Below are 57,301 nucleotides of genomic sequence, written 5' to 3'. Positions count from 1 at the left end.
GCCGCACCGTTCTGTTCCACAACGTCGTCCTCGGGCTCGCCAGAGGCGTTCTCGTCGCCGGCAGGAGTCGGTGCAGCTGCCGAGCCATCCGCATTTGCGTCAGCCGGGGCGCCCGCGTCGCCAGCCGCGCTGCCATCCGAACCTGCGGCATCCTCCGTCGCCGGGGCCTTGCCGTCGCCGCCCAAGATCTCGTAGGCAGGGCTCACGTTACTGCCCGCCGATTCCACGTAGGTGAAGTTGATGACGTCACCCACCTTATAGCCCACAATGTCCAGCAGGCCCGGCAGCGCGAAGTCGAAGATATTGCCGTCCTCGTCCTCCAAGGTCACATAGAAATGGGTGTTGCCCTCGATGACCGCTTGGTTGAGCGAGCGAATGGTGCCCTTCACGGTCTTCACGTCGGTGGCCGTGCCGCCGTCGCTCTCGGACACCACGCCGTTGGTGGCCAGCAGGGCCTCGTAGGCCTTCTGAGTATCGGCCACCGTATCGCCCACGGCCACGTTCTGGTAGCGCTGGATGTCGATCATGGCGAACTTCTTCACCAGGCCCGCGCCGTCCTTCAGGGCCATGAAGTACGTGGGCTGGTTGCCCACATTGATGAGCAGCGGGAACGTGGAAGTGTAGCGCAAGTTCTGCACCTGGCCCTCGGCCGATTCCATGGCCGAGTCCTCGGTGGCGCCGGCCACGCTGTAGAAGTGCGACTCCTGAGTGCGCTGGTTCACCAGCACGAAGCCGATGATGGAGTTGTCGGCCGTGGCCGAGGTGACGCCGGTGTACACCCACACATCGTCGTCCTTGGCGATGTAGTTGTAGCCGAGCGTGCCGTCGGTGCCCGGCGTGGTGCGCACCACGCCCTCCTGGCCGAGGAACGAGTTCAGCCACCCGTTGTTGTAGGAGCCCCACCAGTTGTACTGCTGGATGAGCAGCTCGGCCGGGAACACGCGGTCGACCCACTCGGGGCACTCCTCCACCGACAGGTCCTGAGTCTCGCCCGTCGTGGCGTCGCACAGCACCACGCGGCTGATGGTCTCGCCGCCGAAGAGCCCGATGGTGAAGTCGCGCACGGGGCAGATCCACCAGGGGTGCCCGTCTTCGTCAATCTCGAAGGACTTCTCGCCGAACATGTAGAAGGGGTACTTCAGCTGCACATGGCGGTCGATGTTGCGGGCCAAAGGCTCGCTCTGGGAGTAGTAGATGGGATTGTCGCCCAAGCGCACGATCTCCGCGTCCTGGGTGGTCATGTTCACCAGAGCGTAGGCCGGAATACCGCCGTCACGGTTGGTGAACCACTTGAACAGGTCGGCGTAACCCAAGGGGCTCACGCGCACCGGCGTGCCCTGGTAGTTGATCTGGGAGTACAGGTTCGACACCTCGAACTGGCTCACGTACTCGGGGATGGAGCCCATCTCGCGGTTACCCAGCAGAATGGCCGAGTCGCGGTCGATGACGGGAATCTCGCTGTAGTTCACTTCCTTGATGTCCTGGGCGAACTCCAGCGTGTCGGTCTTCAGCACGTTGGAATACTTCTCGGCATTGCCGGGGAAGATGGCCATGGACATGACCGCGCCGATAGCCACGAGCGCCACCACGGCCACGGGCACGAAGGACAGTGCGCGGAAGGTCTTGGCCTTGCCCTCGTTCTTCGTCACTTCCTTGGTGCCGGTCTTGTACTGCTTGCTGCGCACCCAGAAGATGAGGAACAGCGGCAGCAGGATGACAATGAAGACAAAGCCCCAGAAGTCGGTAGAGTGAATGTTGATGGACGGGTGGAACCACCAGTAGGCGCCCGCGATGACGAGCAGGGCCACCAAAATCAGCACCACGAGCCACTTCTTGGATGGCAGGTGGAAGTCGTTGGCCAGAAACTCGAAATCGACCGTGGGGCCGCCGCTCCCCCCGTTGCCGGAGCCGCCCCGGCCGCGTCCGCCGCCGTTGCCTGCGCCGCCGAATCCGCCGAAGCCCCCGAACGGGAAGCTCCCGAAACCGCCCACGCCGCCGCGCGAGCCCGAGGCGCCCGCGCCGTTGCCGACACCGCTGCCGCCGGGCGTCTGCGGGCCAGCACCGGAGCCGGCGTTCGCGTTCGCACCCGATCCCGATTCCACGCCGTCGGTGTTCATACCCGACTGACGAAGCGCCTCGAGCAGCGCATCCAAACCAGATTGTGCCACTAATCTCATCCTCTCCTGATGGGCTCCCGCCGAATGCGGCTCCTCGCCGCACCGCGGGCAAACCCGTCGCACGCGGGGTCTTTCCCTGCCCCGCCCAAAGGTTTCGTGACACTATACCCGAACGGCCCCCGCCGAGGCGGAGGCCGTCAAATACCCGAAAGAAAACCGCAAGGTTGAAAGCACCCAAGAAGCGCAGGACGCCCTACTCCCTGCCTCCGCTCGAGGAGCGCCCGGGGAACTCGCGATCATAGCGGCCGTTGCAGCGACGGTGCACGAGCACCGCCCAGAACGAGACAACTCCCAATGCGGCCACGGCCCACAGCAGATCGAACGCGCACATGCCGAGAGTGGGCAAGGCGATGGCGGCTAGCGCGAGCAGGAAGAAGAGCATCTTATCGGACAGCTTCACGGTAACGCTCCTTGCAATCGAGGGACTCCTGGCGCAGGCGCATCATGCCGTACGCCGAGGCCAGCACCATGATCAACGCGAACAGGACATGCAGCGGGCAGGACCCGAAGATGCCACCTGTCTGGGGCAGTGCGCGCAACGCTGAGGCGAAGCGGCCCCTCCCCTCACCCGCAGCCGCCCCGGCCCCCGCGGAGCCGTCGCCGCCAGACGATCCTCCGGTTCCGCCGAGGCCATCGGAGGCATTGCCGCTTCCCAGCCATCCGTCGATAACGCCTTCGCGCACATGATAGGACAGCCGAATCGTGGTGGAATTGCCAGCCGAGTCGACAATGCGCTGCTCGATAACCCAATCACCGGGCTTCGTGCGGTCAACCGCATCCACCTCCTGACCGTCAGCGTTGAAGATGCGGATCGGCCCGTAGGTCAGTGCGCCGTCGGACAAGGTCGAGGAAACGTCGTAACGCTCCGAGAAGAGCGTCGTGAAATCAACAGCCGACGGGAACGCCTTTGCGGTACCGACGGTGAGGTCGTCCTCGATGACGGCGTGGGAGAGCTTCCCCGCCGGATCCTCTTCCACCTTGGTGGGGGGCAGCGGCTTGGACGTGTCGCCGGGCTTTCCCGGGTCAGGCTTGATGATCACCGTCGGAGGACCGGGCGTTTCGGAATCGGGCGGATTCGTGGGGTTTTGGCCGCCCGGGCCTGTCGGATCCTGGTCGCCCGGCCCTTCAGGGCCATCTGGTCCCGGAGTTGTCGGCTCATCTGCCTCGCGCACCTCCACCACGGAGCTCACATTGCCGGCTGCGTCCTCAGCCACATAGAACCCGGGGGCAGGAGAGGCAACTGTCTGCACTGTCGCGCCGACGCCGTCCGTTAGGTTAAAATCCCAGGCAGCTTGCCCTTCGGCACGGGACATGGCAACCCGATCGCCTCCAACGGAACCCGCCGAAAGGCTACATGCGGACGCACCGACAACCGGCGACTTCGTCACGTCGTCGGTATCGAGCGCTCGCCCGTCGGCCTTCACGCGGTACACCTTCCACACGCCTGCCACCGCCTTACCCGAACTCGGCGGGACGCTGTCGTCGGCCGTCAACGTTCCCGCACTGGCATCCCAGCGAAGTGCGGGGACATGGGTGTCTATCCTGATGGCCTCCGTCCCCTTCTTCGACAGCGCGCCCGCAGTGCTGCGCGCTTGAAGCGACACGGTCACGCCGTCGGTGTCGGCCGTCTGCCGCCATGCCTCGCGATCGGCCAAAGTCCCAAGAGCCCCTCCATCCGAAGCGGTCACGAGAAGCTCGTCGAAATCGCCGGCATAGAACGTGACCGCCACCGGCGACCGGTTCCACCCGTTCTCGTTGGCGATGGGCAGACGCGTATAGTGAAAGGCCGTGCCAGCCCCCGAATCCGGGTCGTCGGGATCCATCGAGGGAGGCGCCGGCTTTAGTTCCTGATCGGCGATAAGCTCTGCCGTGGCGAACTGGCTACCTTGGAAGGTATCTTCGATCAGCTCGTGGCTTACCTTCACGGCGTGACCATCGGCCTGGTTAATGCGGGCAAAGTAGGTCACCGACACGGGATCGTTCCCCGAAAGCGTGATGGGCACACCGACCTTACCGGAAAGCGTCTCCGGCCCTGGCTCCTCAACCGACGAGGTAACTGTACCGTTCTTGTCCACCACCTCCATGGGAAAACCGGCCTCCGCAAAGGGCGCGATACCCTGGGTAGGATTGTCGGTGGTATGAGCCAGCTTCAGGTGCATGGAATACTGCTCGTCGAAACCGTCCGCAGAGGCCGCCGCACTTTTATTGCGCACGGTGCAGCGCACCTGCACCACCTCGCCTGCCCCCAGCACATCGTGCTTTTCCACCGGAATGTCGTACTTCTTCGTTGCATCGTTGTAGCGATACAGAGAGATTCCGCTGATCTCAGGGTCCAACTTCGGCAATGCCATGGAATCGAATGTGAGCCCGACGGTGCGCGTCTGAGTAGCAGGGTATTTTTCCGGATTACTGGGATCCAGGGTCTCCACCAGATCGTTGCGCCACCCGATGCCGCCCGAAAGACCCAGCCAGCACTCTGAAGCTCCTCCCAGGTAGTCTCTTCGCACGTTCGCAACGCGCATGGTCTGCTCGCCGTCCAGCTCCACCGTGAAGGTATCGGCAGCCGCATCGTAGGCATAGACTAACGAGGGCCGCGTATACTCGGGCAGCTCCTTCTCGTTGAAACGCGTCTGATTAACCCCGTCAATAATACGGGTCGCGTAGGTGATCGTCCGCGGCGACGCCATGGAGGTGGTCCACTCTTGCCCATAGGTGCAAATCCCAAGACCTCCAGCTTTCGTCGCCTCGGGCCTATCAAGAAAGCAGACGCTGAAGTACGTGAAGAACGCATACTTCTCCTTCTCGGCTTCCACAATGGGGCTCGCTGCGGCATGAGTGCGCACCATCCAGCTCGCCGTCAGGGAAACAGGCCCCCTCGAGAGAAACGCGCTGTCGCTCACAATATAGTAGGGATAGAGGTCTCCCGGCACGAAATCGTAGTGCTCGGGCTGGAGGGTCGACCCTGCCCGCAACGTCGAACCCTCTATGAGAGCCGGCTCGCCATTGAGATTCGTAGCCTCTAACAGGGTGTTGTAATCCGTTGTGCCCACGAAGCCCTCGTCGGCACGTGCTCCGGTCGACTGAGCTTCTCCTGGCTCTCCCGCTTGCGCAAGTTCAATGCCAGGCGCCTCTCCCCACAACGGCATCAGACCCACGGCGAGCAATACTGTCAGAGCAGTGCGCAGCGCCATCCCGCGCAAGGAAGTGGCGCTCGTCTGAGTGCGGCGCACATGGGACTCAGCGGCCCGTCGGGGACGCAGCAGCCTAAACGCGGCCCGTCCTTCCCTTCTTTCCATAACATTCTCCTCGTAGATTGACGCAACGGCCGATCTCTAACAGGCCGTTGCGGGGGCCTGCCGACAATTCATCAATAACAAACAGCCGCCTATCAGGGGAAGCGGGTCACCTTTCTCGTTGTTATCTTGCCAGATTCACATTTCCTTCACAAGCTTGCAAACTCCAGGATCTTCGCCGATCTGCTACACTACGCAGCCGCGAGGGTTATCCGCAGACAGAACTCTCGCAAGTCCCTTCCCTTCATTCGAGAGGTCGCATATTGGCACGAGAGCACCGGGCATACGAGGAGTTGGCCGCGCTCGTCGTGCAGGCGCAAGGCGGCGATCGGAGGGCCTTCGAGGAGCTCTATCTACGCACAGCCCAAGCTCAGTACTTCACCATCGTCGGCAAAGTCGGCGACGCGGCTGCGCCCGATGTGCTCCAGGAAGTGTTCCTCATCGCCTGGGAGCATAAAGGCGACATCCGGCCCCGGGCTTTCGTTGGCTACCTGAACACAGTGACACGCAACGCGTGCCTGCGCTACCTCGAACGCGGCCGTCACCCGCGAGAAGCATCTTCGACGCACGATGAATTGCAAGGCCTGGAAGCACAAGGCCCTGCCGGCCTTGCCGCCGCAAGCGAAGCCGATCCCGCCGATATTGCGAGCGGGCGCGACGAGGGCGCTCGCCTGGCCGCGGCCTTGCGGAGCGAGTTGGACGATCGCGAACGCGAGGCTATCCTCATGCGGTTCTACCAGGACATGGGCCTTGCCGCTATCGCCGAGAATCTGGGCGTGTCCGAGAGCACGGTAAAGCGCACCATCAAACGGGCCCTCGGCAAGTTGCGGGACAAGCTGGGAGTCCTCCCGTTCGGGTCGGCGCTGCCCCTCCTCTTGCAGCAAGCGGTGGAGGACCCTCTAGCCGAGGGCGCTCGCCCGCGAGCGATCCATCGGCCAACGCGACCCATCGACTGGGGCGTGCGCATCGTCTCGGTAGCAGCATGCGTGGCGGCTATCGGCTGCATCGGACTCGTGGCAGCGGGACACCTGATGCCGAACGCAAGCTCGATGACTCCGGAGATCATCGGCAATTCCAGCACCCCGCTTGCCGAGGCCGTCGGCGATACGACGCCTCCCGCTTTGGAGGAGCTACGCTTCGAGCACGGCGTATCGGTGGTGTCTTTGAGAGATGAATCAGGTATCGCGAGTGTAACGTTGACGGCAGAGGACGGCACTGTCTACCGCTCGACAGAGACTACCCGCGTGAATGGCGAGGATTCCATCTGGGAGCTTCGCTTCACCGTGCCGGGCGGCACCTATGCGGTAATCGCCACTGACTGCGAGGGTAACGTCGCCGCCGGCGAGGTCGTCATCGATTTCCCGCCCAGCGACCCCGGGCCTTACGCTCCGGCTGCCTAGCGCAACGGCTCCAAAGCAAAGCGAGGCGCGCCCTCGACGCGCTCCCGTCCCAAACCGTATCGGGCAGCAAAACGGGGCACGACCTTAACGTGTTGCCGTGCCAAACCGCGTAGCGCGCTCGTGCTACAGGATCGCGCGGCCCATCTCGCCGACGACCTCCCCCAGGCGCACCTTGGCCTCGGTGTGGGTGGCCATGTCGCGCAGGGTCACCTCGCCCGCGTCCAGCTCGTCGGGGCCGAGCACGGCCACGCGGGCCGCGCCCAGCTTGTCGGCCAGCTTGAACTGGCTCTTCAAGGAGCGCTTCTGGTGGTCCATCTCGGTGACGAAGCCGGCGTCGCGGCACTCCTGCACGAGCGCGAAGGCCCGGGCTCGCACGGTGTCGTCTACGCAGGCCACGAACAAGTCGCAGCGCTGGGCGCGGGGGAATTCCACACCGGCCGCCTCTAGGGCCAGCACGCAGCGCTCGAAGCCAAGGGCGAAGCCGAGGCCCGGGGTGGCTCGTCCGCCCACCTCCTCGGCCAGCTTGTCGTAGCGCCCGCCGCCGCCGATGGCGTTCTGGGCGCCCATACCGTTATCCACCTGCACCTCGAACACCGTGCGCGTGTAATAATCGAGCCCGCGCACGAGCTTGTAGTCCTCCTCGTAGACCACGCCCGCGCCGTCGAGCAGGGCCTTCACGGCCCCGTAGTGCTCGCGACAGTCATCGCAGAGGTGATCGGTGATCTTCGGCGCGTTCGCCATCACGGCCGCACACTGGGGGTTCTTGCAGTCGAAGGCCCGCAGCGGGTTCACCTCGGCGCGGGTGAGACAGGTCTCGCACAGCTCGCCGGCGTGCGCATCCATGTAGGCGCGCACCTTCTCGCGGTAGGCCGGGCGGCACTGCTCGCAACCCATGGAGTTCAGCAGCAGGCGCACGGACTCGCGCGGAATGCCCACCTTCTCGTAGAAGCGCATGAGCATGATGATGGCCTCGGCGTCGATGGTAGGCTCCTCGGCACCCAGGCACTCCACGCCCACCTGGTTGAACTGGCGCTGGCGGCCCTTCTGCGGGCGCTCGGCGCGAAACATCGGGCCCGCGTACATGAGCTTCGCGGGCGCCGCCCCTTGGGGCACCAGATCGTGCTGAACCACGGCGCGCACCACGCCGGCCGTGCCCTCGGGGCGCAGCGACAGGCGGCTTTTCGCCTTCGGGGCCTTCCCCTCTTCCACCCAGCGGCGCAGATTCTCGCCGGAAATGGCCGTGAACATCTCCTTGGACACCACGTCGGTGGCCTCGCCGATGCCGCGGACGAACAGCTCGGTCTGCTCCATGATGGGCGTGTCGATGGGCAGATAACCATAGGTGCCGAACACCTCGGCCGCCGTCTGCTTAAACTGGTTCCAGAACAGCGCCTCATCGGGCAGAAGATCGCGCGTCCCTTCAGGTGCGTTAATGGCCATAGCGAGTCCTTCGTCGTCATCGGGCGCCATGCGCCCCTCTCAGATAAGCTCCGGGTATTGTAACGCAAGCGCTAAAAAGGCGCGCGTCGGAAACCGTCGGAGGCCCACCGGTCTCCGTCTTGCAAAACTTGCCTAAAATCGCCTAAAATTGCAAAAATCGCCTAAAATCGCAAAAGGAGGCAATGTGACCGCACCGAATCCATTCACTCCCACTTTCGGACGCGTGCCCTTGCTGATGGCAGGACGCCTCGACATCATCTCGGAAATGGAGTCCGCTTTCGAGAACGGTCCCGGCGACCCCAACCTCTCGACCATTCTCACCGGGGCGCGCGGCACGGGCAAGACGGCACTGCTCCTCTACTTGTCCCGCATTGCCGCCGAGCACGGGTGGATCTCCGTCAACGTCGCAGCGATTCCGGGCATGCTGGAAGACATCATCGAACGCACGCGCGACGCAGCAGCCAACTTTATCGACACATCTGAGAAGACCCGCCTCAAGGGACTGACGGTCGGACAGCTTCTCGGCCTGGAATGGGAACCGGGCGCCACAGCCGGCGGCAACTGGCGCACCCGTATGACACGCATGCTTCAAGCCCTGAACGACCAGGGCATCGGCCTGCTCATCACCGTCGATGAGGTGCGCCCCGACTTGGATGAGATGATCCAGCTGGCGACGGTCTACCAGCATTTCGTCGGCGAGGAGCGCGCCGTCGCTCTCGTCCTTGCGGGGCTCCCCGGAAAGGTGAGCTCGCTTCTGCGCAACGAGTCGGTTTCCTTTTTGCGACGGGCCAACCGCTATCGTTTGGGCAATATCGCCGATGAGGACATAGCCGAGGGCATCCGACTGACCGCTGAGGAAGGCGGCCGCTCCATCACTCCCGAGGCCCTGACGCAAGCTGTGGAAGCAAGCGAGGGCTTCCCCTACCTCATGCAGCTCGTAGGGTTTCAGAGCTGGGCGCAAAACCCCGGCGAGAAGACCATCTCCCTTGAGGACGTGCTCAGAGGTGCCGAGGCGGCCCATCGCAATTTCACTGAACGCGTTCTGGAGGCCACCTACTACGACCTGTCCCCCAAAGATCTGCTTTTCCTTCAGGCCATGCTCCTCGATGAGGACGAAAGCCGCATCGCCGTTATCGCCGAGCGCCTCGGCGAAGGAAGCAACTACGCCAGCACCTACAAGCGCCGCCTCATCGAGCAAGGAATCATCGGAGAGCGCGGCCCCTCCTATGTCACCTTCGAGCTACCGGGATTCCGCGCTTATCTGGAAGCCAAGCTCGGCCCCTTGCAGATATAGCCTCCGACGCAAAAGGCGCAACCGCGAACGGCTGCGCCTGGGTGGTTGATCTGCGTCAGGCAGATTCTAGTGGTGGTGCTGGCAGGCCTGGGAGGGATCCATGATGGGGGCCTCGCCGGCAGCCACGGCAGCCGCGGCATCGCCCACGACCGGGTGCACGTTGTCGAAGTACACAGTGATGCCCGCCTGGTTGAAACCCGCAAGCGGGCGTCCACCCATGCCCGCGGCCACGATGGCGTTCACGCCCTCGCCCGCCAAGAGGCCCACCGGACGCAGGCAGCCGCCCGACTCGTGGGGCGGATTCTCCACCACGCCGGTCTCGGACAGCACTTTACCGTCCTCGATGGTCACGATGGTAAAGCGATTGCAGTGGCCGAAATGCCCCGCACGCTGGGCCTCAAGCCCTGCCTCGCCCATGGTGGGTACGGCCAGTTTCATCGTCGTCATGCTCGGATCCTTTCGCTCGATTTCTCTCGGGGTACCGCCCCATTTAACCGCAACTCAGAATAATGCGCAACGGGGAACTCGCGCAAAAAAGCGGCCGTCCCGCGAACGGGACGGCCGCTTCACCCGGGCACCGGGGCGCCCGCGGAGGGGGAGGCTCCTTACAGGGCGGCCAGGGTCTCGCCGGTGTAGTAGCCGGTGGACATGCAGGCGGACACGCTTGCGAAGGACTGGAGCGCCACGGCGCCGGCGGCGTACAGACCGGGGATCTCCTCGTCATTCATGTCGAGCACCTGGTTGTTTGGGCCGCACATCACGCCGCCGGAGGTCTTGTAGCGGCACACGTTCAGCTTCAGGGCGTGGTAGGGCGGCTGCAGCGACTCGAGCCAGGCCTTCTTGCCGAAGTCGGCATCCTCGCCGCTGGCCACCAGCTCATCGTAGCGGGCGAAGGTGGCCTTCAGGTTGTCAACGGGCACGTCCATGCCCGCGGCCAGATCCTCCAGCGTGTCGGCCTTCACGTACACGTCCTCGTGGCTCTTGATGTTGCCCTCGACGGAATGGCCGATGGCACGGGCATCGAAGGCGCGCTGGTCGAAGATGGACCACCACTGGCGGTAGCCCGCGTCCACGGCGGCCTGGGCGGCGTCGTGGGACTGGGCCTCCTCGATGAAGCGCTTGCCGTTGGGCAGCACCAGCACCACGGGCGTCCAGTAGCCCCAGGTGGTGCAGTTGGGGATGTCGCCCATGAGGTTGCAGCGCTCGAAGGAGGAGTCCATGCCGAACATCTGGGCGCCGGCGGCCTCGGCCATCTTGTGGCCCTCGCCGATGCAGCCGTGCACCAGCTGGGCGTGATTGGCCCAGGCAGGCAGGTGCTCCATGACCATCTCGCCGTTGTCAGCGAAACCGCCGGTGGCGAGCACCGTAGCCGCAGCCTTGATGTCGGTCATCTTGCCGGAGGTGGCGTCCTCGAAGCGGCAGCCGATAACCGCACCCTCGGGATCCTTGATGAGGGCCGTCGCGCGCAGGCCGCAGCGGGTCTCCACGCCGAGCTCTCCCAGCTTCGCAGCGATGGGCTGCAGGATGTTGGGGCCGCCCGAGCCGATGCCGTCGGCCGGCAGGATCACGGAGCCGAACAGGCGGGGCAGCTCGGCCTCGGTGCAGGGCTCTTGGAACTTCGCGCCGAAGTCGTTGATGGCGGAGTCCACGAAGCGGGTGTTGGCGTAGGTCTTGCCCTTGACCCACTCGCCAAACCACTCGTACTGATCCCAGCCGGCGCTCAGCTTCTCGGCACTGGCCTCCCAGTACTCGTCGATGGTCATGGGGTTGCCAGCCGCCTGCTGCAGCTCGGTGCCGTTGGCGAACATGAAGCAGCAGGAGGTGGCGGAGTCGCCGCCGATCTGGGCCTGCTTCTCGGCGATGATGATCTTCTTACCCGCCAGCGCCGGGGCCATGGCGGCCGCCAGACCGGCGTAGCCCGATCCGATGATGAGAATATCGACCTCATCGGTGAAGTTCACCGGAGCGTAGCCCACCAGGGCCGCCTCGCCGGTCTCGGCAAGCGGGGCTGCAGCCTCGCCGCCCGCGGGGCTGCAGCCCGCCAGGGCCGCGCCGGCTCCGGCGACGATGCACGAGGCACCGCCGATCTTCAGAAAGTCACGACGTGAAATCGTCATACGAAATCCCTCCCTTTCTAAGGATTCGCTCGCGATCGCCGTGCCCGACCCGCCCCTCCCCTTGAGCAAGCGGGCGCCGCGCCGATGACGCGGCAGCACGAAACGATCTGTGCAGCGCGAAGTCTAGAAAAGAAGGGGAATTCCCGCTCCCCCAAAAAATGGTTATTTTTGAAACAAGTCGATGACCTGCTGCTTCTTGTTCACGCCAAGTTTAACGTACAGGCTCTTGATATAGCCTTGGGCCGTGGATGTAGATATGTGCAGTCCCTCGGCAATGCTCGCGGCGGTGTTCCCCTGGGCCAGACCCACCAGCACATCGCGCTCGCGGGGCGACAGATCGTAGCGCTCGGTGAGCTCCTCCACCCGGGCGGCGCGAAACTCCTCGAAGGTGGCCGGCGGCTGCTCGACGATCACCTCCACCACCTTCACCACCCGCTTCTCCCGCGAGCTGCGGAAGCCCCAGAGCAAGAGCACCATACCGAGCACGTACACGCAGGTGACGCAAACGATGGACAGGTGCAGAAACGTGCTCCCCTCCCGGAGGTTCCCGAAATACCATCCGAGCGCCAGGCCCACCATGAGGCACAGGCGGGTGGCAGCGGCCATGAACGCGGCAATGCCGTAGACCTCGTCCCCGGTGCGGCGGCAGGCGCGGATCACGCAAAACATGGAGAGCATAGCCGTGAAGCTGTAGGCCGAGTAGATGACCGTGCCGAGGGAGCGTCCCCAGACCTCCCCGAAATAGGGCAGCGCCAGAAAGACCGCGATCGCCCCGGGGAAGACCACCAGGTACATGAAGCGGCTGTGGGGTACCCGAGCCGTGAGGGCCACGAAGGCAATGACGAGCACGCTGCACACCAGCGACCCCTCCAGGGGCACTTGGGCGGAAATGGCGAACGAGGCGTGGGCGCAGGAGGCGTACATGTTCACCAAGCCGCAGACTAGCTCGAAGAAGGACGCTGCCAGAATGGGCGTGGAACTCTCGGCAAGGGTGCGGCGGAACCGGGCGAGGCCGGCGTGGACGGCATCCTCCTGCCCGGCGGCGGCCCAACTCTCCCCGCCATCGGCCGCCGGGACGGCACCCTCATCGTCATCGGGCAAACGAGAGAGATACGAGCGCAGGAATCCGAAGAGCGGTACGAGCACGAGGGCCGCCGCCACCTCGAACAGGGTGGACCACAGGGGCGGCAGCGATCGCAAACCGTAGGAGCCCAGGGCGAACAGGAAGGCAGCGATTGCCAGCTGCACGATGAGCACCATGGGCGAGCGCTCGGCGCGCAGCAACTCGATGGCCGCGAACCGCACCACGGTCACCGTGAGGCCCCAGAGCACGCCGAGAAGGGACGTGGCGACTCCCTCTTCCAGCAGCGGTGCCGGAGCGAAGGCAACCACCAGGTAGATGAGGGCCACGATGAGCAGCGCGCTGCGGCAGTCGAGCCCCCAGCGACGCAAGCGGCCCGTCGCGCAGAGCACGAACACGATGGCGCAGGAAGTGAAATTCCCCAGGGCCGCACCGATCATGAACGGCAGGTCGGAGACGTAGCCGAGCGGGTCGGCGAAGAAGCCGAAGTTGGTCACGTAGCTCGTGTAGGCGACGAGCCGATAGAGCGCATAGGCGATGAGAACGGCCCAGGCCGCCGGCGTGAGAGCGCCGCGCAACGCTCCGATGCCCTTTTTCGAGACCGTGGCCATCCCTCCCTTCGATCGCCGCGTTCCGCGCGGGTCACTGTACTCCATGGGCCGCTTATTGCGCAAGGGCGACTCAGAAGCCGCCCTTGGAAACCATGATTTCGTCGCGAGAACTACAAGTGCGCCACCACCAAGTCGCCCATGCGCTCGGTGCCGACCACGTGGTCGACGGGCGTCTCGGCGTCCTTGATGTCGCCGGTGCGCCAGCCCTCGTCGAGCACCTCAGTCACGGCGCGGCGGATGTCGTCGGCCGCATCAGCCATGTCGAAGCTGTAGCGCAGCATCATCTCCACCGACAGGATCTGCGCGAGCGGGTTGGCGATGCCGCGGCCGGCGATGTCGGGGGCGCTGCCGTGGCTCGGCTCGTAGAGCGCCACGCCATCGCCCAGACTCGCGCTGGCCAGCATGCCGAGCGAGCCCGTGATCTGGGCCGCCTCGTCGGAGAGGATGTCGCCGAACATATTCTCGGTCACCACCACATCGAAGTCAGCCGGGCGGTTGATAAGCTGCATGGCGGTGTTGTCCACCAGCAGATCTTCCAACTCAACGTCGGCGTAGGCTTCATCGTGCACGCGATGCACGATCTCGCGCCACAGACGGCTCGTCTCCAGCACGTTGGCCTTATCGACGCTGGTCACCTTACCCCGACGCTTGCGGGCGATCTCGAAGGCCTGGCGGGCGATGCGCTCGATCTCGTACTCGGAGTACTCCAGGGTGTCGTAGGCCCGCTGACCCGGGGCACCGTCCACTCCGGCGGCCGGTTCGTCATAGAAGCGCTCGCGACGGCCGAAGTACAGACCACCCGTCAGCTCGCGCACGATCATCATGTCCACGCCGTCCACGATTTCAGGGCGCAGGGTGGACGCATCGGCCAGGGCGTTGAAGATCTGCACCGGGCGCAGGTTCGTGTACAGCCCCAGCTCCTTGCGGATGCCGAGCAGGCCCTGCTCCGGGCGCGGGGCATTCGGGTCGGTAGTGTCCCACTTAGGTCCCCCCACCGCCGCCAGCAGCACCGCACCCGATGCGCGGGCGGCATCCAGCGTGGCCGCCGGCAGAGGCTCGCCGGTCTCGTCGATAGCCGCACCGCCGATGAGCGCGTCGGCGTACTCGAAGGCCGTATCGTACTCCGCGCCCACGGCGTTCAGCACCTTCACGCCCTCGGCGATAATCTCCGGCCCGATACCGTCACCGGGCAGCAGGCAGATCTTATAGGTAGTCGTCATAGCTTCCCTCTTCCTCTCGCGCCTTAGTTCCCGAGCTTCTTCTGCCAGCGCGGCACCAGACCGCCGGCGTTGATGATCTCCATGAGGAACGGCGGGAAGGGCTGGGCCGTGAAGGTCGCGCCCGTGGTCTCGTCGATGATGACGCCGGCATCGGCATCCACGCTCACCACGTCGCCGTTGCGGATGGCGTCCACCGCCTCGGGGCATTCCATGATGGCCAGCCCCGTGTTGATGGCGTTGCGGTAGAAGATGCGGGCGAAGCTCTTGGCGATGACCACGTCCACCCCGGCCGCCTTGATGGCGATAGGCGCGTGCTCCCGCGAGCTTCCGCAGCCGAAGTTCTCGTCGGCCACGATGATGTCGCCCGGTTGCACGTTGTTCACGAATTCCGTGTCCAAATCCTCCAGGCAGTGCTTGGCCAACTCCGCCGGGTCGGAGGTGTTCAGGTAGCGGGCCGGGATGATGACGTCGGTGTCGATATCGCGCCCGTAGCGGTGCACGGTTCCCTTGAATTGCATGAGGCTCCCCTTCCCTATTCGGCCGCGCAGGCGGCCGGCTCCAAGTCTTCCGGAAGGCCGATGTGGCCGAGCACGGCGCTGGCGGCGGCCACGGCCGGCGAGGAGAGGTACACCTCGCTCGTGGGGTCGCCCATGCGGCCGACGAAGTTGCGGTTCGTCGTGGCAATGGCGCGCTCGCCGGCGGCCAGAATGCCCATGTAACCGCCCAGGCACGGCCCGCAGGTGGGGGTGGACACCGCACAGTGGGCATTGATGAAGATGTCCATGAGCCCCTCGGCGATGCACTGCTGGTACACCTGCTGGGTGGCCGGGATCACGATGCAGCGCACATCCGGGTGCACCGTGCGGCCGGCAAGCACCGCGGCGGCCTGGCGCATGTCGTCCAGACGGCCGTTGGTGCAGCTGCCGATGACGGCCTGATCGATGCGCACGTTGCGCGCCTCGGCCACCGGGCGCGTGTTGCTCGGCAGGTGCGGGAAAGCCACCGTCGGCACGATGTCGGCAGCGTTAATCTCGATGACCTGGGCGAATTCTGCGTCGTCATCGGAGTAGTAGGCAGTGTAGGGACGCTCGGTGCGGCCGTTCATATAGGCGCGGGTCACCTCGTCTACGGGAATGAGGCCCGCCTTGCCGCCGGCCTCGATAGCCATGTTGGAAATGGACAGGCGCTCGTCCATGGGCATGGTGGCAATGGCGCTGCCGGTGAACTCCATGGCCTTGTACAGGGCACCGTCCACGCCGATCATGCCGATGATGTGCAGGATGACGTCCTTGCCGGTAACCCCCGGCGCCAGCTCGCCGTTAATGACGAACTTAATGGTCTCGGGCACCTTGAACCAGGCCTTGCCGCAGGCCATGCCCACGCCGGCATCGGTGGAGCCCACGCCCGTGGAGAACGCGCCGAGCGCGCCGTAGGTGCAGGTGTGGCTGTCGGCGCCGATGATGAGGTCGCCCGCGCCCACAACGCCCTGCTCGGGCAGAAGCGCGTGCTCCACGCCCATGCAGCCCACCTCGTAGTAGTGGGAGATGCCCTGCTCGCGCACGAAGTCGCGCACGATCTTGGCCTGCTCGGCGCTCTTGATGTCCTTATTGGGCACGTAGTGGTCGGGCACGAGGATCACACGATCGGCGTCGAAGACGCGATCAGTGATCTCGCGCACGGTCTTGATGGCGATGGGGGCCGTGACGTCGTTGGCGAGCACCAGGTCGAGATCGCATTCGATCAACTGCCCGGGCACCACCTCGTCGAGCCCCGCATGGGCGGCGAGAATCTTCTCCGCCATGGTCATGGGACGAGTCAAAGGAAGCTCCTTTACGCAACGCAAACCTTACTGAAAACCGCATAATTGTAGCACCGCGCGACTGCATGCAGTTTTTTCTCCCTCGAAGTGGCGCGAAACGTCGGAATTGGTGCACATTCTCCCGGCTCGGGGAGCACGATCTGGCGTTTACGGCATAAAAGGCCCGAGAATGGGGGGCGAACGAGGATGATGGGCTCCTCTCTCAGCCCGATCGCGCACCGAAACCGGAGTTTTGCGCCATATCTCCTCTACCGCAGCTGCAGGGTGCAGAACGGCCATTTTCGGGACAGCCCAGCGTCCAAAACGGACAATCGAACGTGTCTCTACCCCTGCAGCGCCGAGCAGAGGGCGTCCAGCAGGGTGATGGCGTAGTGCTGGGCAGAGCGCTCGGGACCCGCTTCCAGCCACACCTTTCCCGGCAGCAGCACCGAGACGCGGGGCCACGGGGCATCGCGAGCCACATCAGCGGCTGAAGTCAGACGCAGCGCCAGGCTATCCTCGTCCTCGTAGGACACGAGCGGCACGCCCGCCTCCGCATCATCAGCCGAGAGCAGCACGTGCACGAGCATCATGGAGGCATCGGGGGGCACCGACAGGCTGTCGGCGCTGATGATCTTCGAAGCGGGGTTCGTGGCCACGGCCAGATTCGACATGCGCGAAGCCACCGACCGCGAGAAATCGTCGGTGCCGAACAAACACACGGCGTTGCGCTCCAGCACGTCGGCCGCCCGAGCAAAGCCAAGGTGGCGCGCCGGGCTGTGGGTGGCCTCCTTCCCCACCCACGAGTGGGCGAGGTTGCGCAGGGCCCCGTAGGTGTAGGCCCCGGCGATGCCGTCGGAGGGCAGCCCCATGTTCAGCTGGAAGCGACGCAGGGCATCCTCGGTATGGGCGCCGAAGATGGCGTCGTCGGCCCCGTAGAAGAACCCGAGCGCCCCCAGGGCATGCTGCAACTCGTAGACATCATGGCCGTGGAAGTAGGGCATGCGCAAGTACAGCGTGCGGTCGCCCAGGTTGAACGAGGCGTCCACCAAAGCCGACCACACCTTCTCCGTCACCTCCTCGGCAATGGGAAGGGCCGCAGCGGCGCAGAAGTCGGCCAGGGCAGCGGCCGTGGCGTCGTCGAAAGTGCCCGTGACGGCATCCTCGGGCAGGTGCCCTATGCGGGCGAGGCGCTGCTGCACGTCCTCGACGGCGGCGCCCATATCATTGCGCTTAATAGGCTCCATGTTACTTCAACCTGTTCACGAACCAGTCAGCCATGGATACGAGCAGGTCGCGGCAGGGCGACGGCTCGATGGCCGCCACCAGCCGTGCCTTCGCATTCTGGCTGAGATTTTCGGCATAGGCTCGGGCGTAGTCGACGGATCCCGCCTCCTCCATGATGGCCACGGCCTCGGCCAGCACCTCGGGATCGCGCTCCTTCGCGGAGAGGATCTCGATCAGACGCTCGCGGGCCGCAGGCGCGGCGTTCTGCAGGGCGTGCACCACCACGAGCGTGCGCTTGCCCTCGGTGATGTCGCTGCGGAAGTCCTTCTTCTTGGCCTCGTCGGTGCCCACCAGGTTCAGAAGGTCGTCCTGAATCTGGAAGGCGAGGCCGGTATCGAGCCCGTAGCTGCGCAGGGCCTCCACCTGATCCTCGGTGGCACCGCCCACGATAGCGCCCACGGCGAGCGGAACAGCGCCGGAGTAGTGGGCCGTCTTGTGGACGGCCATGGTGAGGTAGTCCTCGGGCGTGATGTCGTAGCGGCCATCGCGGGCCCAACCCAAATCGAGGGCTTGGCCTTCCACGGTACGGCAGGTCATGGCGATGAGCTCGCTGATGACGCGCACCTTGGTGGCATCGTCGAGCAGCGGATCGTTCACCACCGGCCCGTTCACCATGGAAAGCGCCAAGTCGCCCATGTTGATGGCAAGCCCCAGCCCCTCGGTGAGGTGCAGGCAGGGCTCGCCGCGGCGCAGCTCGGCCTCATCGGCGATGTCGTCGTGGATGAGGGCCGCGGAATGGAAGTGCTCGATGGCCGCCGCCGATGTGGTGGCGCAATCCGGATTGCCGCCCACGGCCAGGCAAGCCGCATAGCAGATAAGCGGACGATGGCGCTTGCCGGCATTCTCGCTGTAGCGGTACAGGGGCCCGTACAAGTAGCGATCCATGTCGCCGTGGCCGCCGTGGGGAATATAGCTATTGATGAGCTCCCCGACCGGATCGGCATAGCTCTTCAGATAGGATTCGAACGTGGTGGGCGTCTCTTCGACGCCGGCGAGAATTTCGGTGATGTTCTTCATAGCGCTTTCTTGCCGTCGGTCGGTCGTTTCAGCATCGAATCATAATACCACGGCCAACCCACCGCCGCCGCGCCGATCAGCCCATCGACAAGATTGTAAGATTTGGCGGCGTTAAGCAGCACAATCCTTAGTTTCTAGCTCTGAAATAGCAGGGTCGGAAGAGACGCTTACCGACACACCCGCGGCAGAGCGCCGGTCGAGGAGCGCGCGACGAACGCGCAGCACGGCGTAGGCGCCGAATACCACCGAGTACACCGCCACGCTTGCCACCGCGGCCTCGCCGCCGCCGCTCGCCGCCGGCGCGAGCATCAGCATCAGGTGCACGTACACCAGCCCGAAGAACACGTAGGCCCATCGTTGCAGACGCTTCCAGCTTTCCGTGCGCATGTGCTTCTTCACGAAACCGAAGGACGTCGCGCCCAGCACCAGCAGAAGAGCGAGCAGCCCCAGAGCCACGGCTAGAGCGCCCAGAACGTTTGCGCTCAGCGCTCCCCCGAACCGCGGAACGTAGGAGGCCAGGTACACCGCCATATGCCCGCAAGCCAGAATGCACGCGGCAATGGAAAGCTCGCTGCGCACCGGCTTCAGCCACTGGTGAGCACGCGAGCCTTTCGCAAACACGCCAACATACATGACCACCACAAACAGCGCCAACGACAGCACGCACTTGCCCATAAGCAGCGTGAGCGGCCCCATCACGGCACGGGGAAGCAGTCCCTCGATGCCGACGATGTAGGCGACATCGGCTACCACGGCCAACCCGTAGAACGCCACCGGCCAGCGCTTAATCGGACCTCGCAAAATTACCGTTGCCACTGCCGAAGCGACAAGAATGGTAAGAAACGCCATGGCCACTCTCCCTTTCTTCGAGACTTACGCAGCCCGCTCCGTTAGGACCGTTAGTAGAAAACGCCCGTAGGCCGCAAGCGCCCCATAAAAACGCTCAGCCGTCCGATCGACTCCGCCAGCCGCAGCGAGGCGGGAGAGCTCCTCTTCGGTGCGCGCAAGAAAGTCCGGCAGCCACTGCCCCGCGTGCTCGCGCGTAAAACTCGCGGCACGATCACGCCAGAGCGCTGCGCTTTCCCCATCGCCCGCCATGAGGGCCGCCGCTTCATTGCCCAGCAGGCGCGCCAAGAAAGACCATTCGTTCCACGCGCTATCGCAGGGCTCGGTCCCGGCATCTACGGGAAGGGCATGCGCTTCGCGCATGGCTCGTTCGACGCGGAGCGTCAGCGCTGTGCGGAAAAGCGCCGGTGCGCCATGGGCCCCCATGCGCACATGGATAAACGCACTCTCGTAGGGGAAAATTGCCACACCGCTTCCCTGCCGTGCGTAAAGAAGCGACCAGGCTCGCCGCAACGAATCGCACACTGCCACCTCGTCGTCCTCGCTCACGCCAAAGCCCTCGCAAGCCGCCTGCATACCTTCCCACTGCTCACCACTGGACGCCGTCATATCCGCCGCACAGCCCATAGCGTCGCCATGCACCGAGCCATCCACCACACCCCGAGCCAGCCCCGCATCGGGAAAGCGCGTTAGAGCACCCATCAACTCGCACCCATCGGCCAAACCGACAACGGCTTTCACATCCCCTGCCTCCATAAAAGCCTCCTTGAAAAGAGGTGGGCGCCCGTCCGACGCCCACCCTATCTTCTGATTCGTTGAATCTACTTCAAGTAGTAAACGCTGGGGCTCGTACCGGCCGCCTCCAGGATAAGGTGGCAGTCGCGACCCTCGATGGCCTTCGACACCTCAGATGCCGGGTCGTCCAAATCGCCCCAATAGCGGGCGCGTCCAGGGCACAGCTGCATGCAGGCGGGCACATCTCCTCGATCGATGAGGTTCTTGCAGAAGGTGCACTTCTCGACGGTTCCAGCCGTATGGGGCGGTGCGTCGAATTCGCCGACCTCCACTTCCAGATAGTATTCCGGATTGTCGCTGATGAGGCTGCGCACACCCTCGTAGGGACAGGCCTTCGCGCAGGACTCGCAACCGATGCACAGCTCGGAGTCAACGAACACGATACCGTCCTCGCGCTTCTGCGTAGCACCCGTGGGGCATACCTCCAGACAAGCCGGTTCCGCGCAATGCTGGCACTGCATAGGAAGGAAGTTCATCGTGCAATTAGGGAACGTGCCGCCGGCGTTGTCGTTGGCCAGCGCGCCCCGCGCCACAGCAGTGCCGAGCGTATCCCAATCGTCGTCGCTCTTGGTGTACACGACGTTGTACTTCAGCTCCTTAGGCAGGTTGTTCGCCACCTTGCACGCCGCAGCGCAGGCCTGGCAACCGATGCAACGGCGAAGGTCAATGGCCATTCCGTATCGAGTCATCTATCTCAGCCTCCCTAGAGCTTCTCGATGGCCACAGCACAGTCGAAGTAGGACTGGTTTCTGCAGGCCTGGTTGTAGTCGTTGAAGGTCGTACGGGCAAGGTCGCCGTCAATGTGCTCGCGCGTGAGGAAGCTGCGCGGGCAGTGCACCGCCTTGCGCTGCTGACCGGGATTGATGGTGGCCAGCATGGTGACCGAACCGCGGTCGTTGTACAGGCGGATGGTATCCCCCTCGGCGATACCGAGCTCGGCAGCGTCCTCCGGATTGATACGGCAAACTGGCTGAGCCTCGAACTCCTTCAAGTACCCCACGTCGTACCACTGCGTATGGGCACGGGTGCGCATATGCTCGCAGCAAATGGTGAACGGGAACTTCTCGCGAAGAGGGTTCGCCAAATCAGCTTCGCGCGCCGGCTCCCAGAACACGGCCAGCTTCTCCTTCTCAAGATCCATCTCCTGGCCCATGTTGTAGTCGGGCATGGGTGCCTCGCGGTAGAACATGGCACGACCAGTGGCCGTGCCGAAGATCCCGCCCTCGAAGGCGATGGTGGGATCGTTGGCGCAGCGCAGGTAGTTCTTTTCGCGTATCTTATCGATGGTGATCCCGTTTTCCTTGCCATAGGGCGTGGAAAGCACAACGTTGAGATACTCATCATCGGTGAACTGGAAGAAATCGCCGTACCCCATGGCCTCGGCAATCATCCGATAGATCTCGGCATCGGGCTTGCTCTCGTACAAAGGCTCGACAGCCTTCTCGTTCCACAGCAGATAGGGGTTCGTGTAGTAGCGTACACGCAGGTCGGCCGTCTCGAACCAATGGCAGGCCGGAAGCAGGATGTCAGCGTACAGAGCAGTGTCATTCATGGTCATATCTTGGATGACAATGAATTCGATCTGGTTCATGAGGGCCAGTGTCTTGTTCTGATCGGTCTGGTTCGAAACGACGTTAGTGCACGAAGCGTAGAACGACTTAATGGGGAAGTCTTCACCAAGCTTCTTACCCGTCGGTACGATGTTGTTGCAGAAGTCAGTCCAGTTGAGGATGGCACCGACCCCTTGGGGCACCTCGCCCGAAGCGCTCGGCATGGTGATGCAGGCCTGCACGTTGCCCTCGCCGAAGTTCGGCTCGCCCGTAAACAGACCCGAGCCCGAACGGCCCATCTGGCCAGATACCAGCAGCAACGAGTTGACGCACTTCGAACTATACATACCGTTGTTGTAGTGGTTCAGACCGAACTTCATGTCCGTCTGGACATCGCCCTCCTGGGTGTACAAATGGGCGAGATGCTTGATGTCCTCCGCGCTTACGCCGGTCACCTCGCTAGTACGCTCAAGCGTCCACGGCTCAACGGCCTCGCGAATCAGTTCCATCTCGGTACGCACGGCAATACCCTCGATAGCGGGCACGCCCCCGAGAGCGGGCTTCTTGGCCTGGGCCAGAGGTACGGCGCTGGACGTCTCCTCATCCCACACCACGTAGGGATCGACGGGAACTTCCTTGCCCTGGGCGTTGGTCGTGGTCTCGGTCGGCTCCACGCCCAAGTCGCTCATGCGCAAGAAGGCGCCGTCCTCCTTAATCAACAGGGACGCCTCGGTGTGATCGCGCAGGAAATCAGTCGCCTCCCAGCCCTGCTCGAAAATCTCGTGGATCGCGCCGAGGGCCAAAGCGCCGTCGGTAGCGGGATGCACGGGAATGAACCAGTCCGCCTTCGAAGCCATGGTGCGGTAGGCAATGTCGATAACGACCAGTTCGGCCCCGGCATCGCGTGCCTCTAGGAAGAAATGCGCGCGCTGCTTATCCGATACGGCAATATCGCCGCCCCAGATAACATGGTGCTTGGCGTTGATGGAATCTGAGCAGCGATTCGCGTAGGGACCAGCACCGAACATGTAAGCCCAGGCCATGGGCGTGGCGATGTCGCGGTCCGGCAGCACGCGACTGGCTCCCATGACGTTCAGCAGACGTGCCATAAGAGAGCCCTCCGGGGCACCGCCGCCAAGCGTGGCGGTATTGCCGCTGCCCAGGAAGAAGGCGATGGAGGTGGGGCCGAACTCGGCAGTGTAGCCCTTCCACTTCTCAGCGATCTCAGCGATGGCCTCATCCCAGGTGATGCGCTCAAACTCGCCCTTGCCGCGCTCGCCCACACGACGCATGGGATATTGCAGGCGCTCGGCGCTGTACACGCGTGCCGGCTGCGACAAGCCCTTGGGGCAGATGCGGTCGAATTCGGAGCCGTCGTCGAAATGGCCCGCCGTGGTACGCACAACGCGCCCATCGCGCACGTGCACGTTCAGGTAGCAGCCCTGACCGCACTGAGCGCGGCAGGCACCTGCGAAGATCTTGGTTTCCGGAACCTCCACCGGAGCCTCTCCGGTTTCCGCCAAGGTCTCGGCGGCGGGACTGCAGCCAGCCAACGCGCCAGTTGCGGTCAGCGCCGCAGCTCCCTTGATGAAACTTCTGCGCGAGAACTTCGGCTCCGTCTTCGCTTGGGTCATGGATTTCTCCTCTCTCTCCCTCACGGACTTGGCGGGCGCGCTGCCAGGGAGGGGTTGGCAGCCGCGCCGGAGCCAAGTGCGAAAAGCCTCTCCTCTTCGGACTTTTCGATAATCCCATTCTGAGGAAATCGCCCGTTAATAGCGATACGCTGCGGATAAGCTTTGAGTTAATTCGATATTAACGGGATGTTAAGATCGAAAAGGACGATTGAAACTTTGGTCTTGACCAGGGACGTTTTCGGATTTGGCGCGATTTCATTTTCGGGTTTGGCGATAGCTCATTGCGGGAGTTGAACAACGGCAGGCCGAAGGATTGAGAACCGAGGAATTCTACGTGCACCCGCGCATTTGCCAGTCTTTACGCTTCCCCAGCCATTGGTCGGCCTGATTGCGAGACACCCCTATGGTCGAATGCATCCCAACGGCACAACATAGACGCCGTCTTCGCGGCGGTAGGCATAGGGAGTCGCCGTTACGATCATAATACCGTCTATTTGGACGAATTAATATCGGTTATTTGGCAAAAATATGAGTACATATGTATGGGATATTAAGTGTCCAACCCGTCGGCCATCTTGTAGCCGACGCGCTGGACGGTGAGCAGGTACTTGGGCTCGCTCGGGTTCTTCTCTATCTTCTCGCGGATCTTGCGCACGAACACGGTGATGGAGTTGCTGCGCACATCGGCCTCGCCCTCGCCCCAGATGTACTCCTGAATCTGGCCGCGGGTGAACACCTTGCCGGGGTGGGTGGCCAGAAACGCCACGATCTCGAACTCCTTGGTGGTCAGGTTCGCGGGCTTGCCCTTCACGAGCACCTGGTACTCGTCGAAGCGCACTTCCAAATCCCCAATGGTCACCGAGCCGTCGCGGTTGGTGCACCGCGCGAACTCCATGGTGTCGTGGTGTCGGCGAATATGGGCCTCGATGCGCAGCAGCAGCTCGGTGGCATCGAAGGGCTTGGTCACGTAGTCGTCCCCGCCGGCGCGAAAGCCGATGGACTTGTCCACGATATCGGTCTTCGCCGACAGGAAGATAATGGGAATGCGGCGCCCCTCGCCGCGGATGCGCGCGCAGAGGTCGAAGCCGTTCATGCCCGGCAGCATCACATCGAGCAGCACCAGATCGGGCCGCTCGGCCACGAGCATCTCCATGCCGCTTTCGGCATCGCGCGCGCCGCAGTACTCGTAGCCCGCGTGCGTCAGCAGCTTCTCGATAGATACATGCAGGCTCTCCTCGTCGTCGATGAGCATCACCTTGTACATGCCGCCTCCTCGTCCTCGCCTTGTCCTCGCCTTGCCCTCGTATCGCCGCCCCCGTCGGCGCCGCTGCGCCGGCCGAGCCTCCGGACGCCGGGGCTCCGGCGCCCCCGCTACTCCTCGTCCCCCAGCTCCACCGCCTCGCTGGCCGGAATGCGCACGGTGAACGCGCTTCCGCGCCCCAGCTCGCTTTCCACCGACACCGCATAGCCCTGGGCCACCGCGTACTCCCGCACCAGGGCAAGCCCCAGTCCGCTGCCGTTGTAGACGCGCGTTGCAGAGCTGTCCACCTGGAAAAAGCGGTCGAAGATGCGCTCCCGGTCCTCCTCGGCGATGCCGATGCCGTCGTCGAGCACGCGCACTAGCACGTCTCCGCTTGCGGCCTCGCGCGTCACCTCGATGGAAACCGTGCCGCCCGGCGAGGTGAACTTCACGGCGTTGGTGCCCAAGTTCTCCAGGATGCGCAGCATCTTCTCGTAATCGCCGTTCACGAGCGGCACGTCGGGGGCCACCGCCGTCTTCAGGCCCACGCGCGCGCCGACCGCCAAAGGCCCGATAGTCCCCTGGGCCGACGCCACGATGTCGCCCAAATCCATGAGCTCCCTGCTCACCGCCATCGCTCCGGCATCGGACCGCGCGATGTCGAGCATGTTGTTGATCATGCCGAGCAGCACCGAGCTGGATTTGCGCACCTCCTCCCAGCTGCTCCGCTCCTCCACGTCGCCCCCGTTCGATTCCAGGGCGATCTGCGATAGCGTGATGATAGACGTGAGCGGGGTGCGCAGCTCGTGATTCACCATGGAGAGCAAGTCGCTTTTGACCTGCGACTCCTTCGCCAGCTTCTCGCTGAGGGCCTCCAGGCTGTCGCGCTGCGCCGCGAGCTCCTCGTTGGCGCGCCGCAGATCGCGCGTGCGCTCCGCAACCTGGTCCTCCAGGCCCGCGTACGTCACGCGCAGCTCCTTGGCCATGGCGTTGAAGCGCTCGATGAGGCTCGCGATCTCGCGGGCGGTGCCCGCATCGTCCATGGAGTGCTCCAGCCGGCCTTCTCCCACGGCGCCGAAAGCCCTCTTCATGGCCTCGAGGGGGCGCAGCACGAACGCGGTCATGAGCCCGAAAACCACGATGCCGATGAACGTGGCCAAAAGCAGGAAGAACGCCACGTCACGTATCACATTGTCGCGCAGGGCCTGGTACTGCTGCTCGAGCGGGATGACCACGCTGATGGCGCCGCCGACGGAGTCGAGCGTCCAGCCCTCCTTGGGAAAGCCCGTGATGTCGATCTCGCCGGCCGGCTCCCCGTGGCATTCCAGGCAGCTCTCGTTCACGCGCAGAGCCTGCACGTAGCGGAACTGGGCAGCCCCGCTGTCGGCGGAGGTCTGGGCGCGGTCGGCGTCGTCATCGTCCTCGACGATGCGGTAGTGCTCGATAGCAGAGCCCTCGCCGAACAATGTGAGGGCCTCGGCCTCGAAGGAGTCAGGCTTGTCCTGGGCGCGACGCGGCTCGAAGTTCGTGTACCTGATGGAGTAGTCGTTGCCCGCCGAGAAGATGGCCCCCACGCTCTTCCCCACGATGGCGCAGTGCAGGCCCTTGAACTCGAATACGCCGTCGCTGGTGTTGTTGATGGTGTACTGGGAATTGTCCATGAACTGCCAGACGGCATCCATCTCGCGGGCGAAGGTGCGGGCCTCCTCGGCCAGCGAGTCTTCCATGTGCTCCGTCTGGGTGCGGATGTCGAAGAAGGTGAAGGCCGCCGTTGCCGCAACGAACACCGCCGTCAGCACCAGCACACATATCACGCGTAAGCTGACGTTTCGCGCCTTCACATCCGCCTCCCCTCGACGCACCGCTGCGGGCATCGCCCCTGCATGCCCCATAGTAACCCCCTTCAGACGCGATGGGCGCTAATTTTTGCCTAAGCTTTCGATTAACCGGAGATTAATTCGCCGGGTCGCATCCGAGTCCCGCTCGCGTCTCGCCGCTCTTCCGGCAGCGTCCCGGGCGGGTCGTGGTATCATGGGCGGACACCGAGAGTCGTGCCGTGGGGGCGTGGCGGAATTGGCATACGCAGCGGACTTAAAATCCGCCTCTTCGGATTGTGGGTTCGAGTCCCACCGCCCCTACCATATACCGCGCCACCTCCCGGGCGAACTGGCGCAGCGGAGGCCCGCCTCGGGTTTTGGCCCGCAGGCGCCCTATTCTTCGCGCGCCGCCTCCAGAATCATCCCGTGCAGGATATCCGACTCGCTGGCCGTGTAGGCCTCGGCCCCGGCAAGGGCGAGCACTTCCTCCAGAATGACGAGCCCCGCCACGATGACGCCAGCGCGCTTGGGGTCGAGCCCCACGGTGCGCTCGCGCTCCGCCAGCGTCTCGGCGGCCAGGCGTCGCTCGATGGCCTGAAGCTCGGCCGCCGTCACCCGCGCCCGGTGCACTCGGGACGAGTCGTAGACCTCCATAGCCTCGCGGATGGCCACCACGCTCGTGGCGGTTCCGGCCACGGCCACCACGCGATCGACGGCAAAGCCCCGATCGGCCAGATCGGCGAAGTACGACGCCATGGCCTCCCGCATCCAGGACCGCGCCTGCCCGATTTGCGCGGCCGTCGGCGGATCGTCGCGGAAGAAGCGCTCCGTCACGCGGCGGCAGCCGATATCGAAGGAGCGCACCGCCACGGGCCCCTCTCCGAAACGGCCGGCCACGATCTCCGTGGAGCCGCCGCCGATGTCCACCACGAGCAGGTTCTCACCGGGAAAATCGCTCGATGCGCCGACGAAGGTGAGCTGTGCCTCGCGCTCGCCGGGAATAACGGCCAGCGACACGCCGTGCTCGGCGAGCTGGCGCACGAAATCGGCGCCGTTCTCAGCATCGCGCGATGCTGAGGTGGCCATAGCGATGAGCCTCTCTACGGGATGCGCGGGCCCGTCGTTGCGCGCGAGCACCTCCCGATAGCGGTCAACCGTTGAGAGCACGCGCTCGATGGCCTCCTGCGACAGACGTCCCGTCGCATCCACTCCCACGCCCAAATCGGTGATGGCGTACTCCTTGGCCACCTCGCGAATGCGGCCCGCATCCACGTCGGCCACGAGCAGACGGCAGGTCACCGTGCCAATGTCCAAGGCGGCGAACCGCCCGTTGCGATAGGCCATGCTAGCTTCCTTTCAAGAGATCGCCAAAACCGCCGACAGAGCGCAACCGCTCCCGCCGCACGAAAGCCTCAGGACACCCCGAACAGCGGGTCGAGCACTCCCGAGTACCAGGTATCCGGCAGCTCGATGTCCTCGGAGAGGATGTTGCCGCGGAATTCCGGCTTCTCGCGCTCGGCGAGCCCGGCCACCGACACCGCGTGCTCGCCCTCCCGCACCCAGCCGAGCTGCGTGCGGGCGGCATCCTCGATGCCCGCATCGGTCTGGAGGGCGTCCACCTGGGCACCGAGGGCCTCGTTGCGCTCCACCACGGCCTCGTACTCGGCTGCCAGGCGATCCCTCTCGCGCATGTCCACGTAAAGCTGCTGGGCCGGACCGTAGAGAAAGGCCGCCGCGAAGGCGATGCAGAGGACCGTGGCCGCCAACCCCATGAGGGGCGGCCGCGCGAACAGCGACGGCTTCTCGGCCGCGGCCATGGCAGCGCGGCCGCGCCGAGCCGAGCCCGAGGTCGCCTGCTGCTGCATGCGGGAAGAACGCTTGTGGGACGAGCCCATCTCCCCCTTGTACACCGCTGCACGGGGACCGCCCTGGGCGGCATCGGAGGCCTTCCCGGCCTCGTACTGGCGGAAGTACGCCTTGCCGGCCCGCTCCTTGGCACGCTCCCGGCGCTTGGCGGCCAAACGACCCAAGGGGCCGCGCTCGCGCTCCTCGAGGGCGGCCAGCAGCCGTGCCTCGTATTCCTCGCCGGCCTCGTTCTCGGCCCGGCCAGCGGCCCCGGAAAGAAAGCCGTCATCGGGACGGGGGCGCGCCGAGGCGCCGTCGTCGTACCAGCTCGGTGTGGGGTTGTGGGGCCTGCCGGCCCCAGCGGTGCGCGGCGGGGCTGCGGAAGACGTCGCGCGGGCGCCCGGGAAGGCCGTGGCCGTGTCGGCGGCGCGGCCGACGGGGCGCTCTGCCCCTGCCGGCGAGCCCGCGGGGCGGCGGCCAGCCGAGCGCACGCGCACTTCCCCGGCCCCGTCGAGCACGGCTGCCGCCGTGCGGCCGGCAGGACGCGCGGACGCACGCCCGGGCACGCAGGTGCCCGCGGCGCGACGCGCTGCGTCGAAGGAGACGATGTTGGCCTGGCGTGGCACAGGGATGGAACTTCCTTTCGCTGCCGGGGTTCGTTTCTGGGGCGGGTAGTCAGTCGAAAGCGGGTGGGCCGGTCGGGCGATGGGGCCCGTCTACAAATCGAGGCCTTTGACGAAGGCCTCCCATTTCTTGAAGGACTCGTCGCTGATGGCATGCTCCATCTGACAGGCCTCGTCCTCGGCCACATCCGGCGGAATGCCCACGGCCTGGGTGAGGAAGTCGAAGAGCATGCGGTGGCGGCCGAGGACCGAGCTGCCGTAGGCGTAGCCCTCCTCGGTCAGGGTGATATCGCCGTAGTGGGGCTGGATGACGAGCTGCTGCTCCTTCAGGGCGGAGATGGCCTTGTTCACCGAGGCTTTGGATACACCCAGCTTGTTGGCCACGTCCACCGAGCGCACGGGGACATCCGTCGTGCCTCCCAGCATGACGATGGCCTCGAGGTAGTCCTCGTGGGACATGGATGTCTTTACCACAGCGCTCTCCTTATCAGATACGTCATGCCATGGTATCACGGCCCCGGCAAAAAAACGAGGCTCGGACACAGAGTTCCGAGCCTCGTTCACATTGTTTTCGCCAACGGTTTGCCAGCGGTTGCTTGACCTGCAAGACAAGCCGTGCTTCTGCACCTGCGCGCCATGCAGCGGCCGTGACGCCGACCGCGACCCCGGGCCGCGCGACCCCGCAGCGCCTACTCTTTCCGCGCCGCCTCCTCCATCGCGGCTGTCATCGATTCCGCCGCCGCGCACCCGGAGCAGCCGTGGCAGCCCCCCTCGCACCGGTCGCCGCAATCGCACAGGCCGCGACGGGTCATACGGCGGACAGAGAGCACCGCAAGAGCCGCGATGGCAATCAGGATGACGATGGTGGGTCCATTGAGAATGAGTTCCTGCATGGCGAATCCTTTGCGATCATGCCGTTCCGACAGGCGCCGCGCCGACTTCCGCGGCACAAAGCGGCGCGAGGTGCATGGCGGGAAACGAACGTTTAGGCGTTGTCGGCCACTGTCTTCAGCGTGGCCGCGCCCGGCTTGGCAGCCGGGCGCAGCAGCAGGAAGAGCATGCCGGCGGCCACCACGACGGCCAAAGCCGTGAAGGGGTTGAAGGCGACTTCGCCGGTGGCCAAGCCGACAAACTGATAGAGCATAAGTCCCACGCACCAGGCGAAGACGGTCATGTAGCCGATGGCGGCCCAGGTCCACTTCGCGGACATCATCTGGCGACGGATAGTGCCGATGGCGGCGAAGCAGGGGGCGCACAACAGGTTGAAGGCGCAGAAGGCCATGATGGCGGCGCTGCCGCCGCCGAGCATGGCGGCAAACGACGCCCACAGGGACGGGTCGGTCTCGCCGGCCTCGCCGAGGCTCGTGATGACGCCCACCGTGGCCACGACGTTCTCCTTGGCCACCAGCCCCGTGATGGAGGTGACGGCAGACTCCCAGTTGCCGAAGCCGAGCGGAACGAAGACCCAGGCGAGCAAGTTGCCGAGGCCGGCCATGAGGCTGTACTGGATATAGCCGTCCATCTCGGAGTCGAGCAGGCCGAAGGAGCCCTCGTAGAAGCCGAAGTTCAGCAGGAACCAGATGACCATAGAGGACAGGAAGATGATGGTACCGGCCTTCACCACGTAGCTGCGCACGCGCTCCCACATGGACAGAAGCACGTTCTTCACCGTGGGCAGATGGTACTGGGGCAGCTCCATGATGAAGGGGGCCACCTCGCCGGTAAAGGCGCGGAACTTCTTCAAGATGATGCAGGACAGGATGATGGCGGCCAGGCCCAGGAAGTAGAACACCGGGGCGACCCACCAGGTGGCCTCGTAGTCGCCGCCGGCGAGCGCGCCGAACACGAGCGCAATGATGGGCAGCTTCGCGCCGCAGGGGATCATGGTGGTGGTCATGATGGTCATGCGGCGGTCCTTCTCGTTCTCGATGGTCTTGGTGGCCATGACCGCGGGCACGCCGCAGCCCGAGGCGATGAGCATGGGAATGAAGGACTTGCCGGACAGACCAAAACGACGGAAGATGCGGTCCATGATGAAGGCGACACGGGCCATATACCCGCAGCCCTCCAGGAAGCCGAGCAGGATGAACAGCACGATCAGCTGCGGAACGAAGCCAATGACGGCACCAACGCCGGCAATGATGCCGTCGAGCACGAGCGATTGCACCCACGGTGCAGCGCCGACCGCCTCGAGCCAGCCGCCCACCACTACGGGCACGCCCACGTGGTAGAGGCCGTAGTCGGCCGGGTCGGGCTCTTCCAGCTCGCCGGCCTCGAAGGCGGCGGCACCCTCGGCAGTTTCCAGGACGCCCTCGAACTCTTCGACGGCGGCATCGTAGGCCTCGGTGTTGGTGTAGAGCCAGCCGTCGCCGAACAGGCCGTCGTTGGCCCAATCGGTCACGAGCGTGCCCACGGTGGACACGGAGATGTAGTACACGAGGAACATGATGACGACGAAGATCGGAATGCCGAGAATGCGATTGGTGACTACGCGGTCGATCTTCTGAGTGGTGGTCATGGTCTTCGGCGACTTCTTCACGCAGGCGTCGCAGACGGCGGTGATGCCGTCGTAGCGCTCGTTGGTGATGATGGACTCGGCGTCGTCGTCCTCGGCATCTTCCACCGCGTCGCGGATGGCGGCGATCTGGGCGAGCTCGGCGGCCGGCAAGCTCAGCTTGTCCACGGTGAGTTGCTCGCCCTCGAAGAGCTTGATGGCGTACCAGCGGCCGTGGCGGCCGGCGATGCGGTCCCCGGCGACGGCGGCGATGTGCGCCAGGCCCTCCTCCACGTCGGCGGAAAAGCGCAGGGTGGTCGCAGGGGCGGTGCCGGCAGAGGCGGCCGCGCGGGCGGCCTCGATGACCTCGGCGGTGCCGCGACCCTTGAGGGCAGACGTCTCCACGACGGGACAGCCCAGGCGCGCAGAGAGGCCGGCCACATCGATGACATCGCCGTTCTTTTCCACGAGATCCATCATGTTCAGAGCGATGACCACCGGAATGCCCAGGTCGATGATTTGAGTGGTGAGGTAGAGATTGCGCTCGAGGTTGGTGGCGTCCACCAGGTTCACCACCACATCGGGCTTGCCGCTCATGAGGTAGTCGCGGGTGACGATTTCCTCGGGGGTGTAGGGCGAGAGCGAGTACACGCCCGGCAGATCGGTAATGGTCACCGACTTGTCATGTCGCCAGGGGCCCTCCTTCTTCTCAACAGTCACACCGGGCCAGTTTCCCACATACTGGTTCGCGCCGGTCAGATCGTTGAACATGGTCGTCTTGCCGCAGTTGGGGTTCCCGGCAAGGGCGATGTTGATTGCCATGATCAGCCTTTCCTTCTCCTAATGACGTCGTCCCGCGTCCTTTCCGCGGCGCTCTCCCGGGCACCCGCGGGACAATAAAGTTAGTTCTAGTTAACTACTGGGGAGAAAAAATGCGCCCGAGGCGCGAGAGGGAGGGGTGCGATCTCCCTTAGGCGACGAGCACGTTTTCCGCCTCGTCTTTGCGCAGCGACAGCTCGAAGCCGCGCACGGTCACCTCGATGGGATCGCCCAAGGGAGCCACCTTGCGCACAAACACCTCGGTGCCCTTTGTGATGCCCATGTCCATGATGCGGCGCTTCACGGCGCCTTCGCCCACCAGGCGACGCACGGTGGCCGACTGGCCCACGGCTACATCGCGCAGGGTCTTATGCTCTGCCATAGTCCTTCCTTTCTGTGTTCCTCTGAAACGGGCGCGACAGGAGATGCGGCAGCCAAGGGCCGGGGCAGGTCTCGACCGCAAGCGCCTCGCCAGCCATGCTGCCTCAAGCGACGATGATCTTCGATGCCACGCTGCGATCGAGGGCGACGCTTGCCCCCTTGATCTGCACGATAAAGTTCCCCGCCTGCTCGGAAACGACGGATACGGCCGCACCCTCGACGAACCCCAGGTTCTCGAGATGGTGATGCACCTCGCCCTTTCCGCGCACGCGGACGACGTTCGCCATATCGCCGCTGCGCAAAAAGGCGAGCGGCATCGGCTGGCACGCTGCTCCGGTGCTCCCGGTCTTGCAGCAAGCGCTTTCCGAGACCATTGCTTGGCTCATAGCGTCTCCCATCAATGTTAGTTGCATGCAGCAACGTATTGTAATCTAAAGTTAACTTTCGTAAACCCTATAAAGTTAACTTTTTCATACTTTTTCGCGAACGGTCGCGCGAACACCCCTCGCGCGCCGCCGACCCGAGCTGTCGACGGGGGGGCAGCAAGGAAGCCTGGGCGGAGAACCCCCGACAGCGCGCACCGACCAGTGGGACAGACGCCCCGGGAGTAAAGCCGCGACAAACCGCACTGCCGCCGAGAGCCATATCCACTTTCCTCTCTATTTGCCCATCGTTCACCTCACGGCTGTCCAATCGCGGTCCGCCCCATGGTATTCTTGACCCCATTAACGTCTTTCAGAGAAGGATGAGTCATGGCGCAATGCATCGACCGGGCCGCCTCGTTCGGCCAGAACCTGTACGTGGACACGCGGGGAGCGGCCGGGGGGCCGGTTCCCTTCACCGAGGCCGTGGTGAACGGCCTGGCGGCTGGCGGCGGCCTGTACGTGCCCCAGGAGCTGCCCTCGCTATCGGTGGCCGAAATCGCGGCCCTGGCCGAGCTGCCCTACGCCGAGCGGGCGGCAGCCATATACAAGGCCTTCAACATCGATCTGCCCGATGAGACCATCGATGAGCTGATGGGTCGCGCCTATGGCGAGAACTTCGACGATGCGGCCATCTGCCCCATCACCTCCCTGGACGACAACACGCACATTCTGGAGCTGTGGCACGGCCCCACGAGCGCCTTCAAGGACATGGCGCTGCAGTGCCTACCGCACTTCTTCTCGGCCAGCGCGAGCGCCCTGCGCGAGGCGGGCAAGCTCGACCACGACTTCATGATCCTCGTGGCCACCTCCGGCGACACGGGCAAGGCGGCCCTCGAGGGCTTCAAGGGCGTCGACGGCACCACTATCGGCGTGCTGTTCCCCGATGGCGGCGTGAGCGACATCCAGCGCAAGCAGATGGTCACCACTACTGGCGACAATGTGCGCGTATGGGCCGTGCGCGGCAATTTCGACGACTGCCAGACCGGCGTGAAGCGCACCTTCTCCGACGATGCCTTCGCCAAACAACTGCTCACCGAAGACGCCGTCGCCCTATCCAGCGCCAACTCCATCAACTGGGGGCGCCTGTTGCCCCAGGTGGTGTACTACATCTCCAGCTACGCCGAGCTCGTGGCCTCCGGCAAGATCGAGGCCGGCGACGAGATCGACGTCTGCGTGCCCACGGGCAACTTCGGCAATATCCTCGCGGCATGGTACGCCAAGCAGATCGGCACGCCCATCGGCATGCTGCTCTGCGCGAGCAACGACAACCGTGTGCTGACCGACTTCATCAACACGGGCACCTACGATATCTCCGACCGCGCGTTCATCCTCACTGCCTCCCCTTCCATGGACATCCTCGTGTCCTCTAACCTCGAGCGGCAGCTGTTCGAGCTCACGGGCCGCGATGGAGAGGCCATCGGCCGGTGGATGGCCGACTTGAACGAGAAGCACTGCTTCCGCGTGGACAGCGACACCTTTGCCCGCGTCCGCGAGAACTTCAGCGCCGACTCCATCGACAACGCCCACTGCCTCGCCACTATCAAGGAAGTGCTCGACGAGCACGGCTACCTGCTGGATCCCCATACGGCCGTGGCCTATGCCGCCGCCCAGAACTTGCGCGGCGAGAACCCCGTGCTCATCGCCTCGACCGCCCATTGGGCGAAGTTCGGCGACAACGTGTACCGGGCCCTCCATGCCATGGCTCCGGGCGAGGCGCTGCCCGCCGAGGTGGCGTCGCTGACGGGCTGCCAGCTCAACGAGCGCATCGCCGAGGAAACGGGCCGGTGCGATATCCCGGCGGGGCTTGCCAACCTTGATACCATGGAGGTACGATTTACCGACGTGATCGACAACGACGTGGAAGCTATCGAGGCCGCGGCCGAGGCTTTCTGCCGGCGATAGCCATCCAGAACGGGAGATAGTCATGGGCCAGCTGCAATCGCTCACCCCCGTCGTGCGCCTCACCGTGTCCAACCCGGATGCGGAGGAGAAATCGGCGTTCGGCCCGGGCATCGCGAAGCTCTGCCTCGGCGTGAGGGAGCACGGCTCCCTTAACGCCGCCGCCAAGGCTATGCGCATGGCCTACAGCAAGGCGTGGCGCGTCATCAAGGACACCGAGGGCACGCTGGGCATCCAGCTCCTCGTGCGCGACGGCGCCCACGGGTCCACCTTGACCGAGGACGGCGACCGCCTCCTGGACGCCTACCTCGCCATCCAGGAGCGCCTGGCCCGCGAAGCGGAACAGCTCTTCGACGAGATGACACGCTAGGGGGCCCTCTCAAGAGAACGCGGTCTCCCCCGCAAACGACCTGCGCGAGCCGGCCCCTCAGGCCGGCTCGATCGTTATGGTGAGCAGCGGTGCGCCGGGGGCGCCGTCGCCAGCGAGCACGCGGAGCACGAGACCGGACACCCCCATGATGCGCTCGCCCCGGGCCGCATATCCTGGCGGGGAAGCCGGCGGCGCGGCGGGGCAGGGCGCAGGCCCGGAGCCTGCGGGCCAGGGCACCGCCTCCTCGAACACCGCTCCCTCGTTGACGTCCTCCAGGGAGGGCGGCCACGAGAGGGCCTCGGCCTCCCGCTCCCGCTCGGGATCAGTGCCGAAACGGTACATACACCCGAAGCAGGTATCCATATCATCGAACAACTTGCTCTTACAGGTGGGGCAGATCTTCATCGCCGCCTCCGTTCCGCAACCCGTCGAGGGCCGCTTTTCTTGCAACCGGGAATTTCAACGCTATCGCCGCGCATAAACCAGGGGCCGGGCCGGGCGAAGCGCTCGATGGCCCCGAAGGCCCGATCGCTGCGCAGGCGAGTGCCGGGCAGTACGAGCCGGTGCACTTCGATCACCCGGCCAGCGCGGTCGACGAAGGCAATGTCGAGTGGGTGGCGCATGGTAAGCGTGTGCACATCGCGACAGCGAGGCAGCACCATCACCGTCCGATCGGGGGGCCGCCCCGCCAAGCCGCGCAAGCGCATGAGCGGGCTGGCGGCTACGACCCATGTGCCGCCGAAGGGCGCAGGTGCCCCATCGCCTACGGAACCGGAATCTGGACGACGATGCACACCTCGTCGCCTACGGGCGTGCAACTGAGCAAGAGCCATGGACACGTCCCTCCTTCCTTGATACCGGCGAGAGTCGCGCCCTCGCCGGTCTCCACGAGCGCCCAACCGCGCTCCTCCAACGAGGCGACGACCCACTGCCGAACCGTCGCTACCTCCCCCGCCATGGTGAAGCCCACCACAGACCAGTCGTCCAGAGCCCGCAGATCGCAGGCCTCGGCCAGAGGGAGTACTTCCTGCTCGAACCATGGGGGTGCGTCGGCGGCCTGACGACCCAGGACGTCGTCCATCGGCCCGAGCGGACCCATATCCTCGCGTGAGACCGTCGCGTCCGCAGTCGCCTCGTCGACCGCACGGGCGATCACCCCGTCGGCGAAGGCACGGCCAGAGAGCAGGGAGGTCCCGCCGGAAGCCGTCGGCGCCGATGCGACTGCGGCGACCGCCAAGATCAGAAACACAGCACCGAGAAACCCCGTGGCTCGCAGCAGCCGCCTGGCTTGCGTTGTCATGCCATCACCTTCCTTAGAATAAGATGCCCGGCTTGTAGGCATCGACCGCCAAATCAACCTCATGAACCAGAGGCGGGAGCGCTACGCCGAACACCTCGCTGCGCAAGCCGAGGCCGAAGAGCGTCGGAAAGTACTCGATACGGGCCGTGAAGCGCACCAATCCCGCCGAGGCGGCCTCGGCCCTCACCGAAACGGCCGTATGGGACTCAGCGAAGCGTTCCTCCAACTCGTCGGCCAGCCGGGCCGCCACGTCGCCTGCGTCCTCCCCAGCCGCGGGCGCGGCGGCCCACGCACATACTGTCTGCCGCGACACCCGATCGAAGGAGGCGCAGGTCCCGAAGAACGTGAGCGCGTTCACGACTACTATCGCGACGACGATGGCCACCGGCAGCATGACGGCCAGTTCCACCGTCGCCTGCCCTTTCTCCTCTCTCAGACGCGTCCCACCCATGGCGTCCCCCTACTCCCATGATCCGTCGAGGCCAAGGGTGGCCGCCGCCGAGCGCACCACGTCCATAGCCCGCTCGACAAGGCCTTGAGCACCCTCGGTCACGACCGGCGGCAGAGCCACGGTCAGAGGCAGCGAGAGGCCGACGACAGGCAGCTCGATGCAGGCTATCTCGATTTCAAGCCCGTCGAGGCGGTCGAACGCCTCCCGCTCGATCCGATCCGCCAGAGAACCGAACACGTTGCCGGACGAGGGGGCGCTTCCAAGCATCTCCTCGCGCACGGCCAGATAGCGCACGGAAAGCGGACCGCTATCAGCAGAAGCCACCGCGCCTGAATCGACCAGGACCGGCTTGAGCGGCGCTATGTCGGCCGGCTGGAGGCCCACGGCCGCCAGGCCATCGCCCAGCGCCCCGGCCGCCCACGATCCGAGACCCGACGATCCCACCAGCGGTAGCCCGTCCAAGGCCCGCTCCACCCCCTCTATGAGAGCCGCCTGCCCAGTGCCATAGGCCCCGAGCAGCGAGGACCAGCAGTCGAGCACGATGCGCCCCGCGCCGATCGCAGCAGATCCGTCGCCGCCGAGGCCGTCGAGCAGATCTCCCACCACCGAGGCCCCCTCATCACCGTCCTCGATGAGTGTTGCCGCCGCCACGGCCGCCCGTGGCCCCAGACCGTTCCCCGCAACGAAGGAACCTCCCCACCGGGCCGAACTCTCCTCACCCGGGGATACCACCAAAGCGAGGCACCCCGATGCCCCGGGAGGACGTGCTTCGATGCGCATAGACGCAGCCCCGCGCACGGTCTCGAGAACTTGATCGAAGATACTTTGGGCCTTCTCGCGCACAGCCTCAGCCAGCGGCTCAGCCTCGCGCCGGGCCCGCTCGTAATCTTCGGAGGCCCGGGCCACAGCATCGTAGTGGTATTCGAAGCCGTTCTCGATGGCCGTGGAGGCCGCAGCCACCGCCCCCAGAGACGATGCCGTGAAGCGACAGGCGGGACATTCGGCGAAGGTGCCCTCTTCGAGAGTCCGCAGCGACCCGTAGTAGTCCACGAGACCGGACTCGGGGCAGCCCTCCCATGCGTGCATGACGGGCAGCTCGCCGTCGGTAGTCACCGGATAGGACGGATCGGTGTACAGCGTCGTCTCGCGCACCTGCTCGGTATTGCGGGGCAGGCGCGGGAATACAACCTCGTCGCCCTCTCCGGCCCCATCGCAGGCCTGGCGCACGACCGTGACCGCATAGCGGTAGAACATGCGCCGCAACGCGGACCGGGCCTTCTCATCCACCGAGGGACCCTCGGGTGCCTCGGTGCGCAGCCGCGCGGCATAATAAGCCCGAGCCCGTTCGAGAGCTACGGAGAACGACCAGGCATCGACCGACGTGTAATGGGGGTTCGCGGCTCCCTCCAGCCCGGCGAGGTGCTGGGCCCGCTCGTACATACAATAGTCCGGCGCATCGCCGCAATCCCGTCGGAAGCCGCGCTCCTTGGCCTCCTCTGCGGCCCGCGCCGCCTCCTCAGCCCGAGCCGCCGCCTCGGCCAGCCCGTCCTGGCCCTCCTGCACCTCCTGCTCCAGGGCCCCCTCGGCCCCGTTCTCCCCCACAGTGATGGGCGCCCCCTCGGAGGGGAGGAGCAGCGCCACGGCATAGTAGGCACTGTCCTGACCCTCTCCGTTGGCACGGCCCACCGACGCCGCACTGGCGGCGGCCATGAAGGGCAGGGCGCGCTGCAGGCCGTCGAGGGCGGACGCCGCCCGCTCGGCGAGGACATCCCGGGCATTGAGCGCCTTCTGGCCCGCCGAGATGAGCTGGGCCCCCAGCTCGGCCGTGGGCGGCATGCACAGCGCCACGGTGCCCAGGCCGTAGGAGGCAGCGCCCAGCAGTGTCATGGAGAGCACCGCCCCATCGACGACGCGCACCGCCACCATGAACTCCGCCACCTGGTTCTCGGCAGCCAGGGCCGCGGCATCGGCCACGTCCTGGATCTCGGCTGCCCGCGTGTTCACACGGTACACCTGGGCAGCCGAGAACAGCAGGGTCAGCGACACGAGTAGGGCCACGGCCATGCCGGCCGTGGTGAAGCCCTCCTCGTCCCGCATCAATCGGTCAATCTTCATCGCACCATGCACCTGCCTTCTCCTCCGGGCTCACACCGCCCAGGGACCGCTGGGCCCACGGCGCCCGCGTGGGTGCCTCGGCCGTCACTTCCACCACCAGATTCCCGCGCTCGTTGACCAGCCCGAGCAGAGCCGCCCCCATATCCAACAGGGGAAGCGGGCGCACCTCGGTGCGCACCGTCACCCGCGACCGATCCGCCGCGCCCCCTCCCTCGCAGATCACCTCCCAGGTGCAGCCGGAGCGGTGCACATGGAAGTTTTCCTGCTCGGGAACAGAGCCGAGGTGCCGCTTGACGAGGGCCACGGCCGCCCCCTCGTCTCCGGCCCCGGCGGCGAGCAGCCGGCACCCCTCGGCGGCAGCCGAGGCCATGACCATGCGGTCGTAGAGCACGATGCCCGGCTGTACGAGCGAAAGCACGAGCAGAAACAGCACCGGCAAGGCGAAAGCGGCCTCCACAGTAGCCTGGCCATCCTCCCGACAGCCGCAGTGACCCGCGCGGCCGCGACGCGGCGCGGCAGAGCCGAGTCGCACGATGAGCGCCGCCCGCGCCAGAGCGCGCCCTAATAGCTGAAGATGTCGAAGGCCCACCCGAGGGCCCCTTCCAGATGATGGGAGGCGGCCATGAGCGCGTGATCGACGACGAGGCCTGCGGACAGGATGCGCCAGAGAGCGCCCAGGGCGACGATCACGCAGACCACGCCAGCAGTCACCACGGCGTACTCCACGGTGCCCTGGCCCGTCTCCCCGATCAGAGACCATTGATACCGCTGGCGATGGCATCCCACAGCTCCTGCAACTTGGGACGGAACAGCGTGATGGCGAGGATGGCGATGACCACCAGCACGCCGACGAGGATGGCGTACTCCGTGGTGCCCTGGCCCCGAGTGCTCGCCAGCTTTCCGTGCAGGCTCGCGCACAGGGCCCGCGTTTCCTCGTCCACCGTTTTCTTGAGACGCCTTATGCGACACGTCGCGGTATTCCAAAGCTTCATCGGTCATGTCCCTTCTCTCGGTATGTCGTTTACCATCATGTCGTTTGTTGTCGCGGGGGCCCATCAGAAGCCTCCCGCCAGTTCCAGCAGCACGGGGCCGAGCACGAGTATGAGCATGGCCGGCAAGATGAGTACGCCCGTGGGCACCATCATCTTCACCGGGGCCTTCGCCACCTGCTCCTGCTTGCGGGCCTTGTACCCGCTGCGGGCCTCCCGCGCCGCGTCCTCCAAGTTGTCAGCCAACGTGGCGCCGAACCGCAGGGAGCGGACGACGTTCTCCACCACCCGCTCGAAGAGCGGCGAGTCGTAGGAGGCGGCGACGGCGCGCAGGGCCTCGTCGCGCGATGCCAGGCCGCAGGACCACTGGCGGTGGGCATCGGCAAGCGCGTCGGCGAGCATCGTGCTGAAATGCCCCGTGTACAGCTCGAGGCTGCGATCGAAGGACATGCCGCTGCGCATGCCGAGAGCCACCACATCGAGCATCTCGGAGAGATCGCGCTCCATGGCCTCCGCCCGGCACCGAGCGCGGTGGCGCAGGGCCCAGGGCAGCGCCTGCCACCCCGTCAGCGCTCCGGTGGCTGCCAGGCAGCAGCCCAGCTCGACCGAGATCGCTCCGCCAGCCAGCAATCCTGCCAGCAGGCCCCCGACGGCCAGCCGCACCCGGGCCTCCCAGCAGCCCCCATCGGTCAACCGTCCCGCCATGCCGGCAGTCGCGGCGCTCTGGGTGCTGGGGCGATCGCGCAGGAACGCCGGCGTCCAGGGCACAGCAAGCGGGCTGTCCATGCGCTGCGACAGATAGGCCGCATAGGCGACGATGCGCTCGTCCACGGACTCGGCCTTCCTCCGCCCCTCGCGACGCAGAGATTGGCTGCCGTCCGGACGGACAGCGGCCCGATGGCGGGCTCGGCGCTGCCAGACGCACCCGCACCGCCACAGGCACCAACCGGCCGCTCCGGCCGAGAGCAGCGCACCGGCCCCGTAGACTCCGTTGACCCAATCCACGAACCTCACCTCCCGTCAACATCGAGCATCCGTTGAACCATGAGCACCCCGGCCGCCTGCATGGCCAGGGCCATGGCCAGTAGGGCCATGCCGGGGACGCTTTCCACGAACGGCCCCAAAAAGCCCGGGCTCATGAGGGAGAACAGCGCGGCGAGCACGAAGGGCATCGCCGTGACGATGCGAGCCGAAAGCTTCGCCTGGGCCGTCTGGACCCGCAGTGAGCGCGCCAGCTCGATTTCCCCTTCCACCGATTCCCGAGCGGCGTCGAGCACCGGGGCGAGGCTGCCACCACAAGTGTGCTGCACATCGAGGGCGACGGCCACGAAGGCCAGCTCGGACACGTCGCTGCGACGACGGAAGACCGCAAGGGCCTCGCTTGCCACGCCGCCGGTCTCCAAAATGCGCGCCGAGGAGAGGAACAGTGCCCCCAGCGGGCCCTTCATCTCGGTGCCTGTCTGCCGCAGGGTCTGCATGAGCGAGAGCCCGGCCCGGAAGCACACTCCGAGCGATCGGAGGGCATCGGGCACCTCGTCGCGCAGGGCATTCTGGCGCCGTTCGGCATCGGCCCGGGCGACACCGCCCGCAACGACGGCGGCGCCTCCGGCCACGGCCGCCCCGAAAACCGGGGAACCGGTCAGAACCCACCCCAGGACCACAGATCCCGTGGCAAAGGCCAAGGCGCACGATGCCACCGCCTCTGGCGCAGCGTCGATACCGTGGGCTCGGCAGAGGATCACCGCGCCGTCGGCCCACCGGGCCGGCGCTCCATGGCGCAAGAGCCCTCGGGCCAGGGGCCTGAACGGCAAGACGCCGTGGCGAAGCCGCCATTCCAGCCACGAAGCAGACCCCGCGCCGTCGGCAGCGAGCAGCGCCCGGGCCCGCAGGCGCCGATCCCTGCGCCCGAGCCAGTCGCGCCCGAGCAGAAATCCCGCCGCACCCGAGGCTGCTACGCCGACAACCGTATATCCAGTGAGCGGATCCATGCCTTCACCTCCTTCTTATCGGCAATGCCCGTCCAGACAAGCTCCTCGATCCAGGGCGGCCAGCCAAGCCAGCGGCCCTCAGACTGGCCCGCCTCCCGCCGGTAGAGCGGCGTCAGCATGCACCGGCGCCGCTCGAAGTCGAAGGCCATGGAGGCGATCTCCGAGACGCATCGCTCGCCGCCGGGACGCCGAGCCGTCTGCACCACGAGATCGAAGGCGTTGCCGATCTGGGCCTCGATAGCGTCGAGGGGCAGATCGACCCCGAAGCGCACCATGGTCACAAGGCGATCCACCGCCTCGCGGGGCGAGTTCGCATGAAGCGTGGTGAGCGAACCCTCGTGCCCCGTGTTCATGGCCTGAAGCATGTCGATGGCCTCCTCGGAGCGGCATTCCCCCACGATGATGCGATCGGGACGCATGCGCAGGGCGTTGACCACCAATTCACGGATGGTGACCTCACCCGTGCCCTCTGCATTGGGCGGCCGCGCCTCAAGCCTCACCACATGGGGATGACCATCGAACTTCAGCTCCGCGGCGTCCTCGATGGTGATGACGCGCTCCTCGTGGGAAATATGGTGGGACAGGGCATTCAGCAGCGTCGTCTTGCCGCTCCCCGTGCCGCCGGCCACCGCCAGGGACTTCCGTGCGAGCACCGCCCAGACGAGGAAGCGCTCCACGGAGCCGTCGAAAGAGCCACGAGCGCGCAAGTCGCCCAACGTCATGGCCCGACGCGTGAAGGAGCGGATCGTGAGGCAGGGGCCGTCGATGGACAAGGGCGGCACGACGGCATGGACCCGATGGCCTTGGGGTAGCCGGGCGCTGACCAGTGGCGACGATTCGTCGATGCGCCGGCCAAGCGGACCGAGGATGCGATCGATGAGAGCCCGCACCTGCTCGTCGCTCTCGAAGGACACCTCAGAGGGGATCAGGCGGCCGTCGCGCTCGACGAACACGCTGCGGGACCCGTTGACCATGATCTCGGTCACCGACTCGTCCCGGATGAGAGCGTCGAGGGGCCCAAGCCCGAACACCGTGTCGATGAGGCCGTCCACAAGCCCCCGGAACACCGCGGCATCGAGGTCGCGCCAGGGCTCCCGCGTGGCGAGCCGGCGGCAGGCCGCCCGTATCTCGTTGCGGGCCCGCTCGGGACTCTCCCCCACGATGACCGCCACCCGATCCAGGGGCACGATCTCACCGACGGCGGCCCGCAGAGCCTCCATGCTCCGTGCTGCACGGCCATCGTCCTCTCGGCGCTGGGCCTCCTCGATAGATTGGACCCTTTCAAGAAATGCCATGGGATCACCGCCTATCGCTTCACGGCTTCGGAGGCCGCCGGAGCGGCCGCGTCGCGCCGGCGGGAAGCACGGCCCCTCCGCGAGCGCCGCGGCTCGCGGACCCGGGACCTGGCCAGACCGAAACGGGCCATGACGCTCTCCTGGGCCGCGGCCGGAACACCGCGGGCCGCCGTGGGAAGCAGCTCGTCGAGCATAGCCTCGACACTCGCGCACAGTCCGTTGCCCGAGGCGGCCAAAGTTGAGGCGAGACCCGCGCCGAGCAGCTCCTCCACCTCGGGACCGCCGTCGGCCAGCTCAGCCACGTGGGCACCGTGCAGAGCACTTGACACGTCGATGGACGTGAAGGGTGCGTGGCGGCCGCAGCGGTTCACGGCCAGCAGGAACGACCCTGTGGCGATGCCGCAGCGCAGGCACAGATCGAGAGCATGGCGGCAGGCCCGCACCGAGGACGCCCGTTGGTCCACGAGGAACACCGAGGCCGCGCTCTGCTCGAGCAGATGGGCATGGAGATCGCTCCAGCTGCCGCCCGTGTTGACAACCACCAGATCGAAGCGGGCCGCCAGCTGCGCTACCACCGTCTCGAAAAGGTCACCGACCGCCTCGGCTCGCTCTAGGTTGCGCGGGGCCGAGACGAGCACAAGGGCCTCGTCGGCCAGAGCGGCCAGTGCCGCGGGGTCGGCCGCAGCCTCCTCGATGGACAACGCCGGGCACGGGCCGGCCAGCTCGTGCAGATCGCCGAACTGGAGATCGCCGTCGAGCAGCGCCGTGCGCAGGCCGCGCCGCGCAGCCAGATGGGCCGCCAGCACCGCCACCGTGCTCTTGCCGGCCCCACCGCTGCCGCTCACCACGGTGAGAAGGAAGCCCGTCGGGCGCCCTGGAGCGCCCCCGGAGGGAGAGCCGCCGCGCGAGGTGGCTCCAGAGGCGTCGAATCCCCCGTCCGGACGCGCGCCGTCTCCCCCAGCGGCCGAAACGGCGGCCTCGTGGCAGCTCTCCGCGCACCGCCCAACCATCTGCGAACCGTCGGGCGCGACGCCCTTCCGGGCAGCGGCCTCGAAGCGAGCCGCAAACTCGCCGGGATCCAGCACTCCGTCGAGTCCTGCGGCGTTGGCCCGAGAGCGGGTCGAACCGGATTGGCCACCCACGAGGAACACCGCATACTGCGGATGATCGCCCTTAAGGGCCGCGGCGAGATTGACTGCCTGCACCTCCTCGCTCGATGCGACCCAGACCTCCGCCACGGCATCCTCGCGGCCGAGAGCGGCGCGCGCCTCCGCAGCGCTACGGTACGTCTTGAGCCACGGCGCCTCCAGGGACGTTCCCGCCGCCAGACCCAGGCGCTGAGGCTCGGCAAGGTCGGCGCCGCAAGCGCACAGGATGCAAAGCGGCGCGCTCATCGGGCCACCTCCCCGTCGATCCCAGCCGACGAGCCATCCGAGGAGGCCGCCGTCACCGCATCATCAGCGACGGCGCTTGCCCCGTTCTCTGAGGCAGCGGGGGCGGCCTGCCCCGCCGGCACCCCGAGATCCGCGGCCTCGCCATCGGCGGCCGTCGCCTCGGTATCGTCGCCGATGGCCGGCAAGGCGAAGTACAGTTCGAGATTCTGGGCCGCGGCCACGATCTCCTGGACCCGCTCGGGATCGACAGCCAGGGTGACCCACTCGGCAGCAGCCGCAGAGCCCTCGGCCGCCGCGCTTGTGGCCAGCACGAGAGCGCCAGCCACAAGCTTCGTCGTGGACACCGGCCCCGTCGCGTACACGTCGACGGTCATGCCCGCCTCCACCGAGCCACCAACGGCCTGCACCGCCCGGGCAGGCACGCTGATGGCGGCCTTCCCCGTGGGAACGCTCAGGGAGGCAGCCGCAGCCTCGGTACGGCGCACGGTGATGACCTCGCCCTTCACGATGCTCGACCCCAGACGCTTCCCCACGATCTGAGCGGCATCGGTCACGGCGCCGTCGGGCAGAAGATCGGCCACCCACAGCTTCGTGACGATGGCGTTTCCGTCCACCACCTCGCCGGCGGCCAAATCCCGCTTCGCGACGCACACTTCTATCTGGTCGCCACCGTAGCGCTCGAGGGCCGCAGCCCGGGCCTCGTCGACCTCGCCTCGAACGCTTGCCAAGTACAGGCCCACGCACAGCGCGCAGACGACGCCGCATGCAATGCCCGTTATAGTTGTCTTGCTCATTCTCATGTCATCTCCCGCCATTTGGAAACACCGGCATTATGCATTCCCAAAACCGTAGAAATGACGTGGCAAATTCGCACTTGATACCCGCCGCGAACCGACCCCGCATCGCCCGAAACCGCCCCCAAAGCGCTCCAGCGTCGCGGGCGACCGTCCGCAAACCGTCCCAGCGTCGCGGCTGAACCGCTCTCGGGAGGCGCTCGGACATGAAAAGAGCCCCATGGCTGGGGCTCTCCTGATTCCTCTGGTGGTCGCGGAGGGATTTGAACCCCCGACCTTGTGCTTGTAAGGCACCTGCGCTCCCGCTGCGCCACGCGACCCTTTGGTGCTGCGCGAGACACTCGCGCGAATGAATATTGTGCCACAAGTTCGCCGACAGGGCAAACATACCGACGATAACCTCACGGGCGCCGGGCGCCCCGAGCCCTCCCGCGCGCTTTTCAGCCAGCGGATCCGCAGGTCAGCACCACGACCAGTAGCGCCCCTATCACACTGGCAATCGGATGCTCCACGATGAGACCGTCCCATATCTGCTTCATGGTGCCCACACTCCTTTCGCGATAAACTCCATTGTACCCCACCGAGCAGAGCGGCCCCACCCTGGTTTCGTATCGGCAAGCGCGGCCGAACTTTGGGACCACCGCGCCCGCCGTCTCCCCGCCCGCCGTCCCCGACCCCTTTCGACCAGTGCAATTTCATGCAAGAAGCACCCGTGCAGAAGGATTACCATGGCATCCATCATGGAGCAAGATGTCAGACACGCACGGGAATCGGTACGGCGCGCCCTCGGCGGCGCGCTGGAATTTCGCCGCTTTGCCGGCCTCGACCGACCCTTCGCGGCCCATGCCCACGATTACCCGGTCATCGGCCTGGTGCGCGAGGGCTGCCGCCTCATGGAGTGCAACCGGCACGCCTACCGCCTGGAGGCAGGCCAGCTGCTCGCGCTGAACGCTGGAGACGCCCATGGCTGCATCCAGAAGGGCCCCGTGCCACTCGTCTACGACAGCGTGGCCCTTCTGGGTTTTCCCGACTGCCCTCCCCTCGAGGGCCCCATCGTGGAGAGCGCCGAGGCCTCAGCCTATATGAAAGACATCGCCGCGCTCATGGACGCGACCCCTCTTGACGAGGGGGCCGTGGAAGAGGCGCTCTACCTGCTCATCGACCACCTCTCTGCCCCTGCGGATCTCAAGCCCCGCGACGAGGCCGCGCATGCCATGGCCGCCTATCTGCGCGACCATGTGGGCCAGACCGTGCGCCTGGACGCCCTGGCGGAGGCCGCAGGGCTGGACAAGTACCGCGCCCTGCGAACCTTCACCGCCGCTTTCGGCCTCACGCCCATGCGCTACCTGGCCTCGCTGCGCGTGGAACGAGCCCGGGAGCTGCTTGCCCGCGGAGCCAGCTGCGCCGACGCGGCCCTCCAGGCCGGCTTTTCCGATCAGGCGCATCTCACGCGCGCCTTCAAGGAGCGCCTCGGCGTCACCCCCGGCTTCTATCAGCGTGCAGTCACCGGGAAGAGCGGCCCCATCGCAAGCCGACAGAAGGCGCACCTATGAAAGCTCATCTGCTCGCCCTGTTCACCATTCTCGTGTGGAGCACCACCTTCGTCGCCACCAAGGTGCTGATCGCCGCCGGCCTCACGCCGCTGTGGATTCTCATCATCCGCTTCACCCTGGGCTTTCTCGCCCTGTGCTGCCTGCGTCCCCGCCGTCTGCCCCTGGCCGACCGCCGCCACGAGCGCCTATTCGCCGCTGCGGGCCTGGCGGGTGTGACCTGCTACTTCCTGCTCGAGAACATCGCCCTCACCTTCACGAGCGCCACCGCCGTGGGCGCCATCGCGGCCACGGCTCCCCTGTTCTGCGCCCTCATCATGCTCGCCCGGGGCTCGCGCCCCGCCGCCCCGGCGCCCTTCGCTCTCGGGTTCGCCCTGGCCATGGCCGGCATCGTGCTCGTCGGCAGCGCCAACGGCGAGGCGACCCTCGCCGGCAGCGCCGAGGCCAACTTCATCGGCTGCGGGCTCTCCTTTGCCGCGGCAGTCGTGTGGGCGATCTATTCCATCATCGTAGGGCGCATCGCCGAGGACGGCTACGAGACCCTGGACGCCACCAAACGCATCTTCGGCTGGGGCCTGCTGTTCATGGCGCCCGCGCTCCTCGTCGCCGGGCCCGCGCCCCTGGCCGCCCTGGCCGAGCCCGTCGTGACGGGAAACCTGCTGTTCCTCGGTCTCGGTGCCTCGGCCGCCTGCTTCGTCACCTGGAACTTCGCCGTGAAGCATTTGGGAGCCGTCGTCACGAGCACCTACATCTATCTCGTGCCGGCGCTGACGGGCACCGCCTCCGTCATCGTGCTGGGCGAGCCGCTCACTGCGCCCATCGTCGGGGGTCTTGGGCTCACCATCGCGGGCCTTGCGCTCTCGAACCGGTCCCACGAGAAAAAACGGGTCCCGAAGGACCCGCTTTCCGAACAAACCTGTATAACCGAGACTTAGCCTTCCGTCACCGGATCGCTCGGTGCCTCCTCCACCGCCGCATCGGCAGGGAATCCGCAGGCGACCTTTCAAGTCATCTTATTCCAGCCATTCCCGCACTGGTCATTTTTGTTTCCGAAGAACCGTTTTCTGTGCAGCAAACGCCGCGAGGTAGATATCTTGACTGAAGCTCTCTGCCAGGTTGCCTTACCGGGCAACTCTGACCTGGGAAGACTCAGAAGCCTTCAGCAGGGGGCTTTTTCTTCGGCGCTTCCCAGCTTGACGATGTCTATCTCGCGGCGTTTACTGCACAAGATTCCGCTCTTCAGATACAAAGGGGCTTCGAGCGCGACTGCACGATCTCCCATCGAAGGCTCCCGACCGGCTCCGCAACCCGTAGTACAATGGCGGCACCTCCCCGACGAAAGGATGCCCATGGCCACGCTTTCCGATACCGTGCAGACCGCCTTCGATCGCGCGGCGGCCCAACGGACCCTCGTGCTGCCGACCATTCCCGAAGAGCTGCACGCCCTGGAGGCCGACGAGCTGCTGAGCGGCCCGGACACCTCCCTGGAGGCCATCGACGCGCGCGACCTCGACTTAACCGGCGAAGCGTTCTCCGAGCTGGAGGCAGCCGGTGCCCGATTCGCCAGTTGTCACCTGGCCGACTGCGACTTCACCGGCGCCTTGTTCACCGATACGGCGTTCGAGGACTGCGACTTCGCCAACACCTCCTTCGACAACGTCGGCTTCACCCGCTGCACCTTCAAGAACTGCAAGCTGACCGGCGCATCGTTCATGGAGGCGAACCTAGAGCAGGTGTCCTTCACCGACTGCACGCTGGCCTACAGCGCCCAGAATCGCTGCCGCTGGTGGGGCGTGGAGGCTACGCGCTGCGACTTCTCCGGCGCCGACATGACCGAGATGGAGCTGCACTACGTCCTGCTCGACGACGACCGCTTCGTCGGCACGAGCTTCTTCCGCACAGCGCTGCTCGGTCTGGACTTCACCACCTGCCAGCTGGAAGGGGTGTCGCTATCGGACACCATGGCCGAGATCTACGGCACGAAGATGAACGTGTACCAGGCCGCTGCCCTCGCCCGGCGCCTTGGGGTCATCGTTTCTGAATAGGGAAGGGCCCCGAGCGCGTCCGATCTCGCGCCGGGGCCCTTGGAATGCAGACGGCCAGGGCCGCACCTGCCGGAGCGCGGGAAGCCCGGGAATATCAATGGTCGCCGTTTCCGGCCCTAGGCAGCCAGGGAATCCTCGCCGCGTCCCGTCCGGGCCAGCACCCACGATCCCAGACCGAGACGGCGCCCGTAGTGGGAACCGGCACGGAAGCCGAAGGCCACCCGTGGTGCGGCCGGACCAGGGACCGCAGCGACCGCCGGCACGGATACCGGCGCGAGCGCGTCGGGGGCAATCGTGCCGCCACTGACCGCAACCGCCGAGGGTGTGCGCTGCGCAGCGGCAGTCGCCGGGGCGGCGGGGGCGACAGGGGCATCCGCGCGACCGTCCACATAGGTAGCGGCGATAACCGTGGCCACGATGAGCACCGCGCCAACAAGGCCCGTGACCGAGAGCGTCTCGCCCAGCCACCAGTAGGCGAACAGGGCCGTGAACACCGGCTCGCCCGTGAGCAGCAGCGATACCGTGGTAGAGGAGAGGCGGTCGAGGGCCACGCTCTGGAGGAAGAACGTGAGGCAGGTGGACAACAGCGCCAGGAACAGGATGATGCCCCAGGCCACGGGCTGAACCGCCGCCAGGTTCACCGGCGGCTCGAGGACGATGGCGCAGCCGAGGCAGAGCAGGAACGCCACGGCGATCTGGGTTCCGGCCACTGTGACGGCATCCAGCTCGGCCAGGGCCTCCTTGCCGAACACCAGGGCCACCGCGAGCGCCACTGAGGAACCAAGGGCCATCAGCTCGCCCGCGCCGACCGAGAGGCTGCCGCCCTGGCTGCACAGCAGGTAGAGGCCCGCGGCCACGGCCCCCTGGAAGGGAATGAGAGCCCGCGGATAGCGGGTACGCCCCACAACGGCCGAGAGCAACGGGGCGAACACCACGGGCAGCGCCACGAGGAAGCCCACGTTGGTGGCCGTCGTCAGATCGAGGGCCACGTTGCAGCACAGGTAGGAGACGGCCATCCCTAAGGCCGCCGGCAGCCATGCCCGCACCCGCGCCGTGCGCAGACGGCGGTACATGCGCCGGCCGAAGAACAGGGCGAACACGAGCGTGGCCAGACCGAAGCGCACAGCCAAGCACCACAGCGGCGAGATGGACTCGTAGGCGAACTTCGTCACCGCGCTGCCCGATCCGAAGATGACGACCTCGATGAGCACGAAGGCCAGATAGGGCCACCGCGCCTCTTTCCAACGACCCATAGTATCCTCCCCTCGCTTTCTGTTTCCCTATTGCACCCGCGACGCAGCACGGGCGGCCCTTTGCGGGCGCACATTGCCAAGCTCCCTGACGGGAGCCTCGTTTCGTCTGATTGAGGAACGGCTGCCATGGTACGCGCCCGTGCAGTAAAAGTAAAACGAGAATTCTTGTAAAACATTTCAAGAAAGTCTTATACTTATGCAAGCGCACAACGAAAGGGAGGATTCCTATGGCCAATCAACGCTACGATGCGTTCCTGGCCGCCGCCCGCTGCGGCAGCTTCAAGGGAGCCGCTGCGGAATTAGGCTATACCCAGGCCGGAATCAGCTATTTGGTGAACGCCCTGGAACAGGAGCTGGGGCTCACGCTGTTCCTGCGCGAGTACGGCGGCGTGCACCTCACCACCGAGGGCCGCGAAGTGCTCGGTCTTGTGCAAGCGATCAACGCCGACGAGCATGCCTTGGCCACCCGCGTGCGCGAACTGAGCCACCGGGAGGGGGGCCTCGTGCGCGTGGGGGCCTTCACGAGCGCCGCCATCGAGTGGTTCCCGCAGATCGCCAAGGCCTTCCTCACCCAGTATCCCAAGATCGACCTGAAGCTGCTGTGCATCGACGACGAGGAAGAGCTGGTAGAGGCCACCTGGGAGGGTCGGGCCGACTGCGCCTTCTCCGTGGCCCCCGAGCGACGCTCCCTGGATGCGGTGCCCCTGCACACCGACCCCCTGCTCGTGGTGCTGCCGCCCGACCATCCCCTGGCCGGGGCCGACACCTTCCCCACTGAGGCCCTGGAAAGCGAGCCTTACGTCCAGCTCCAGGGCAACGCGCGGCCCTCGGAGATGGAAGCGCTCTTCGAAGCCAACGGTGTGACTCCCAACGTGCGGTTCACCGTGGATTCGGACTACGCCGTCATGTCCATGGTCAGCGCCGGCCTAGGCTTCTCCGTGCTGCCGAGCCTCATCCTTGCAAGACCCCTGTTCCCCTTGGCGGTGCTGCCGCCCGAGTGCCCTTGCGCCCGGGAGATCTACTTGGCCGTGCGCTCCTGGGACACCGCCTCAGCGGCCACCCGGGCCTTCGCGGAAGTGACGGAGCGCTGGGTGGCCGAGCGTTACGGAGCCTAGGCGGGGCGCCGCCTTCCGCAAGGCCGGCAAAAGAAAGGCCAGCATGACCAGCGCCCCGGCCCCGTCGCCTTTTGTCCCGCGAGCCCGGGCTTGTCGCTCCATGCAGAGATGGCGGCTCCCACCAAGCTCCGCCCAAGCCCTGCCCCGCCCAAGGATGATAGGCACGGTCAGAATTGCCCCTTGACGGATTCGGGGGCGCTGACCTATGATGCGGCGTGGGGATACCGCCTGAATTCTCAGACGGACAATGTTTGCAAAAGTGGAACCTCGGGGGCGAGGTTCATCTCTCGCTGCGCGCGAGAGCGGAATGCAAGCATTTGTTCAAAGGGCGGATGATATGAAAGACCATTCCTCGTTTCTCGATCTGGCACTGGACGATTCTGTGGGCTTCGACCCCTTGGGCGCTTTCGACGATGAGGTCGAAGAGGATGCCGAGGCGGTAACCGAAGGCTACCTGGGCACGCCCCACACCGACGAGCCGGCCCCCAAAGTGGACACGCGCCCGGCCGCCGAGCGCATCGCCGACCTGTTCCAGTCCATGGCCCCGCGACGCAAGACGCTCATGGGCATGCTGACCTTCTGCGCCACCCCCCAGACCGCCGACGCCCTGGACGCCGAGGTGAATCGCCTGCAGGCCGACAATTTCTCCGTGTACACCCCCGCGAGCCTGGCCAATCTGCTCGAGCGGGCCGGCGGCCTTACGCGCGTGACCGCCGACGGCGAGCCCTACCCCGAGGGCGATCCGGAGCCGGTGCTCGTGGAAGTGGACGGCGTGTCCTACTACGAGGCCGCCGAGGCCCCGGCCGTGCATTGGGTGGCCACCGCCGAGGGGATGGCCCATGCCGAGGCCGATGCGCCCCTGGCCCGTCTGACCGACTTGCTGAACGAGGATGCGCGCTACGCCACCATCTACGAGCGCATCCTGAACCTGACCGCCCAGGAGGGCGGCGCCACCATCCCGACCATCAACGATGCCGTGGACAACGACGAGCTGCTGAAGAGCCCGCGCCTGTACGCTCCCCACTTCGTCGACAAGCTGGAGCGCTGCGATGCCGTGGAATGGCGCGACAAGAGCTGGCGCATCACCGCGGTCGGCCAGGAGGGCCAGCGCCTGGTGGCCGATCTCGTGGCGGCCCAGGCCGCCGAGGCCAAAGCCGCCGGCGACGCGCCCGCAGCCGACGGCCAGTAGCCGCCCGGACTGCGGGACCGGACGGGCGCCATCGCGGCCCCGCACCCCCTGGAACCACTGGAATGGACGAGGTTTCCTCGCCTTCCCCGACACAGAGGAGATTCCCATGACCGATACCGTTACCACCGACCTTGCCGCCGAGGAGGCCGCCGACCTGGCAGCCCTGGCCGAGCTCACGACCCAGCGCTGTGCCGTCTACCGCCTGCTGGCCCGCCTGTACCGGGTGGAAGTGGACGAGGAGTTCCTGGCCGAGCTGAAGGCCATGCGCTTCCCGGCCGCCACGGGCAACACCGCCGTGGACACCGGCTACCGCACCATCGCCGCCTACCTGTCCGGGGCCGACGCCCACGCCATCACCGATCTGGCCGTCGACTACGTGCGCGCCTTCATCGGCCACGGCATCGACGCCTACTCCGCCGCCTATCCCTTCGAGTCGGTGTACACCTCCCCCAAGCGCCTCATGATGCAGGAGGCCCGCGACGAGGTGCTCGCCGTGTACCGCAGCGAGGGCCTCGACAAGCTGCCCACCTGGAAGGAATCCGAGGATCACCTGGCCCTGGAGCTGGAGTTCATGGCCGTGCTCGGCGACCGCATCGTGGCGGCGGCCGAGGCCGGCAACGAGGACGAGGCGGAGCGCCTGCTGGCCACCCAGCGCAACTTTTTGGAGGATCATCTGGCCAGCTGGGTGCCGCTCATGACCGCCGATTTGCGCCGCTTCGCCCAGTGCGGCCTGTACCGGGGCCTCGCGAGTCTCACCGACGGCTTCATCCAGGTGGAGCAGGAATTCTTCGATGAGATCTTCGGCGACGAGGCCGAAGCTGTCACCGACGCCGCCGGCGCGGAGGAAGCCGAGTAGGCGCGCCGGCACATGGGAGGCCGCCGAGGCACCCGGTGGCCGCGCACCGCCATCCCATCGGTCGACACCGACCGAGTACTGCAACCCCAAGGGCGAATGAGAGAGGAAGAGGAAACCATGGCTGAACTGGAGGAGAAGGTTCCCGACGCGGCCCAGCCGAAGAAGGAGCAGCGGCCCGTCATCACGCGCCGCGCCCTGTGCGTGGGGCTCGGGGGCACCGCGGCGCTTCTGGGGCTGGGGGCCGTGCGCTACGCCGGCAGCGCCCCGCTCGTGCGCCCGCCCGGAGGCCAGGACGAGGACGCCCTCGTGTCGGCCTGCATCCGCTGCGAGAAGTGCTACGAGGTGTGCCCCCGCGGCGTCATCGCCCCGGCCCATCTGGAAGACGGCATCCTGAACATGCGCACCCCCGTCATGGACTTCAGCGCGAACTGGTGCGACTGGTGCACCGAGGAGAACGGCGGCACCCCGCTGTGCGTGGCATCGTGCCCCACCGAGGCGCTGAAGACCGGATCCACCCCCGAGACCGGCATTTTGGGCCTGGCCGAGCTGAACCAGGACCTGTGCCTGGCCTACCGCCTCATCGGCTGCCGCTTCTGCTACGACGCCTGCGAGTACGAGGCCATGGCCCTGGACGAGAACAACCGCCCCTACGTGCTGAACGATGCGTGCAACGGCTGCGGCGCCTGCGAGAGCGTGTGCGCCTCGCTGCAGAACGGCTCCATCTCCGCCGGCGCCACCGAGCGCGCCATCGTCGTCCGTCCCCTCGAGGCTTAAGGAGGCCCGCGCGTGAATACCAAGCGACTCCGCACCATCATTCCCCTCGCCGTCATCGGCGTCATCGCCGTGGGCTTCGCCACCCATGTGGGCGTGGGCACCCTGTCGGCCATCGGCTGGCAAGACATCTCGCTGTTGTGCCCCTTGGGCGCGCTCATGACCATGATCGCCACCAAGACCATGATTCCCCGGGCGGTCGTATCCGTGGTCATCGCCATCGCCCTCATCCTGCTGTTGGCCCGCGCCTTCTGCGGCTGGATCTGCCCCGTGCCCGTGGTGTCGAAGATCCGCGGTGTCTTCTCGAAGAAGACCTCGAACACCGACATGACCGGCACCGGCGTGCTGCCTGCCAACGAGAATCCGCTGGTGAAGGCCACGGTGACCGTGAAGAGCACCGACGGGTCCGCCGAGGGAGCCGTCGAGGCCGTCCACGAGGCCGCACCGCTCACCGCCGAAGAGGAGCGTGCGCTTAAGGGCTGCGCCGGCGGCTGCTCCTCCTGCGCCGAGAAGCGGGCGAGGCTCGATTCCCGCCACGTTATCCTCGGCGGCTCGCTGGTATCGGCGGCCGTGTTCGGCTTCCCCGTGTTCTGCCTCATCTGCCCCATCGGGCTCACCTTCGCCACCATCGTGCTGGTCATGCGCCTGTTCGCCTTCGGCGACGTGGCCTGGGGCGTCATCCTCGTGCCGGCGCTCCTTGCGGCCGAAGTGGTGTTCTTCCGCAAGTGGTGCAGCACGTTCTGCCCCATCAGCGCGTTCATGAGCCTCTTGGGCAAGGCCAACCGCACCTTCGTGCCCACCGTCGATGACGCCAAGTGCCGCGAGAGCGCCCAGGGCGCCTCCTGCGAGGTGTGCGCCGCCGTGTGCCCCCAGGGCATCAACGTGCGCCATCCCGAAGCGGGCATGAGCTTCTCGGAGTGCACCAAGTGCCGCGCCTGCGTGGAAGCCTGCCCCACCCGGGCCATCACCATGCCGTTTTTGCCGAAGAAGGCCATGGCACCGGCGACCGTCGTCGTGGAAGACGAGGACACCGTGGCCGCTTCCTAGCCCCCTCGGCGGCCGACCTGCGCCTGGAGAGACGCCCCCTCCTGGCAGCCGGCTTCGCGCCCAGAGCAGGACGAGCCGGCTCCTCGACGGATCGCCCTGCTTCCGCAGGCCCGGCCGGCCGCCCTCCCCTTTCGGGAAAGACCGTTCGCGAGCGGTCTTTCCCGGGGAGCAAGCACCCCTGCTTCTTCCCCGGGAAAGACACGAAATGCGCGGAGATCCGCGCGTGCGAGAGAGAGGAAACCATGGCCATCGAACTTGCCCCCACCCCCCGCGCCATACTGGTCGAGGGAGCGACGGGCTGCGGAAAGACCACGTGGCTCATCGAGCACATCGCCACCCTGCTGGAGGCGGGTGCCGCGCCCCACGACGTGCTGGTGCTGGCCGCCACCCCCGATGCGGCCCGCACCCTAGAGCGGTGCCTGGGCGAAACCTGCGGCACGGCCGCCCGGGACATCACGGTCACCTGCCCGCGCTTCGTCGCCACCGACCTGCTGTCCTGCGAGGCCGGCCGGGCCTTCAGCGGACGGACCGGGCGCATCGCCACGCCGCTGGAGATGGGCTTCATCATGGAGGACATGAAGGTGAGCGGCCTGAAGAACCGTCGCCTCAAGGAGATGCTGAAGTTCTTCTACCGCAGCTGGACCGAGCTGGTGGAAGACGCCGACGGCAACGGCGACTGGCTCATCCCCGGCGAGGAGGCCGACGTGCACGCCCTGCTGAAGGCTGTGCTGGACGCCACGGGGGCCGTGCTGGAGCCGGAAGCCGCGGCCATGGCCGTGCGTTTCCTGCTGGCCGACGAGGCGACCCTGGCCGCCGCCGGCCGCCGCCACGTGGTCGTGGACGACTACCAGATGCTCTCCCGCGCCTCCCAGCACCTGGCGAACCTGCTGGCCCGCGACACCGTGGCCGTGGCCGCCGATGCCGCCGCCTGCACCGAGGTGTTCGACAGCTATCCCTACGCCGAGGGCATCGGCGAGTTCACCCAGGCCAATGGGGCTTGCGAGCGCATCACGCTCACGGAGAGCCACCGCTGTGCCGCCGCCGCGGTCGCCGCTGGCCGCCTGCGGGCCGAGGCCCTTCCCGACGAGGAGGTTCCCGCCGTTGACGAGGCGGCGGCCCGGGCTTCCTTCACGGCCCTGGCGACGGAGAGCCCCGCAGCCGAAATGGCGGCCGTGGCCGATGCCGTGGAAGCGGCCCTGGCTGCGGGCACCGCGCCCGGGGCCGTGCACGTGCTCGCCTTCCACCCGGCCTGGAGCCGGCAGATCGTCGGCGCCCTGCGAGAGCGCGGCATTGTCGCAAGCTCGCCCGTGGAGGGCCGCGTGGCCGTGGGCGACTACCGCGACCTGGATCGCTGCGCTGCGGCCCGACTGCTCACGGCCCTGGCCCTGGTCGCCGACCCGCGCGACGCCCTGGCCTGGCGCTGCTGGTGCGGCTTCGGCGACTACCTGGCCAACAGCGCCGCCTTCGCCGACCTGCGCACGGCCGCCACAGCCCAGGGCATGGGCCTTGCGGAGGCGAGCAGGGCGCGCCCCTTGCCATAGGCGGCGGCAATGCGGCCGGCCTTGAGGGCGACTCGCTCATCGCGGCCCTGGCCGCCGGCCTCGACCTGGACGAGGACGCCGCGGCGCGCGCCACGGCCCACGCCCGCCCCCTTACGGACCCCACCCCGGCCGAGA

Annotated in this window: 52 protein-coding genes and 2 tRNA genes (1 of these 54 cut by a window edge); 14 read left to right on the top strand and 40 right to left on the bottom strand. The window is 66.1% G+C overall.

Features of this window, described 5'->3' with window-relative positions:
• From F8D48_RS05350 to F8D48_RS05340, 3 genes are all read right to left on the bottom strand, one after another.
• Window positions 1-2,177, bottom strand: the 5' portion of a protein-coding gene (locus tag F8D48_RS05350; protein WP_420868750.1) for a Tat pathway signal sequence. 52 nt of this gene lie to the left of the window's left edge; 2,177 of the gene's 2,229 nt are visible here — the first part of the coding sequence; the start codon lies at window positions 2,175-2,177; its stop codon lies off the left edge, out of view.
• A gap of 193 nt (window positions 2,178-2,370) precedes the next feature.
• Window positions 2,371-2,577: a hypothetical protein gene (locus tag F8D48_RS05345; protein ID WP_135970087.1), complete on the bottom strand. Its 207-nt coding sequence runs from the start codon at window positions 2,575-2,577 to the stop codon at window positions 2,371-2,373.
• Window positions 2,561-5,227: a hypothetical protein gene (locus F8D48_RS05340; protein ID WP_151430282.1), complete on the bottom strand. Its 2,667-nt coding sequence runs from the start codon at window positions 5,225-5,227 to the stop codon at window positions 2,561-2,563. The genes F8D48_RS05345 and F8D48_RS05340 overlap by 17 nt, the downstream gene beginning before the upstream one ends.
• 506 nt (window positions 5,228-5,733) lie before the next feature.
• On the opposite strand from F8D48_RS05340, the gene F8D48_RS05335 reads away from it, so the two are divergent.
• On the top strand, window positions 5,734-6,870 hold the full coding sequence (locus F8D48_RS05335) for an RNA polymerase sigma factor (protein WP_170272739.1): 1,137 nt from the start codon (window positions 5,734-5,736) through the stop codon (window positions 6,868-6,870).
• Between the two features lie 123 nt (window positions 6,871-6,993).
• Here F8D48_RS05335 and hisS read toward each other — a convergent pair whose 3' ends face one another.
• Window positions 6,994-8,310, bottom strand: a complete 1,317-nt coding sequence (gene hisS / locus F8D48_RS05330) for a histidine--tRNA ligase (RefSeq protein ID WP_151430278.1) — start codon at window positions 8,308-8,310, stop codon at window positions 6,994-6,996.
• A 184-nt stretch (window positions 8,311-8,494) separates the two neighbouring features.
• Between hisS and F8D48_RS05325 the strand changes: the two genes are divergently transcribed.
• Window positions 8,495-9,604, top strand: a complete 1,110-nt coding sequence (locus F8D48_RS05325) for an ATP-binding protein (RefSeq protein ID WP_240806243.1) — start codon at window positions 8,495-8,497, stop codon at window positions 9,602-9,604.
• A gap of 66 nt (window positions 9,605-9,670) precedes the next feature.
• Here the strand turns inward: F8D48_RS05325 and F8D48_RS05320 are convergent, their stop codons facing one another.
• The 14 genes from F8D48_RS05320 to F8D48_RS05255 form a co-directional block, all read right to left on the bottom strand.
• On the bottom strand, window positions 9,671-10,051 hold the full coding sequence (locus F8D48_RS05320) for a NifB/NifX family molybdenum-iron cluster-binding protein (protein ID WP_205717331.1): 381 nt from the start codon (window positions 10,049-10,051) through the stop codon (window positions 9,671-9,673).
• 158 nt (window positions 10,052-10,209) lie between these two features.
• On the bottom strand, window positions 10,210-11,721 hold the full coding sequence (locus F8D48_RS05315; RefSeq protein ID WP_151430276.1) for an FAD-dependent oxidoreductase: 1,512 nt from the start codon (window positions 11,719-11,721) through the stop codon (window positions 10,210-10,212).
• A gap of 162 nt (window positions 11,722-11,883) precedes the next feature.
• A complete protein-coding gene (locus F8D48_RS05310) occupies window positions 11,884-13,413 on the bottom strand; it encodes a response regulator transcription factor (protein WP_170272738.1) in 1,530 nt (509 codons plus the stop codon).
• A gap of 110 nt (window positions 13,414-13,523) precedes the next feature.
• Window positions 13,524-14,633, bottom strand: coding sequence for a 3-isopropylmalate dehydrogenase (gene leuB / locus F8D48_RS05305; RefSeq protein ID WP_151430272.1), 1,110 nt, complete (start codon window positions 14,631-14,633; stop codon window positions 13,524-13,526).
• A 23-nt stretch (window positions 14,634-14,656) separates the two neighbouring features.
• Window positions 14,657-15,151: a 3-isopropylmalate dehydratase small subunit gene (locus tag F8D48_RS05300; protein WP_151430270.1), complete on the bottom strand. Its 495-nt coding sequence runs from the start codon at window positions 15,149-15,151 to the stop codon at window positions 14,657-14,659.
• Between the two features lie 14 nt (window positions 15,152-15,165).
• The gene (gene leuC / locus F8D48_RS05295; RefSeq protein ID WP_151430268.1) at window positions 15,166-16,452 is read right to left on the bottom strand and encodes a 3-isopropylmalate dehydratase large subunit; all 1,287 of its coding nucleotides are present in this window, start codon (window positions 16,450-16,452) and stop codon (window positions 15,166-15,168) included.
• Window positions 16,453-16,775: 323 nt separating this feature from the next.
• Window positions 16,776-17,678, bottom strand: a complete 903-nt coding sequence (locus F8D48_RS05290) for a peptidoglycan-binding domain-containing protein (protein ID WP_151430266.1) — start codon at window positions 17,676-17,678, stop codon at window positions 16,776-16,778.
• A gap of 1 nt (window position 17,679) precedes the next feature.
• On the bottom strand, window positions 17,680-18,735 hold the full coding sequence (locus F8D48_RS05285; RefSeq protein WP_151430264.1) for a polyprenyl synthetase family protein: 1,056 nt from the start codon (window positions 18,733-18,735) through the stop codon (window positions 17,680-17,682).
• Window positions 18,736-18,846: 111 nt separating this feature from the next.
• Complete coding sequence (locus F8D48_RS05280; protein WP_151430262.1) at window positions 18,847-19,584, bottom strand: ferric reductase-like transmembrane domain-containing protein; 738 nt, start codon at window positions 19,582-19,584, stop codon at window positions 18,847-18,849.
• A gap of 24 nt (window positions 19,585-19,608) precedes the next feature.
• Window positions 19,609-20,337: a molecular chaperone TorD family protein gene (locus tag F8D48_RS05275; protein WP_151430260.1), complete on the bottom strand. Its 729-nt coding sequence runs from the start codon at window positions 20,335-20,337 to the stop codon at window positions 19,609-19,611.
• 65 nt (window positions 20,338-20,402) lie between these two features.
• Window positions 20,403-21,065, bottom strand: a complete 663-nt coding sequence (locus F8D48_RS05270) for a 4Fe-4S dicluster domain-containing protein (RefSeq protein ID WP_151430258.1) — start codon at window positions 21,063-21,065, stop codon at window positions 20,403-20,405.
• Between the two features lie 14 nt (window positions 21,066-21,079).
• On the bottom strand, window positions 21,080-23,560 hold the full coding sequence (locus tag F8D48_RS05265; RefSeq protein ID WP_151430256.1) for a molybdopterin-containing oxidoreductase family protein: 2,481 nt from the start codon (window positions 23,558-23,560) through the stop codon (window positions 21,080-21,082).
• Between the two features lie 550 nt (window positions 23,561-24,110).
• Window positions 24,111-24,824: a response regulator transcription factor gene (locus F8D48_RS05260; RefSeq protein ID WP_151430255.1), complete on the bottom strand. Its 714-nt coding sequence runs from the start codon at window positions 24,822-24,824 to the stop codon at window positions 24,111-24,113.
• Window positions 24,825-24,931: 107 nt separating this feature from the next.
• Window positions 24,932-26,692 (bottom strand): ATP-binding protein, encoded by a 1,761-nt coding sequence (locus F8D48_RS05255; RefSeq protein WP_240806242.1) that lies wholly within the window; start codon window positions 26,690-26,692, stop codon window positions 24,932-24,934.
• Window positions 26,693-26,858: 166 nt separating this feature from the next.
• On the opposite strand from F8D48_RS05255, the gene F8D48_RS05250 reads away from it, so the two are divergent.
• Window positions 26,859-26,941, top strand: a tRNA-Leu gene (locus tag F8D48_RS05250).
• A gap of 69 nt (window positions 26,942-27,010) precedes the next feature.
• Here the strand turns inward: F8D48_RS05250 and F8D48_RS05245 are convergent.
• The 7 genes from F8D48_RS05245 to F8D48_RS05215 form a co-directional block, all read right to left on the bottom strand.
• On the bottom strand, window positions 27,011-27,961 hold the full coding sequence (locus tag F8D48_RS05245) for a Ppx/GppA phosphatase family protein (RefSeq protein ID WP_151430254.1): 951 nt from the start codon (window positions 27,959-27,961) through the stop codon (window positions 27,011-27,013).
• A gap of 68 nt (window positions 27,962-28,029) precedes the next feature.
• On the bottom strand, window positions 28,030-29,088 hold the full coding sequence (locus tag F8D48_RS05240) for a septum formation initiator family protein (protein WP_151430253.1): 1,059 nt from the start codon (window positions 29,086-29,088) through the stop codon (window positions 28,030-28,032).
• Between the two features lie 90 nt (window positions 29,089-29,178).
• Window positions 29,179-29,559 carry a metal-dependent transcriptional regulator gene (locus F8D48_RS05235; protein ID WP_135970334.1) on the bottom strand — a complete coding sequence of 127 codons (381 nt, stop codon included), beginning with the start codon at window positions 29,557-29,559 and terminating at the stop codon, window positions 29,179-29,181.
• Between the two features lie 215 nt (window positions 29,560-29,774).
• Window positions 29,775-29,978, bottom strand: a complete 204-nt coding sequence (locus tag F8D48_RS05230) for a hypothetical protein (protein WP_151430248.1) — start codon at window positions 29,976-29,978, stop codon at window positions 29,775-29,777.
• A gap of 92 nt (window positions 29,979-30,070) precedes the next feature.
• Window positions 30,071-32,401 (bottom strand): ferrous iron transporter B, encoded by a 2,331-nt coding sequence (gene feoB / locus F8D48_RS05225; RefSeq protein ID WP_151430246.1) that lies wholly within the window; start codon window positions 32,399-32,401, stop codon window positions 30,071-30,073.
• Window positions 32,402-32,549: 148 nt separating this feature from the next.
• Window positions 32,550-32,780 carry a FeoA family protein gene (locus tag F8D48_RS05220; protein ID WP_135970331.1) on the bottom strand — a complete coding sequence of 77 codons (231 nt, stop codon included), beginning with the start codon at window positions 32,778-32,780 and terminating at the stop codon, window positions 32,550-32,552.
• Window positions 32,781-32,883: 103 nt separating this feature from the next.
• Entirely contained in the window at window positions 32,884-33,153 is a 270-nt protein-coding gene (locus F8D48_RS05215) for a FeoA family protein (protein WP_240806241.1), read from the bottom strand.
• 378 nt (window positions 33,154-33,531) lie between these two features.
• Between F8D48_RS05215 and thrC the strand changes: the two genes are divergently transcribed.
• Window positions 33,532-35,106: a threonine synthase gene (gene thrC, locus F8D48_RS05210; protein WP_151430244.1), complete on the top strand. Its 1,575-nt coding sequence runs from the start codon at window positions 33,532-33,534 to the stop codon at window positions 35,104-35,106.
• A gap of 22 nt (window positions 35,107-35,128) precedes the next feature.
• The gene (locus F8D48_RS05205) at window positions 35,129-35,473 is read left to right on the top strand and encodes a winged helix-turn-helix domain-containing protein (RefSeq protein WP_151430242.1); all 345 of its coding nucleotides are present in this window, start codon (window positions 35,129-35,131) and stop codon (window positions 35,471-35,473) included.
• A gap of 57 nt (window positions 35,474-35,530) precedes the next feature.
• On the opposite strand, the gene F8D48_RS05200 is transcribed toward F8D48_RS05205, so the two are convergent.
• From F8D48_RS05200 to F8D48_RS05140, 14 genes are all read right to left on the bottom strand, one after another.
• The gene (locus F8D48_RS05200) at window positions 35,531-35,878 is read right to left on the bottom strand and encodes a hypothetical protein (RefSeq protein WP_151430240.1); all 348 of its coding nucleotides are present in this window, start codon (window positions 35,876-35,878) and stop codon (window positions 35,531-35,533) included.
• Window positions 35,875-36,306, bottom strand: a complete 432-nt coding sequence (locus F8D48_RS12265; protein ID WP_354665582.1) for a DUF192 domain-containing protein — start codon at window positions 36,304-36,306, stop codon at window positions 35,875-35,877. Before F8D48_RS12265 ends, F8D48_RS05200 begins: the two co-directional genes overlap by 4 nt.
• Window positions 36,237-36,773 carry a hypothetical protein gene (locus F8D48_RS11610; RefSeq protein WP_170272736.1) on the bottom strand — a complete coding sequence of 179 codons (537 nt, stop codon included), beginning with the start codon at window positions 36,771-36,773 and terminating at the stop codon, window positions 36,237-36,239. The genes F8D48_RS12265 and F8D48_RS11610 overlap by 70 nt, the downstream gene beginning before the upstream one ends.
• Window positions 36,774-36,786: 13 nt before the next feature.
• On the bottom strand, window positions 36,787-37,224 hold the full coding sequence (locus tag F8D48_RS05190) for a hypothetical protein (protein WP_151430235.1): 438 nt from the start codon (window positions 37,222-37,224) through the stop codon (window positions 36,787-36,789).
• A 9-nt stretch (window positions 37,225-37,233) separates the two neighbouring features.
• A complete protein-coding gene (locus F8D48_RS11785) occupies window positions 37,234-39,339 on the bottom strand; it encodes a molybdenum cofactor biosynthesis enzyme (RefSeq protein ID WP_240806240.1) in 2,106 nt (701 codons plus the stop codon).
• Window positions 39,329-39,928, bottom strand: coding sequence for a TadE/TadG family type IV pilus assembly protein (locus tag F8D48_RS05175; RefSeq protein ID WP_170272735.1), 600 nt, complete (start codon window positions 39,926-39,928; stop codon window positions 39,329-39,331). The genes F8D48_RS11785 and F8D48_RS05175 overlap by 11 nt, the downstream gene beginning before the upstream one ends.
• On the bottom strand, window positions 39,901-40,125 hold the full coding sequence (locus tag F8D48_RS11605; RefSeq protein ID WP_240806239.1) for a hypothetical protein: 225 nt from the start codon (window positions 40,123-40,125) through the stop codon (window positions 39,901-39,903). Before F8D48_RS11605 ends, F8D48_RS05175 begins: the two co-directional genes overlap by 28 nt.
• Window positions 40,089-40,280: a class III signal peptide-containing protein gene (locus F8D48_RS05170; RefSeq protein ID WP_135970323.1), complete on the bottom strand. Its 192-nt coding sequence runs from the start codon at window positions 40,278-40,280 to the stop codon at window positions 40,089-40,091. Before F8D48_RS05170 ends, F8D48_RS11605 begins: the two co-directional genes overlap by 37 nt.
• Window positions 40,281-40,394: 114 nt before the next feature.
• Window positions 40,395-41,333, bottom strand: coding sequence for a type II secretion system F family protein (locus F8D48_RS05165; protein WP_240806238.1), 939 nt, complete (start codon window positions 41,331-41,333; stop codon window positions 40,395-40,397).
• A 5-nt stretch (window positions 41,334-41,338) separates the two neighbouring features.
• Window positions 41,339-42,316 carry a type II secretion system F family protein gene (locus tag F8D48_RS05160; protein WP_135970322.1) on the bottom strand — a complete coding sequence of 326 codons (978 nt, stop codon included), beginning with the start codon at window positions 42,314-42,316 and terminating at the stop codon, window positions 41,339-41,341.
• Window positions 42,280-43,611, bottom strand: coding sequence for a TadA family conjugal transfer-associated ATPase (locus F8D48_RS05155; protein WP_151430232.1), 1,332 nt, complete (start codon window positions 43,609-43,611; stop codon window positions 42,280-42,282). Before F8D48_RS05155 ends, F8D48_RS05160 begins: the two co-directional genes overlap by 37 nt.
• A gap of 11 nt (window positions 43,612-43,622) precedes the next feature.
• Window positions 43,623-45,005, bottom strand: coding sequence for a CpaE/TadZ family protein (locus F8D48_RS05150; protein WP_151430230.1), 1,383 nt, complete (start codon window positions 45,003-45,005; stop codon window positions 43,623-43,625).
• The gene (gene cpaB / locus F8D48_RS05145; RefSeq protein ID WP_240806237.1) at window positions 45,002-45,799 is read right to left on the bottom strand and encodes a Flp pilus assembly protein CpaB; all 798 of its coding nucleotides are present in this window, start codon (window positions 45,797-45,799) and stop codon (window positions 45,002-45,004) included. Before cpaB ends, F8D48_RS05150 begins: the two co-directional genes overlap by 4 nt.
• A gap of 245 nt (window positions 45,800-46,044) precedes the next feature.
• Window positions 46,045-46,119, bottom strand: a tRNA-Val gene (locus tag F8D48_RS05140).
• A gap of 408 nt (window positions 46,120-46,527) precedes the next feature.
• On the opposite strand from F8D48_RS05140, the gene F8D48_RS05135 reads away from it, so the two are divergent.
• From F8D48_RS05135 to F8D48_RS05125, 3 genes are all read left to right on the top strand, one after another.
• On the top strand, window positions 46,528-47,352 hold the full coding sequence (locus F8D48_RS05135; RefSeq protein WP_170272734.1) for an AraC family transcriptional regulator: 825 nt from the start codon (window positions 46,528-46,530) through the stop codon (window positions 47,350-47,352).
• Window positions 47,349-48,284, top strand: coding sequence for a DMT family transporter (locus tag F8D48_RS05130; RefSeq protein ID WP_151430225.1), 936 nt, complete (start codon window positions 47,349-47,351; stop codon window positions 48,282-48,284). Before F8D48_RS05135 ends, F8D48_RS05130 begins: the two co-directional genes overlap by 4 nt.
• A 414-nt stretch (window positions 48,285-48,698) precedes the next feature.
• On the top strand, window positions 48,699-49,394 hold the full coding sequence (locus tag F8D48_RS05125; RefSeq protein ID WP_170272733.1) for a pentapeptide repeat-containing protein: 696 nt from the start codon (window positions 48,699-48,701) through the stop codon (window positions 49,392-49,394).
• Window positions 49,395-49,510: 116 nt separating this feature from the next.
• On the opposite strand, the gene F8D48_RS05120 is transcribed toward F8D48_RS05125, so the two are convergent.
• Window positions 49,511-50,647 (bottom strand): DMT family transporter, encoded by a 1,137-nt coding sequence (locus F8D48_RS05120; RefSeq protein WP_205717330.1) that lies wholly within the window; start codon window positions 50,645-50,647, stop codon window positions 49,511-49,513.
• 227 nt (window positions 50,648-50,874) lie between these two features.
• On the opposite strand from F8D48_RS05120, the gene F8D48_RS05115 reads away from it, so the two are divergent.
• The 6 genes from F8D48_RS05115 to F8D48_RS05090 all read left to right on the top strand — a co-directional run bounded on the left by F8D48_RS05115 (window position 50,875) and on the right by F8D48_RS05090 (window position 57,166).
• Entirely contained in the window at window positions 50,875-51,762 is an 888-nt protein-coding gene (locus tag F8D48_RS05115; protein WP_151430221.1) for a LysR family transcriptional regulator, read from the top strand.
• 337 nt (window positions 51,763-52,099) lie between these two features.
• Complete coding sequence (locus tag F8D48_RS05110; protein WP_205717329.1) at window positions 52,100-52,951, top strand: hypothetical protein; 852 nt, start codon at window positions 52,100-52,102, stop codon at window positions 52,949-52,951.
• Between the two features lie 106 nt (window positions 52,952-53,057).
• Window positions 53,058-53,807 (top strand): TorD/DmsD family molecular chaperone, encoded by a 750-nt coding sequence (locus F8D48_RS05105; protein WP_151430312.1) that lies wholly within the window; start codon window positions 53,058-53,060, stop codon window positions 53,805-53,807.
• A 117-nt stretch (window positions 53,808-53,924) separates the two neighbouring features.
• Entirely contained in the window at window positions 53,925-54,581 is a 657-nt protein-coding gene (locus F8D48_RS05100; protein ID WP_151430219.1) for a 4Fe-4S dicluster domain-containing protein, read from the top strand.
• 12 nt (window positions 54,582-54,593) lie between these two features.
• Window positions 54,594-55,625, top strand: coding sequence for a 4Fe-4S binding protein (locus tag F8D48_RS05095; protein ID WP_151430217.1), 1,032 nt, complete (start codon window positions 54,594-54,596; stop codon window positions 55,623-55,625).
• Window positions 55,626-55,867: 242 nt separating this feature from the next.
• Window positions 55,868-57,166, top strand: coding sequence for an AAA family ATPase (locus tag F8D48_RS05090; RefSeq protein WP_151430216.1), 1,299 nt, complete (start codon window positions 55,868-55,870; stop codon window positions 57,164-57,166).
• Window positions 57,167-57,301 lie beyond the last annotated feature (135 nt).

The sequence above is a fragment of the Adlercreutzia muris genome (genome assembly GCF_008831045.1).
In the GTDB taxonomy this organism is placed as follows: Bacteria; Actinomycetota; Coriobacteriia; order Coriobacteriales; family Eggerthellaceae; genus Adlercreutzia; species Adlercreutzia muris.
The sequence above is the reverse complement of the archived record's forward strand: the minus strand, read 5'-3'. Positions and strand labels throughout refer to the sequence as shown.

Excerpts from the sequence above, each read along its gene's own strand:
- hisS (WP_151430278.1), bottom strand. The coding sequence starts at position 8,310 with ATGGCCATTAACGCACCTGAAGGGACGCGCGATCTTCTGCCCGATGAG.
- F8D48_RS05320 (WP_205717331.1), bottom strand. The coding sequence starts at position 10,051 with ATGACGACGATGAAACTGGCCGTACCCACCATGGGCGAGGCAGGGCTT.
- F8D48_RS05315 (WP_151430276.1), bottom strand. The coding sequence starts at position 11,721 with ATGACGATTTCACGTCGTGACTTTCTGAAGATCGGCGGTGCCTCGTGC.
- F8D48_RS05310 (WP_170272738.1), bottom strand. The coding sequence starts at position 13,413 with ATGGCCACGGTCTCGAAAAAGGGCATCGGAGCGTTGCGCGGCGCTCTC.
- leuB (WP_151430272.1), bottom strand. The coding sequence starts at position 14,633 with ATGACGACTACCTATAAGATCTGCCTGCTGCCCGGTGACGGTATCGGG.
- F8D48_RS05300 (WP_151430270.1), bottom strand. The coding sequence starts at position 15,151 with ATGCAATTCAAGGGAACCGTGCACCGCTACGGGCGCGATATCGACACC.
- F8D48_RS05290 (WP_151430266.1), bottom strand. The coding sequence starts at position 17,678 with ATGGAGCCTATTAAGCGCAATGATATGGGCGCCGCCGTCGAGGACGTG.
- F8D48_RS05285 (WP_151430264.1), bottom strand. The coding sequence starts at position 18,735 with ATGAAGAACATCACCGAAATTCTCGCCGGCGTCGAAGAGACGCCCACC.
- F8D48_RS05280 (WP_151430262.1), bottom strand. The coding sequence starts at position 19,584 with ATGGCGTTTCTTACCATTCTTGTCGCTTCGGCAGTGGCAACGGTAATT.
- F8D48_RS05275 (WP_151430260.1), bottom strand. The coding sequence starts at position 20,337 with ATGGAGGCAGGGGATGTGAAAGCCGTTGTCGGTTTGGCCGATGGGTGC.
- F8D48_RS05270 (WP_151430258.1), bottom strand. The coding sequence starts at position 21,065 with ATGACTCGATACGGAATGGCCATTGACCTTCGCCGTTGCATCGGTTGC.
- F8D48_RS05265 (WP_151430256.1), bottom strand. The coding sequence starts at position 23,560 with ATGACCCAAGCGAAGACGGAGCCGAAGTTCTCGCGCAGAAGTTTCATC.
- F8D48_RS05260 (WP_151430255.1), bottom strand. The coding sequence starts at position 24,824 with ATGTACAAGGTGATGCTCATCGACGACGAGGAGAGCCTGCATGTATCT.
- F8D48_RS05255 (WP_240806242.1), bottom strand. The coding sequence starts at position 26,692 with ATGGGGCATGCAGGGGCGATGCCCGCAGCGGTGCGTCGAGGGGAGGCG.
- F8D48_RS05245 (WP_151430254.1), bottom strand. The coding sequence starts at position 27,961 with ATGGCCTATCGCAACGGGCGGTTCGCCGCCTTGGACATTGGCACGGTG.
- F8D48_RS05230 (WP_151430248.1), bottom strand. The coding sequence starts at position 29,978 with ATGCAGGAACTCATTCTCAATGGACCCACCATCGTCATCCTGATTGCC.
- feoB (WP_151430246.1), bottom strand. The coding sequence starts at position 32,401 with ATGGCAATCAACATCGCCCTTGCCGGGAACCCCAACTGCGGCAAGACG.
- F8D48_RS05220 (WP_135970331.1), bottom strand. The coding sequence starts at position 32,780 with ATGGCAGAGCATAAGACCCTGCGCGATGTAGCCGTGGGCCAGTCGGCC.
- F8D48_RS05215 (WP_240806241.1), bottom strand. The coding sequence starts at position 33,153 with ATGGTCTCGGAAAGCGCTTGCTGCAAGACCGGGAGCACCGGAGCAGCG.
- thrC (WP_151430244.1), top strand. The coding sequence starts at position 33,532 with ATGGCGCAATGCATCGACCGGGCCGCCTCGTTCGGCCAGAACCTGTAC.
- F8D48_RS05205 (WP_151430242.1), top strand. The coding sequence starts at position 35,129 with ATGGGCCAGCTGCAATCGCTCACCCCCGTCGTGCGCCTCACCGTGTCC.
- F8D48_RS05200 (WP_151430240.1), bottom strand. The coding sequence starts at position 35,878 with ATGAAGATCTGCCCCACCTGTAAGAGCAAGTTGTTCGATGATATGGAT.
- F8D48_RS12265 (WP_354665582.1), bottom strand. The coding sequence starts at position 36,306 with ATGGCTCTTGCTCAGTTGCACGCCCGTAGGCGACGAGGTGTGCATCGT.
- F8D48_RS11610 (WP_170272736.1), bottom strand. The coding sequence starts at position 36,773 with ATGACAACGCAAGCCAGGCGGCTGCTGCGAGCCACGGGGTTTCTCGGT.
- F8D48_RS05190 (WP_151430235.1), bottom strand. The coding sequence starts at position 37,224 with ATGGGTGGGACGCGTCTGAGAGAGGAGAAAGGGCAGGCGACGGTGGAA.
- F8D48_RS11785 (WP_240806240.1), bottom strand. The coding sequence starts at position 39,339 with ATGAAGATTGACCGATTGATGCGGGACGAGGAGGGCTTCACCACGGCC.
- F8D48_RS05160 (WP_135970322.1), bottom strand. The coding sequence starts at position 42,316 with ATGGATCCGCTCACTGGATATACGGTTGTCGGCGTAGCAGCCTCGGGT.
- F8D48_RS05155 (WP_151430232.1), bottom strand. The coding sequence starts at position 43,611 with ATGGCATTTCTTGAAAGGGTCCAATCTATCGAGGAGGCCCAGCGCCGA.
- F8D48_RS05150 (WP_151430230.1), bottom strand. The coding sequence starts at position 45,005 with ATGAGCGCGCCGCTTTGCATCCTGTGCGCTTGCGGCGCCGACCTTGCC.
- cpaB (WP_240806237.1), bottom strand. The coding sequence starts at position 45,799 with ATGAGCAAGACAACTATAACGGGCATTGCATGCGGCGTCGTCTGCGCG.
- F8D48_RS05135 (WP_170272734.1), top strand. The coding sequence starts at position 46,528 with ATGGCATCCATCATGGAGCAAGATGTCAGACACGCACGGGAATCGGTA.
- F8D48_RS05130 (WP_151430225.1), top strand. The coding sequence starts at position 47,349 with ATGAAAGCTCATCTGCTCGCCCTGTTCACCATTCTCGTGTGGAGCACC.
- F8D48_RS05125 (WP_170272733.1), top strand. The coding sequence starts at position 48,699 with ATGGCCACGCTTTCCGATACCGTGCAGACCGCCTTCGATCGCGCGGCG.
- F8D48_RS05120 (WP_205717330.1), bottom strand. The coding sequence starts at position 50,647 with ATGGGTCGTTGGAAAGAGGCGCGGTGGCCCTATCTGGCCTTCGTGCTC.
- F8D48_RS05115 (WP_151430221.1), top strand. The coding sequence starts at position 50,875 with ATGGCCAATCAACGCTACGATGCGTTCCTGGCCGCCGCCCGCTGCGGC.
- F8D48_RS05110 (WP_205717329.1), top strand. The coding sequence starts at position 52,100 with ATGAAAGACCATTCCTCGTTTCTCGATCTGGCACTGGACGATTCTGTG.
- F8D48_RS05105 (WP_151430312.1), top strand. The coding sequence starts at position 53,058 with ATGACCGATACCGTTACCACCGACCTTGCCGCCGAGGAGGCCGCCGAC.
- F8D48_RS05100 (WP_151430219.1), top strand. The coding sequence starts at position 53,925 with ATGGCTGAACTGGAGGAGAAGGTTCCCGACGCGGCCCAGCCGAAGAAG.
- F8D48_RS05090 (WP_151430216.1), top strand. The coding sequence starts at position 55,868 with ATGGCCATCGAACTTGCCCCCACCCCCCGCGCCATACTGGTCGAGGGA.